The 52546-nt window shown below is 63.4% G+C and carries 66 protein-coding genes, 1 tRNA gene and 1 pseudogene (1 of these 68 cut by a window edge); 52 read left to right on the top strand and 16 right to left on the bottom strand.

Annotation, left to right across the window (positions count from 1 at the left end; translation table 11 throughout):
• The 3 genes from LW136_RS20880 to LW136_RS20890 all read left to right on the top strand — a co-directional run.
• Positions 1-3344: the 3' portion of a PAS domain S-box protein gene (locus LW136_RS20880; protein WP_234173996.1), read on the top strand. It extends 1366 nt beyond the left edge of the window; only the last 3344 of its 4710 coding nucleotides appear in the window; the start codon falls outside the window, past its left edge; its stop codon occupies positions 3342-3344.
• Between the two features lie 66 nt (positions 3345-3410).
• Complete coding sequence (locus LW136_RS20885) at positions 3411-3719, top strand: DUF2388 domain-containing protein (RefSeq protein WP_014821988.1); 309 nt, start codon at positions 3411-3413, stop codon at positions 3717-3719.
• 42 nt (positions 3720-3761) lie between these two features.
• Complete coding sequence (locus LW136_RS20890) at positions 3762-4187, top strand: OsmC family protein (RefSeq protein ID WP_014821989.1); 426 nt, start codon at positions 3762-3764, stop codon at positions 4185-4187.
• A gap of 83 nt (positions 4188-4270) precedes the next feature.
• Here the strand turns inward: LW136_RS20890 and LW136_RS20895 are convergent, their stop codons facing one another.
• Complete coding sequence (locus LW136_RS20895) at positions 4271-5377, bottom strand: TRAP transporter substrate-binding protein (protein ID WP_014821990.1); 1107 nt, start codon at positions 5375-5377, stop codon at positions 4271-4273.
• 294 nt (positions 5378-5671) lie between these two features.
• On the opposite strand from LW136_RS20895, the gene LW136_RS20900 reads away from it, so the two are divergent.
• The 4 genes from LW136_RS20900 to LW136_RS20915 all read left to right on the top strand — a co-directional run bounded on the left by LW136_RS20900 (position 5672) and on the right by LW136_RS20915 (position 9063).
• On the top strand, positions 5672-6223 hold the full coding sequence (locus LW136_RS20900) for a TRAP transporter small permease subunit (protein WP_234173997.1): 552 nt from the start codon (positions 5672-5674) through the stop codon (positions 6221-6223).
• Positions 6216-7592, top strand: coding sequence for a TRAP transporter large permease (locus LW136_RS20905; RefSeq protein ID WP_041015330.1), 1377 nt, complete (start codon positions 6216-6218; stop codon positions 7590-7592). The genes LW136_RS20900 and LW136_RS20905 overlap by 8 nt, the downstream gene beginning before the upstream one ends.
• A 92-nt stretch (positions 7593-7684) precedes the next feature.
• Positions 7685-8917 carry a methyltransferase gene (locus LW136_RS20910; RefSeq protein WP_234173999.1) on the top strand — a complete coding sequence of 411 codons (1233 nt, stop codon included), beginning with the start codon at positions 7685-7687 and terminating at the stop codon, positions 8915-8917.
• A 70-nt stretch (positions 8918-8987) separates the two neighbouring features.
• Positions 8988-9063 (top strand) — tRNA-Thr (locus LW136_RS20915).
• A gap of 95 nt (positions 9064-9158) precedes the next feature.
• On the opposite strand, the gene LW136_RS20920 is transcribed toward LW136_RS20915, so the two are convergent.
• From LW136_RS20920 to LW136_RS20930, 3 genes are read right to left on the bottom strand one after another with little or no spacing between them, the layout of a single operon-like run.
• Positions 9159-9359 carry a hypothetical protein gene (locus LW136_RS20920; protein WP_234174001.1) on the bottom strand — a complete coding sequence of 67 codons (201 nt, stop codon included), beginning with the start codon at positions 9357-9359 and terminating at the stop codon, positions 9159-9161.
• A complete protein-coding gene (locus LW136_RS20925; RefSeq protein WP_234174004.1) occupies positions 9356-10405 on the bottom strand; it encodes a phage integrase in 1050 nt (349 codons plus the stop codon). Before LW136_RS20925 ends, LW136_RS20920 begins: the two co-directional genes overlap by 4 nt.
• Before the next feature lie 4 nt (positions 10406-10409).
• Entirely contained in the window at positions 10410-10649 is a 240-nt protein-coding gene (locus LW136_RS20930; RefSeq protein WP_186415967.1) for a helix-turn-helix domain-containing protein, read from the bottom strand.
• A gap of 87 nt (positions 10650-10736) precedes the next feature.
• Here LW136_RS20930 and LW136_RS20935 point away from each other — a divergent pair, with 87 nt between their 5' ends.
• The 12 genes from LW136_RS20935 to LW136_RS20990 all read left to right on the top strand — a co-directional run bounded on the left by LW136_RS20935 (position 10737) and on the right by LW136_RS20990 (position 17324).
• On the top strand, positions 10737-10970 hold the full coding sequence (locus LW136_RS20935) for a hypothetical protein (protein WP_186415968.1): 234 nt from the start codon (positions 10737-10739) through the stop codon (positions 10968-10970).
• A gap of 10 nt (positions 10971-10980) precedes the next feature.
• Positions 10981-13638, top strand: a complete 2658-nt coding sequence (locus LW136_RS20940; RefSeq protein WP_234174005.1) for a toprim domain-containing protein — start codon at positions 10981-10983, stop codon at positions 13636-13638.
• A gap of 436 nt (positions 13639-14074) precedes the next feature.
• Positions 14075-14263: a hypothetical protein gene (locus LW136_RS20945; protein WP_234174006.1), complete on the top strand. Its 189-nt coding sequence runs from the start codon at positions 14075-14077 to the stop codon at positions 14261-14263.
• Positions 14256-14654: a hypothetical protein gene (locus tag LW136_RS20950; protein WP_234174008.1), complete on the top strand. Its 399-nt coding sequence runs from the start codon at positions 14256-14258 to the stop codon at positions 14652-14654. The genes LW136_RS20945 and LW136_RS20950 overlap by 8 nt, the downstream gene beginning before the upstream one ends.
• Positions 14655-14667: 13 nt before the next feature.
• Positions 14668-15021 carry a hypothetical protein gene (locus LW136_RS20955; RefSeq protein ID WP_234174017.1) on the top strand — a complete coding sequence of 118 codons (354 nt, stop codon included), beginning with the start codon at positions 14668-14670 and terminating at the stop codon, positions 15019-15021.
• On the top strand, positions 15012-15269 hold the full coding sequence (locus LW136_RS20960; protein WP_234174019.1) for a hypothetical protein: 258 nt from the start codon (positions 15012-15014) through the stop codon (positions 15267-15269). Before LW136_RS20955 ends, LW136_RS20960 begins: the two co-directional genes overlap by 10 nt.
• A gap of 61 nt (positions 15270-15330) precedes the next feature.
• Complete coding sequence (locus LW136_RS20965; protein ID WP_234174020.1) at positions 15331-15594, top strand: hypothetical protein; 264 nt, start codon at positions 15331-15333, stop codon at positions 15592-15594.
• An 8-nt stretch (positions 15595-15602) separates the two neighbouring features.
• Positions 15603-15944: a hypothetical protein gene (locus LW136_RS20970; RefSeq protein WP_234174027.1), complete on the top strand. Its 342-nt coding sequence runs from the start codon at positions 15603-15605 to the stop codon at positions 15942-15944.
• Positions 15937-16167, top strand: a complete 231-nt coding sequence (locus LW136_RS20975; protein WP_181119293.1) for a hypothetical protein — start codon at positions 15937-15939, stop codon at positions 16165-16167. The genes LW136_RS20970 and LW136_RS20975 overlap by 8 nt, the downstream gene beginning before the upstream one ends.
• Positions 16160-16420, top strand: a complete 261-nt coding sequence (locus LW136_RS20980) for a hypothetical protein (RefSeq protein WP_234174028.1) — start codon at positions 16160-16162, stop codon at positions 16418-16420. Before LW136_RS20975 ends, LW136_RS20980 begins: the two co-directional genes overlap by 8 nt.
• A gap of 10 nt (positions 16421-16430) precedes the next feature.
• On the top strand, positions 16431-16667 hold the full coding sequence (locus LW136_RS20985) for a hypothetical protein (protein WP_234174030.1): 237 nt from the start codon (positions 16431-16433) through the stop codon (positions 16665-16667).
• A 423-nt stretch (positions 16668-17090) separates the two neighbouring features.
• Entirely contained in the window at positions 17091-17324 is a 234-nt protein-coding gene (locus LW136_RS20990; protein ID WP_234174032.1) for a hypothetical protein, read from the top strand.
• Here the strand turns inward: LW136_RS20990 and LW136_RS20995 are convergent.
• The 3 genes from LW136_RS20995 to LW136_RS21005 all read right to left on the bottom strand — a co-directional run bounded on the left by LW136_RS20995 (position 17288) and on the right by LW136_RS21005 (position 20770).
• The gene (locus LW136_RS20995) at positions 17288-17545 is read right to left on the bottom strand and encodes an Ogr/Delta-like zinc finger protein (RefSeq protein WP_234175293.1); all 258 of its coding nucleotides are present in this window, start codon (positions 17543-17545) and stop codon (positions 17288-17290) included. The genes LW136_RS20990 and LW136_RS20995 overlap by 37 nt on opposite strands.
• Before the next feature lie 407 nt (positions 17546-17952).
• Positions 17953-18804 (bottom strand): phage portal protein, encoded by an 852-nt coding sequence (locus tag LW136_RS21000; protein WP_234175294.1) that lies wholly within the window; start codon positions 18802-18804, stop codon positions 17953-17955.
• Entirely contained in the window at positions 18716-20770 is a 2055-nt protein-coding gene (locus LW136_RS21005) for a terminase large subunit domain-containing protein (protein WP_234174033.1), read from the bottom strand. The genes LW136_RS21000 and LW136_RS21005 overlap by 89 nt, the downstream gene beginning before the upstream one ends.
• Before the next feature lie 161 nt (positions 20771-20931).
• Between LW136_RS21005 and LW136_RS21010 the strand changes: the two genes are divergently transcribed.
• From LW136_RS21010 to LW136_RS21080, 15 genes are all read left to right on the top strand, one after another.
• Positions 20932-21810 (top strand): GPO family capsid scaffolding protein, encoded by an 879-nt coding sequence (locus LW136_RS21010; protein ID WP_234174034.1) that lies wholly within the window; start codon positions 20932-20934, stop codon positions 21808-21810.
• Between the two features lies 1 nt (position 21811).
• Positions 21812-22831 carry a phage major capsid protein, P2 family gene (locus tag LW136_RS21015; protein WP_234174035.1) on the top strand — a complete coding sequence of 340 codons (1020 nt, stop codon included), beginning with the start codon at positions 21812-21814 and terminating at the stop codon, positions 22829-22831.
• 1 nt (position 22832) lies between these two features.
• Complete coding sequence (gpM, locus tag LW136_RS21020; protein ID WP_234174036.1) at positions 22833-23585, top strand: phage terminase small subunit; 753 nt, start codon at positions 22833-22835, stop codon at positions 23583-23585.
• Between the two features lie 95 nt (positions 23586-23680).
• Positions 23681-24142 carry a head completion/stabilization protein gene (locus LW136_RS21025; RefSeq protein WP_234174037.1) on the top strand — a complete coding sequence of 154 codons (462 nt, stop codon included), beginning with the start codon at positions 23681-23683 and terminating at the stop codon, positions 24140-24142.
• Positions 24139-24585 (top strand): phage tail protein, encoded by a 447-nt coding sequence (locus LW136_RS21030; protein WP_234174038.1) that lies wholly within the window; start codon positions 24139-24141, stop codon positions 24583-24585. Before LW136_RS21025 ends, LW136_RS21030 begins: the two co-directional genes overlap by 4 nt.
• Positions 24572-25261 carry a phage virion morphogenesis family protein gene (locus LW136_RS21035; protein WP_234174039.1) on the top strand — a complete coding sequence of 230 codons (690 nt, stop codon included), beginning with the start codon at positions 24572-24574 and terminating at the stop codon, positions 25259-25261. Before LW136_RS21030 ends, LW136_RS21035 begins: the two co-directional genes overlap by 14 nt.
• An 11-nt stretch (positions 25262-25272) precedes the next feature.
• A complete protein-coding gene (locus tag LW136_RS21040; RefSeq protein ID WP_234174040.1) occupies positions 25273-26394 on the top strand; it encodes a DUF2586 domain-containing protein in 1122 nt (373 codons plus the stop codon).
• A gap of 6 nt (positions 26395-26400) precedes the next feature.
• Positions 26401-26850, top strand: coding sequence for a DUF2597 family protein (locus tag LW136_RS21045; RefSeq protein ID WP_200596454.1), 450 nt, complete (start codon positions 26401-26403; stop codon positions 26848-26850).
• Complete coding sequence (locus LW136_RS21050; RefSeq protein WP_181119320.1) at positions 26850-27059, top strand: TraR/DksA family transcriptional regulator; 210 nt, start codon at positions 26850-26852, stop codon at positions 27057-27059. Before LW136_RS21045 ends, LW136_RS21050 begins: the two co-directional genes overlap by 1 nt.
• A complete protein-coding gene (locus LW136_RS21055) occupies positions 27056-27445 on the top strand; it encodes a D-Ala-D-Ala carboxypeptidase family metallohydrolase (protein ID WP_234174041.1) in 390 nt (129 codons plus the stop codon). Before LW136_RS21050 ends, LW136_RS21055 begins: the two co-directional genes overlap by 4 nt.
• Positions 27446-27447: 2 nt before the next feature.
• A complete protein-coding gene (locus LW136_RS21060; RefSeq protein WP_181119324.1) occupies positions 27448-27675 on the top strand; it encodes a hypothetical protein in 228 nt (75 codons plus the stop codon).
• Positions 27665-28027: a DUF1353 domain-containing protein gene (locus LW136_RS21065; RefSeq protein ID WP_234174043.1), complete on the top strand. Its 363-nt coding sequence runs from the start codon at positions 27665-27667 to the stop codon at positions 28025-28027. The genes LW136_RS21060 and LW136_RS21065 overlap by 11 nt, the downstream gene beginning before the upstream one ends.
• Before the next feature lies 1 nt (position 28028).
• Positions 28029-28262, top strand: a complete 234-nt coding sequence (locus tag LW136_RS21070) for a hypothetical protein (RefSeq protein WP_181119328.1) — start codon at positions 28029-28031, stop codon at positions 28260-28262.
• The gene (locus LW136_RS21075) at positions 28259-28546 is read left to right on the top strand and encodes a putative phage tail assembly chaperone (RefSeq protein ID WP_234174045.1); all 288 of its coding nucleotides are present in this window, start codon (positions 28259-28261) and stop codon (positions 28544-28546) included. The genes LW136_RS21070 and LW136_RS21075 overlap by 4 nt, the downstream gene beginning before the upstream one ends.
• Positions 28547-28569: 23 nt before the next feature.
• Positions 28570-28710: a DUF6890 family protein gene (locus tag LW136_RS21080; protein WP_200596464.1), complete on the top strand. Its 141-nt coding sequence runs from the start codon at positions 28570-28572 to the stop codon at positions 28708-28710.
• Between the two features lie 56 nt (positions 28711-28766).
• Here the strand turns inward: LW136_RS21080 and LW136_RS21085 are convergent, their stop codons facing one another.
• Positions 28767-29228: a helix-turn-helix domain-containing protein gene (locus LW136_RS21085; protein WP_234174046.1), complete on the bottom strand. Its 462-nt coding sequence runs from the start codon at positions 29226-29228 to the stop codon at positions 28767-28769.
• Positions 29216-29446, bottom strand: a complete 231-nt coding sequence (locus tag LW136_RS21090) for a DUF4160 domain-containing protein (protein WP_234174049.1) — start codon at positions 29444-29446, stop codon at positions 29216-29218. Before LW136_RS21090 ends, LW136_RS21085 begins: the two co-directional genes overlap by 13 nt.
• A 47-nt stretch (positions 29447-29493) precedes the next feature.
• On the opposite strand from LW136_RS21090, the gene LW136_RS21095 reads away from it, so the two are divergent.
• The 11 genes from LW136_RS21095 (at position 29494) to LW136_RS21145 (ending at position 39657) form a co-directional block, all read left to right on the top strand.
• Complete coding sequence (locus tag LW136_RS21095) at positions 29494-31353, top strand: phage tail tape measure protein (protein WP_234174050.1); 1860 nt, start codon at positions 29494-29496, stop codon at positions 31351-31353.
• Positions 31350-31667 (top strand): DUF2590 family protein, encoded by a 318-nt coding sequence (locus LW136_RS21100; protein WP_181119341.1) that lies wholly within the window; start codon positions 31350-31352, stop codon positions 31665-31667. Before LW136_RS21095 ends, LW136_RS21100 begins: the two co-directional genes overlap by 4 nt.
• A 26-nt stretch (positions 31668-31693) precedes the next feature.
• On the top strand, positions 31694-32836 hold the full coding sequence (locus LW136_RS21105) for a baseplate J/gp47 family protein (RefSeq protein WP_234175295.1): 1143 nt from the start codon (positions 31694-31696) through the stop codon (positions 32834-32836).
• 111 nt (positions 32837-32947) lie between these two features.
• Positions 32948-33472, top strand: coding sequence for a phage tail protein (locus LW136_RS21110; protein ID WP_234174051.1), 525 nt, complete (start codon positions 32948-32950; stop codon positions 33470-33472).
• 9 nt (positions 33473-33481) lie between these two features.
• Positions 33482-35407: a phage tail-collar fiber domain-containing protein gene (locus tag LW136_RS21115; protein ID WP_234174052.1), complete on the top strand. Its 1926-nt coding sequence runs from the start codon at positions 33482-33484 to the stop codon at positions 35405-35407.
• Positions 35401-35940, top strand: coding sequence for a DUF4376 domain-containing protein (locus tag LW136_RS21120; RefSeq protein WP_234174053.1), 540 nt, complete (start codon positions 35401-35403; stop codon positions 35938-35940). Before LW136_RS21115 ends, LW136_RS21120 begins: the two co-directional genes overlap by 7 nt.
• Positions 35937-36860 carry a hypothetical protein gene (locus LW136_RS21125; protein WP_234174055.1) on the top strand — a complete coding sequence of 308 codons (924 nt, stop codon included), beginning with the start codon at positions 35937-35939 and terminating at the stop codon, positions 36858-36860. The genes LW136_RS21120 and LW136_RS21125 overlap by 4 nt, the downstream gene beginning before the upstream one ends.
• Positions 36857-37408, top strand: coding sequence for a baseplate complex protein (locus tag LW136_RS21130; RefSeq protein WP_234174057.1), 552 nt, complete (start codon positions 36857-36859; stop codon positions 37406-37408). The genes LW136_RS21125 and LW136_RS21130 overlap by 4 nt, the downstream gene beginning before the upstream one ends.
• On the top strand, positions 37405-38115 hold the full coding sequence (locus LW136_RS21135) for a hypothetical protein (RefSeq protein WP_234174058.1): 711 nt from the start codon (positions 37405-37407) through the stop codon (positions 38113-38115). The genes LW136_RS21130 and LW136_RS21135 overlap by 4 nt, the downstream gene beginning before the upstream one ends.
• Complete coding sequence (locus LW136_RS21140; RefSeq protein ID WP_234174059.1) at positions 38088-39047, top strand: hypothetical protein; 960 nt, start codon at positions 38088-38090, stop codon at positions 39045-39047. The genes LW136_RS21135 and LW136_RS21140 overlap by 28 nt, the downstream gene beginning before the upstream one ends.
• 115 nt (positions 39048-39162) lie before the next feature.
• The gene (locus LW136_RS21145; protein ID WP_234174060.1) at positions 39163-39657 is read left to right on the top strand and encodes a Panacea domain-containing protein; all 495 of its coding nucleotides are present in this window, start codon (positions 39163-39165) and stop codon (positions 39655-39657) included.
• Positions 39658-40031: 374 nt separating this feature from the next.
• Here LW136_RS21145 and LW136_RS21150 read toward each other — a convergent pair whose 3' ends face one another.
• A complete protein-coding gene (locus tag LW136_RS21150; RefSeq protein WP_234174061.1) occupies positions 40032-40253 on the bottom strand; it encodes a hypothetical protein in 222 nt (73 codons plus the stop codon).
• 881 nt (positions 40254-41134) lie between these two features.
• Positions 41135-41896: pseudogene (locus LW136_RS21155) on the bottom strand (MFS transporter); the annotation flags it as partial.
• A gap of 32 nt (positions 41897-41928) precedes the next feature.
• On the opposite strand from LW136_RS21155, the gene LW136_RS21160 reads away from it, so the two are divergent.
• Together LW136_RS21160 and LW136_RS21165 are read left to right on the top strand one after the other, a co-directional pair.
• Positions 41929-42546 (top strand): substrate binding domain-containing protein, encoded by a 618-nt coding sequence (locus LW136_RS21160; RefSeq protein ID WP_234175296.1) that lies wholly within the window; start codon positions 41929-41931, stop codon positions 42544-42546.
• Positions 42547-42620: 74 nt separating this feature from the next.
• Positions 42621-43049, top strand: coding sequence for a hypothetical protein (locus LW136_RS21165; protein WP_125898552.1), 429 nt, complete (start codon positions 42621-42623; stop codon positions 43047-43049).
• Positions 43050-43070: 21 nt separating this feature from the next.
• Here LW136_RS21165 and LW136_RS21170 read toward each other — a convergent pair whose 3' ends face one another.
• Positions 43071-43628: a nucleotidyltransferase family protein gene (locus LW136_RS21170; RefSeq protein ID WP_102833431.1), complete on the bottom strand. Its 558-nt coding sequence runs from the start codon at positions 43626-43628 to the stop codon at positions 43071-43073.
• Positions 43629-43747: 119 nt separating this feature from the next.
• Here LW136_RS21170 and LW136_RS21175 point away from each other — a divergent pair, with 119 nt between their 5' ends.
• Positions 43748-43972 (top strand): DUF2188 domain-containing protein, encoded by a 225-nt coding sequence (locus tag LW136_RS21175; protein WP_042923741.1) that lies wholly within the window; start codon positions 43748-43750, stop codon positions 43970-43972.
• A 260-nt stretch (positions 43973-44232) separates the two neighbouring features.
• Here LW136_RS21175 and LW136_RS21180 read toward each other — a convergent pair whose 3' ends face one another.
• The 3 genes from LW136_RS21180 to pdxK are packed head-to-tail and all read right to left on the bottom strand — an operon-like array spanning position 44233 to position 46597.
• Positions 44233-45450 carry an aspartate aminotransferase family protein gene (locus LW136_RS21180; protein WP_234174064.1) on the bottom strand — a complete coding sequence of 406 codons (1218 nt, stop codon included), beginning with the start codon at positions 45448-45450 and terminating at the stop codon, positions 44233-44235.
• A 6-nt stretch (positions 45451-45456) separates the two neighbouring features.
• A complete protein-coding gene (locus tag LW136_RS21185) occupies positions 45457-45717 on the bottom strand; it encodes a hypothetical protein (RefSeq protein WP_042923736.1) in 261 nt (86 codons plus the stop codon).
• Between the two features lie 4 nt (positions 45718-45721).
• On the bottom strand, positions 45722-46597 hold the full coding sequence (pdxK, locus tag LW136_RS21190; protein ID WP_234174066.1) for a pyridoxine/pyridoxal/pyridoxamine kinase: 876 nt from the start codon (positions 46595-46597) through the stop codon (positions 45722-45724).
• 151 nt (positions 46598-46748) lie between these two features.
• On the opposite strand from pdxK, the gene ptsJ reads away from it, so the two are divergent.
• Positions 46749-48044, top strand: coding sequence for a MocR-like B6 salvage transcription factor PtsJ (ptsJ, locus tag LW136_RS21195; protein ID WP_234174067.1), 1296 nt, complete (start codon positions 46749-46751; stop codon positions 48042-48044).
• A gap of 31 nt (positions 48045-48075) precedes the next feature.
• Here the strand turns inward: ptsJ and LW136_RS21200 are convergent, their stop codons facing one another.
• A complete protein-coding gene (locus tag LW136_RS21200; RefSeq protein ID WP_234174075.1) occupies positions 48076-49374 on the bottom strand; it encodes an aminotransferase class I/II-fold pyridoxal phosphate-dependent enzyme in 1299 nt (432 codons plus the stop codon).
• 28 nt (positions 49375-49402) lie between these two features.
• On the opposite strand from LW136_RS21200, the gene LW136_RS21205 reads away from it, so the two are divergent.
• Genes LW136_RS21205 through alaC form a run of 3 tightly spaced genes read left to right on the top strand, consistent with a single transcriptional unit; the run spans position 49403 to position 52087 of the window.
• The gene (locus LW136_RS21205) at positions 49403-50098 is read left to right on the top strand and encodes a glutamine amidotransferase (RefSeq protein ID WP_234174077.1); all 696 of its coding nucleotides are present in this window, start codon (positions 49403-49405) and stop codon (positions 50096-50098) included.
• A 13-nt stretch (positions 50099-50111) separates the two neighbouring features.
• Complete coding sequence (locus LW136_RS21210) at positions 50112-50807, top strand: MOSC domain-containing protein (protein ID WP_234174078.1); 696 nt, start codon at positions 50112-50114, stop codon at positions 50805-50807.
• Positions 50808-50866: 59 nt separating this feature from the next.
• Complete coding sequence (gene alaC / locus LW136_RS21215) at positions 50867-52087, top strand: alanine transaminase (RefSeq protein ID WP_234174080.1); 1221 nt, start codon at positions 50867-50869, stop codon at positions 52085-52087.
• Positions 52088-52546: the final 459 nt, after the last annotated feature.

Raw genomic sequence — 52546 nt, forward strand, 5'->3', positions numbered from 1 at the left:
ACCTGCTGGGCTTCGCCAGCCGCGAGGAAGTGCTAGGCCGCCAGCTGCACCATGTGATCCATCACAGCCATCCGGACGGCAGCCCGTACCCGGTGCAGGACTGCCCGATCCAGCACACCGCCACGACCGGCGAACCACGCCACGTCGAGCACGAACTGTTCTTCCGCGTCGACGGCAGCAGCCTGCCGGTGGAATACCGGGTCGCGCCGATCTACCGCGACGGCGAGCTGCAGGGCGCCATCTGCACCTTCAGCGACATCAGTGAGCGCACCCAGCACCAGGCATTGCAGGCTTTTCTTCTCGAACTGAGCGATTGTCTGCAGGCTTGCAGCGAGCGGGTCGATGTCTGCTGCGTACTCGACGAGCGCCTGGCCCGGCTGACGCACTGTGACTGCATCGCCTGGGGGACCGTGAAGGACGGCACGCTGGCCGTGAAACAGGAATGGCTGGCTGCGGATGCTCCGAGCCGGATAGGGCGTCATAGCCTGGAAGCGGACGCCGCCGGTTTCATCGACCGCCTGCCAGACGAAAACCTGGTCGTGCTCGAGGAAGACACGTCAGGCAGTGACTCGCTGCTGCAACATCTGGCCGCCCGCTCGGTCCTGTTCACCGAGCTGCCAGGTGTCGAGTCCGGCACCCAGCCCGCGCTGCTCATGTTCATCCGCAGCCAGCCGCTGCCGTGGAGCCCGGATGACATAGGCCTGGCGCGCGAGGTGCTGGAGCGCATCCGTGCCGCGGCCGAGCGCATGCGGGCCAGCAAGGCCCTGCGCGAAGCCGAGCAGCGCATCAGCCTCGCCAACGAGATCGCCTCGATCGGCGTCTGGGAATACCGCGACAGCCATCATTCGCTGCACTGGGACGCACAACTCAAGGCCATGGCCGGGCTGGCGCCGGATGAGCCGGGGCTGGGTGTGCACGAGATTCTTGCGCGGATCCATCCGGACGACCGCAGCGTGCTGCTCAAGGCGCTGGGCGAGACCCTGGCGGGACGTGGCGACGGCGAGTTCCAGCTCGACTACCGCATCTTCGATACCCGCATCGGCGAGTTCGTCTGGCTCGCCAATCGTGGCCGCCGGCTCGTCGATTCCAGCGGCAAGGTGCGCATCCTCGGTACCGCGCGCAACATCACCGCCGAACGCAACGCTGCCGAACGCATGCTGCGCATGAACGAGATGCTCGAAGAGCAGATCAAGGATCGCCAGCAGGCCGAACAGCGTCAGACCGCGCTGATCGAACTGGGCGACCTGCTGCGCGAGCAGCACGACAGCCAGACCATTGCGCATGCCGCGGTGAGCGTGATCGGCCGCACCATCGGTGTTTCCCGCGTGCTGTTCGCCAGTGTCGATGCACCGAGCCAGAGCGCCACCATCGAGCGCTACTGGAGCGACGGCAGTTCGGACAGCAGCAGCGAAGTGGTGCATTTCGCCGATTACGGGGACTTCTTCTACGATCTGCAGGAGAACGAACTGGTCGTGATCGAAGACGTGCTGCACGATGCCCGCACTGCCAGCCATGCGGAGAACTTCGCCGAAAGCCAGATCCGCAGCATCGTCTGCGTCCCGCTGTTCGAGCAGGGCCGCATTTCCGCCGTGATGATGCTGCTCGAAGAACAGCCGCGCGGCTGGCTCGACGACGACATCTCGTTCATCCGCGAAGTCGCCGACCGCGCCTGGACCGCCGATGAGCGCATGCGCGCCGAACGCGCATTGCGGGAGAGCGAAGAGCAGTTCCGCACCCTCGCCGACAACATGAGCCAGTTCGCCTGGATGGCCGACCCCAGCGGCCACATCTACTGGTACAACAAGCGCTGGTACGACTACACCGGCACCACCGACGAAGCCATGCGCGCCCTTGGCTGGCGCACGGTGAACCACCCGGACCATCATGAGCGGGTCAGCGCCTCGATGAAGCGCGCCTTTGCCATCGGCTCGATCTGGGAAGAAACCTTTCCGTTGCGCGGCAAGGACGGCAAGTACCGCTGGTTCCTCTCCCGCGCGCTGCCGATTCGCGACGACTTCGGCCAGGTTACCCACTGGTTCGGCACCAATACTGATGTCACTGCCCAGGTTGCCGCCGAAGAGGCGCTGCGTGAACTCAACGACAGCCTTGAGCGCCGGGTTGCCGAACGTACCCGCGAGCTGGCGGCGATCAACAGCCGGCTGCACATCGAGATGGCCGAGCGCGAGCGCGCCGAAGAAGCGCTGCGCCACGCGCAGAAGATGGAAGCCATCGGGCAACTCACTGGCGGCCTGGCGCACGACTTCAACAACATGCTGACCGGCGTGCTCGGCGCGCTCGACCTGATCCAGCGGCGTGTCGCCGGCGGCAATACCGGCGATCTCGACCGCTACATCGACGCCGCGACCACCTCGGCCAACCGTGCCGCGGCGCTGACCCATCGCCTGCTGGCCTTTGCCCGTCGCCAGTCGCTGGACCCCAAACCGGTCGACGTGAACCTGCTGGTGGTGTCGATGGAGGACATGCTGCGTCGCACCATGGGCGAGCACATCCGTCTGGAAGTCGAGCTGCAGGCAGATGCCTGGCTCGCTTACACCGACGGCCACCAACTGGAAAACGCCCTGCTCAACCTGGTGATCAATGCCCGGGATGCCATGCCCGATGGCGGACGCCTCGGGGTGAACACGCGCAATGTACGGATCCAACAGCGCCAGCCGGACGCCCCCGAACCGGGCGACTACGTGGTGCTGAGCGTCACCGACAACGGCTCCGGCATGTCGGCTCAGACCATCGCCAAGGCATTCGATCCATTCTTCACCACCAAACCGATCGGCCAGGGCACCGGCCTAGGCCTGTCGATGGTCTACGGCTTCGCCAAGCAGACCGGTGGTCACGTGCGCATCGACAGCACGCTGGGCGAAGGCACGCAGGTCATCCTCTACCTGCCGCGCAACGAGGCCCAGGACGAGCTACCGCCTGCAGCGTCGCAATCGACGGAGGTGCCGAGCGCGACGAACGGGGAGATCGTGCTGGTGGTGGAGGACGAGGCCGCCGTGCGCATGCTCGTCGTGGAGGTGCTGCAGGAGCTGGGCTACCAGGTGCTGGAAGCGGTCGATGCGAATGGCGCGCTGCCCTACCTGCACAGCGATCAGCGCCTCGATCTGCTGGTCACCGATTTCGGCCTGCCCGGCCTGAACGGACGGCAGCTGGTGGAAAGCGCGCGACAGCACCGCCCCGAACTGAAGGTGCTCTTCATCACCGGCTATGTACCGGACGACGAGATGCGTAACGACTTCCTCGCACCCGGCATGGATATCCTCGCCAAACCGTTCAGCATCGACATCCTCGCTGCCCGCATCCGGCGCCTGATCGACGGGCGCGACTAGCGGCAACCGGAACTCTCCTTCGCCCATCGCACTCTCAGAAGAACGATAGCAAGGAGGTTTCCGCTCATGCGCAAGACACTTTTCGCAGCGTTCACCCTGGCGTTGGTGCCGGTTGGCAGCGCCGTGGCCGATGGCCTGGTCCGCGACATTCTCTCCTCGGGTGCGACCACAGCATCCACCTACATGACCTTCAAGGACGACAAGCTGGTGATACCTGCGCGCGAGGATGCAGGCAGCTTCGTGGCCAGCAACGGCGAGATCCGCGGCCCGTATCTGGAAGCCATGCTGCAGCAACTGCGCAGCGAGCAGCCGCAGCTGGAAGCCACCGACATGGAGCTGGCCAGCGCGATCCTCGCGGCCGAACAGCTTCAATAGCGGCACGCTGAACCCATTCACGCATTCATTCGAGGTCAGTTCATGAAGAAGAGCGCTTCCGCCGTCTGGCAAGGCGGCCTGAAAGACGGCAAGGGCACCATCAGCACTCAGAGCGGTGCACTGAAGGACAACCCCTACGGCTTCAACACTCGCTTCGAAGACACGCCGGGGACCAATCCGGAAGAGCTGATCGGCGCGGCCCATGCCGGCTGCTTCTCGATGGCCCTGTCGATGATGCTGGGCCAGGCCGGGCTGACCGCCGAACGCATCGACACCCGTGCCGAGGTCACACTCGACAAGGATGGTGAAGGCTTCAGCATCACGGCGATCGATCTCACCCTCAAGGCGCGGATTCCGGGTGCGGATGACGCGCAGTTCCAGCAGATCGCCAATCAGGCGAAGGAAGGCTGCCCGGTATCCAAGGTACTCAACGCTCGCATCAGCCTGAACGCGACGCTGGAAGGCTGACCGCGCCTCCATCGCGCGAAGCTCGGGCGCAAAAAAAACGCCACACCGTTGCCGGTGTGGCGTTTTCGCATCCGGGGTAGTTATCAGCCGCGGATGTTGTAGATGTCCTTCTCGTTCAGCTCGGCGTATTCATACAACCGCTTGAGATAGGCACTCTGCTGCTCCCACACCTTGGCCGCCACCGGATCGGCGTTGGCGGAGGCGTCGACCACTTCAGCCGCCACTTCCTTCAGGCGGGACAGCACTTCGTCCGGCAGGCGGCGTACTTCGACGCCCTGCTCGCGCAGTTGCTCCAGCGCTTCCATGTTCTTGGCGTTGTAGTCATCGAGCATGTCGCCGTTGACGTCACGCGCCGCGGCACGAACGATGGCCTTCAGATCATCCGGCAGGGTTTCCCAGGCCTTGAGATTGACGTCCAGCTCGAAGGTGACGTTCGGCTCCTGCCAGCCCGGGGTGTAGTAGTACTTGGAAGCCTTGTGCAGACCCAGGGCCAGATCGTTGTACGGGCCGATCCACTCGGTGGCGTCGATCGCGCCGGTCTGCAGGGCGGTGAAGATCTCGCCAGCCGGCATGTTCACCACGGTACCGCCCATCTTGGTCAGCACTTCGCCGCCCAGGCCCGGGGTACGCATCTTCAGACCCTTGAAGTCGTCGACCGAATTGATTTCCTTGTTGAACCAGCCGGCGGTCTGCACGCCGGTGGCACCACAGGCCATCGGCAGTACGCCGTAGGGCTTGTAGACCTCTTCCCACAGCTGCATGCCGCCGCCACGATGCAGCCAGGCATTCATTTCCTGCGCGTTCGGGCCGAACGGCAGGGCGCAGAAGAACTGCGCGGCCGGGACCTTGCCTTTCCAGTAGTAAGGTGCGCCATGACCCATTTCGGCGGTGCCGCGCGATACCGCGTCGAACACTTCCAGCGCCGGGACCAGCTCGCCGGCGGCATAGACCTTGACCTTCAGCCGGCCACCGCTCATTTCGTTGACCAGATTGGCGAAGCGCTCGGCACCGACGCCTACGCCAGGGAAGTTCTTCGGCCAGGAGGTGACCATCTTCCAGTTGAATGTCTGCTGTTCGCTGGCCTGCTTGCTTTCGCCCGCTGCCGGCTTCTCGCTCTTGTCATTGCAGCCAGCCAGAGCGGTTGCCGCCAGGCCTACGCCAGCGGCGGTGAGAATGTCACGACGTTTCATGAGGTTACTCCTTGTTATTTGTTCTTATTGCGCAACGGCAAGGCTACGCTTTTTGCCGGACCGCCTTGCGCCTTTCGTTCCGTTTCGAGTCCCTGAGTCAGGCTGACCGCTGACTCGTACGGCGAAACCTGCGCCGGAAATGCATCCGCCACTCCGGGCTCGACTAACATTAGAGCCTCCGGCGCCTCAAGCCTAGCGCATAAGCTAAAAGTCGTAGGCCGATTGCTGCAAGACGCCAGTACTGCAAGAATCGCCCTCTCCCGCCAACCTTGCGTCTCCTAAGAAGGACTACAAATGTCCCAGAGCCCCCCGCCCCTGCTGCGCGTGGCTGGTCTCATCGATGCGTTCAACATGCGCCTCGGCCAGCTCTGTGCCTGGATCACCCTGTTTCTTGTCATCGGTACCGCCGTCGTGGTGGTCCTGCGCTACGGTTTCGGCATCGGCGCCATCGCCCTGCAGGAAGCGGTAATGTACGGCCATGCGCTGGTGTTCATGGGCGCCGCCGCCTGGACCCTGCAGCGCAACGGCCACGTTCGCGTCGACATCTTCTATCAGAAGTTCAGCAGTCGCAGGCAGACCGTCGTCGACGGTCTTGGCCACCTGCTCTTTCTGCTGCCGGTCTGCCTGTTCCTCGGCTGGAACAGCTGGGATTACGTCACCAGTTCCTGGGCGACTCACGAAGGTTCCAACGAGTCGGGCGGGCTGAAGTTCGTCTACCTGCAGAAGAGCATCATCCTGCTGCTGGTCGGCAGCCTCGCCATGCAGGGCCTTTCCGACCTGATCAAGGCCGGCTACCGCCTGGCCGGTCGTTTGCCTGAAGCAGAGCAGGAGGTGGAGCATGGGTGAGATCATGGCCATCCTGCTGTTCATCAGCATCTGCTTCGCCCTGATGTCCGGGTACCCGGTCGCCTTTACCCTTGGCGGCATGGCGCTCCTGTTCGCCGGCATCGGCGTGGTCACCGGCTCGTTCGACGTGGGTTATCTGCACGCGTTGCCGAACCGCATCTTCGGCATCATGAACAACCAGACGATGCTGGCGGTACCGCTGTTCGTTTTCATGGGCGTGATGCTGGAGAAATCGCGCGTCGCCGAAGACCTGCTGGAATCGATGTCGCGGCTGTTCGGCACCATGCGTGGCGGCCTGGCGATTTCGGTCTGCGTGGTCGGCGCGCTGCTTGCGGCCAGCACCGGTATCGTCGGCGCCACCGTGGTCACCATGGGCCTGCTGGCACTGCCGACGATGCTGCGTCGCGGCTACGACCCGGCGATCGCTACCGGCACCCTCGCCGCCACCGGCACCCTCGGTCAGATCATTCCACCCTCGATCATCCTGGTCCTGCTCGGCGATGTGATGTCCAGCGCCTTCCAGCAGGCACAGCTGAAGATGGGCATCTTCTCGCCGAAGACCGTGTCGGTCGGCGACCTGTTCGTCGGCGCGCTGATTCCGGGCCTCGTGCTGGTTGGCATGTACATCCTCTACCTCATCGCGGTAGCGATCTTCCAGCCGAAGAAGCTGCCCGCCTTGCCGCAGGAAGAACTGGGGCCGATCGAATGGGGCAAGCTGATCGGTGCGCTGCTGCCACCGCTGGCGCTGATCACCGCAGTGCTCGGCTCGATTCTCGCCGGTTACGCCACACCGACCGAGGCTGCTGCGATCGGTGCCCTGGGCGCGACCTTGCTGTCGATCGCCAAGGGCCAGCTGAATTTCGCCCAGCTCAAGCAGGTAGCCTTCGGCACCACCGAAATCACCTCCATGGTGTTCCTCATCCTCATCGGTGCGTCGCTGTTCTCCCTGGTGTTCCGCGGCTTTGGCGGTGAAGCGCTGATCGAAGATGCCCTGCATTCGCTGCCTGGCGGTGTGCTCGGCGCGTTCCTGGTGGTGATGCTGGTCATCTTCCTGCTGGGCTTCATTCTCGATTTCATCGAGATCATCTTCGTGGTGGTGCCCATCGTCGGCCCGATCCTGCTGGCCATGGGCCTGGACCCGGTCTGGCTCGGCGTGATGTTCGCCATCAACCTGCAGACCTCGTTCCTCACCCCTCCCTTCGGCTTCTCGCTGTTCTACCTGCGCGGCGTCACACCCCGCAGCGTACCGACCAGTGTGATGTACAAGGGCGTGCTGCCGTTCATCCTGATCCAGATCGGCATGCTGGTGGTGGCCTACATGTGGCCCGGGCTCGTTACCTGGCTACCGGAACAGGTCTACGGCCAGTAACTGCAGCTGCAACGCCCGTCCCTCGACGGGCGTTGTGCTTCCTACCGCAGCATCCCGCTACAATCGGCTCCCGCCCGAACGCCTGCCCGCCGATGACAGCCTCCCCTTCTCTGCTCGAACGCTTCCAGGCACTCGACCGTTTCCTGAGCGAGCACCAGGCTCTCTGGCGCCCACGCCCATTCGTTTGCCGAAGCCTGCCGTGGGAAAAGGACTACCCGGAACTAGCCGCCTGGCTGCGAGCACGCTCACTGGCCGACGCCGAAGCCGCGCACAACCAGCCAGGCGAACTCGCCGCACCGGCACCTTTCCCGCAGCTGGCTGCGATCGCCTGCGAGCTGAGCCAGATCGACGAACTGCCCGCAAGCGAGCCGCCGGCTGTGGCTCATCGCCAGAACCTCGACATACCGGGACGCAAATCGCTGCAGATCCAGGCGTTCGGCGCGCGCCTGCACTTTCGCGAAAGGCCGCGGCACTGGCTCGACTGGTGCTCCGGCAAAGGTCATCTCGGCCGGCATCTGGCCAGAAACGGCGCCGCACTGACCTGCCTTGAGTGGGACGAAGCGCTGGTCAACGCCGGCGACAAGCTGAGCGAACGACTCGGCGTCGACGCGACGCACCGCTGCCAGGATGTGCTGGCTTCCGATGCTGGGGACCAGCTGCACGCCACGCATACGCCAGTCGCCCTGCATGCCTGCGGCGACCTCCATGTTCGCCTGCTGCAACTGGCCGTCGCCAAACAATGCCGCCAGCTTGCGGTGGCACCCTGCTGCTACAACCGCATCACCGATGAGCACTACATCCCACTGTCACAGACAGCCGGCGCTTCGTCCTTGCAGCTCACGCGCGATGACCTCGGTTTGCCCTTGAGCGAAACCGTCACCGCGGGCGCACGCGAACGGCGCAACCGCGACCAGTCCATGGCCTGGCGCCTGGGCTTCGACATCCTGCAGCGCCACCTGCGCCAGCAGGACGAATACCTGCCGACCCCGTCGCTGCCCGGCGCCTGGCTGAAGAAAGACTTCGCCGACTACTGCCGCGACCTCGCCACGCTCAAGCAACTACCCGCGCCCGGTGACGAGGACTGGCCGGCACTGGAGCGCACAGGCTGGCAGCGCCTAGCCGAAGTTCGCAACCTGGAACTGGTGCGCGGCCTGTTCCGCCGCCCGCTCGAACTCTGGCTGTTGCTCGACCGAGCATTACTGCTGGAAGAACAGGGCTACCGCGTTCGCCTGGGCACCTTCTGCCCCAGCCAACTGACGCCGCGCAACCTGCTCTTGCTCGCCGAACTCGACGCGCCCGCGCAGAATGTGAAGCGGCCTGAATAAGCCACTGCAAGTCACCGTAACCAAACGGTTTACTCGCCGCGCGCAATGGATATAATGGCGACCCTCAAATGCCGGTATAGCTCAGCTGGTAGAGCAACTGACTTGTAATCAGTAGGTCCCGGGTTCGACTCCTGGTGCCGGCACCATATTGAAAGCCCCGCAATGCGGGGCTTTCGCGTTTCCTGCGGGACGAAAACGAGTTTTCATCTCGCGAGCACGTCCACATATCGTCCACAGACGATCAGGCAGAGAGCAATTGGTTCTTGAGCTTGACGGTTTCCGTAAGGCCTACGCTCAGCGATGTGTATTGAGTGGCGCCCTTCCGGAAAAGGATCGTGCAGCCCGAATCCCAATCGTTGCCGTCCGGAATCACCAAGGATATGTCGTGCAGGTTGATTAGGTACTTATCGCCGGAGGAGTCTGTTACTTCGATAAATTTCATGCTTCGTCCTTCTTGATTTCCGCCGTTGCCAGCGGGTTGAGTGTGACCACCTCAGCCAGGTGCCCCGGGCTGAAGTGGGCGTACTTCATCGTCATCGCAAGCGAGGCGTGGCCGAGTACTCGTTGCAGGGTGAGGATATCGCCGCCGTTCATCATGTAATGGCTGGCAAAGGTGTGTCGCAGCACGTGGGTCAGCTGGCCGGCCGGCAGGTCGAGACCTACCGCGTCGACCGCCTCGCCGAAGCGCTTGTAGCAATCGCCGAACGGCAGAGCGGCCTTGATCTTCTTCTGCAGATCCTCGGTGATCGGCACCGCCCGGTTCTTCGAGGACTTCGTCCTGGTGTAGTGGATCCGGCAGTCGCGCACCTGGCGAGCCGTCAACCCTTCCGCCTCTGACCACCTAGCGCCGGTGGCCAGGCAGTTCCGCGCCACCAGCCCGGCTTTCGGCGAGATCTCGTCCAGGGCAGCGAGCAACGGCTGGATCTGATCGCGTTCCAGGTAGGCCATCTCCGTTTCGTCGAACTTCAGCGCCCGCACCTTCGCCAGCGGGTTATCGCCCACCCACTCCCCAAGTCGCTCGAGTTCGTTGAACACAGCGCGCAGGTAGGCCAGCTCGTGGTTCAAGGTATTGGCGCTGACGGGCTTGGCTTTCTCACCCTTCTTCCGCCCGCTGCCGGCTGTTTCTCGGCCGTACTTGCCGGCCAGGCGATCGGCCCGGTACTGCGTGAAGTGGCTGGTGGTGAAGTCCGACGCCCGCGGGTTGCCCATGCGAGTGGCCATCGCCTGCAGCGCGCGCTCCCGTTCCTCGCCGCGTTTGAGAGTGCGCCCGTGATTGTTGAACCAGAGCGTGACCAGGTCGGACAGCAGTCGCTCGTCCCGCTTGGGCTTCTTCTCGAACGAACCCCGCGCACCGTCGCCCATGATCCGGTTCTGGTAAACCAGCGCTTCGTTCTTCGTCCGGAATTTCTTGCGAATGCGAGGGCCGTTGCGGCCTTCCGGTCGGCAATCGACTTCGTAGCGCCCGTCCTCGAGCTTCTTGATTGACACTGGATCAGACGGGGCTGACTTGCCCGCACTCCGGCGCAATCTCGTCGCACATCAGCCAGAGCGTGTACTTCTTGAACCGCGGGTGGGTGGTGATCTTCAGCAGCGCGAGGGCGCTAACTTCCTTGCGCAAACCCAGCTCGTAGTTCTTCAGGCTGCTCAGGCTGATTTCCACCTCTGCAGCCATTTCCCCCTGCGTCATCCGTTCCCGGGTGCGCATCAATTTCAGCTTCTCACCGAGCTCCATTCTGTCACCCCTTGACATATCCATTTGAATCTCTAAAGTACTCATATGTGTATATATGCAGCACATATGACTAGGAGAGCTTACCAAATGAATATCGTGATCGACACGCCATACACCACAGTTACGGAGCTTGCCCGGCGTACCGGGCAGTCCGAGAGCACGATCCGAAAGGAGATCAAGAACGGTCGCCTCCTCATCCGTGAAAAGACCGAAGGCTCGAAGGAAGCCGTCCTGGTCAACATGATCCACATCGCCATGGAAGCGGCGGAACAGGCCGAGCGAGTCAGAACGGACAACTCCAAATCCAGCTCCCAGCGCTGAGGGGCTAGATATGAAGTTCGAGGAGATCTACCACCGGGATGTGGTCCACGCCCTGGAGAACGACCGGGAGCTGGACTTCCAGGCCATCAGCGACACCTACCTGCAGAAGGGCCTGTGCCCGAGCTGCGGCAAACGCAGGCTTTTCATCAGTCGGAAGAAGCCGTTCCAGCTCAAGTGCAACCGCGACAACGAATGCCAGTTTGAGCAGAAGACCCGCGAACGCTACGCCCACTTGTTCGAGAACCTGAGCGAGCGCTTCCCGAAGACAGAGGCCAACCCCAACGCCACCGCCGATGCCTACCTGCAGCGCAATCGGGGCTTCGACACCAGCAAGTTGCAGGGCTGGTACAGCCAAGCGCGCCGAAAGATGGCTGATGGCAGCTGGGCGGACACCGTGCGTTTTCCGCTCTGCGACGGCTACTGGGAACGGATCATCGATGCCTCCGCCGTAGCGCGGAATGACGGCGACAAGGCCGGCATCAAGGGAAAGATGAGCTACACGAGCCAGGGCTGGGTGCCGCCGGGCCAGGTCATCAACAAGGGCGACCGCGTCTACATCGTCGAGGGCATCTTCCACGCCATCGCGCTGCACCTGGCCGGCTACAAGGTCATCGCCTCGATCAGCTGCGTGAACTTCCCCTGGGACATTGTCGAGGAGAACCGCGGCAAGCTGATCACCTGGTGCATTGGCCTGGACGACGATCCAGCCGGCCGCAAGTACATTCCCAAGTACCTCAAGCAGCTGAAAGAGCTGAACGAGATCGGCTGGGTTGCACTCGCCGGCGAGCGCGACTGGGACGATGTCTACCGCGACGGCGAGCTGAACGATGCCTTCCTTGAGGAGGCCTGCTACCGCGGCCGGCTGTTCACTGCCAGGTCGCCGATGAAGGTCGCCTACCTGCTTTACATGAAAGGCAAGCGCAGCTTCTTCCTGCTCGATTACGAGAACCGCCTGTACTCGGCGCGCATCAACGTGGCCGAGCTGCAGAAAGACTTGGACGGCGACGAGGTGGACGGGCATTACACCGATTTCGCCAAACACTGCACCGTCGCCCAGGTGGCCAACTGCGTGCCTGAGTTTGAGTACATCCAGCGCGACGCCATCACCGGCGATCAGCAGTACTTCTTCCAGTTTCGGTTCCCCAATGCCCAGCAGGACTGCAAGGTGCCGCTGGCCCCGAGCGCAGTGGGCGAGCCCCGCAGCTTCGCCAAGGCCATGCTCGAGCGCACACCGGGCGGTGACTTCCAGGGCGGCGAGCGCGTGCTGGCCATGCTGCGCGGCCGCTGGCTGGAAAACGCCATGACGGTGCGCACCCTCCCCTTCGTAGGCTACGACGAGGAAACCGGCACCTACGTGTTCCAGCAGTTCGGCTATCGGAAGGGGCGCGAGTACCAGGCCAACAGGCATGGCTTCCTGGACGTTGGCCGCAGCGGGCTGAAAACCTCTCTGAACAGCTTCCGCGTAGTGCACGGGCAGGACTTCAAGCCGGACTGGTTCGCCGACTTCCTTGCGGTCAACCACCTCAACGGCGTAGGCGCACTCAGCTGGTGGACCGGTTGCCTGTTCGTCCAGCAGATCCGACAGCGTCAGGGCAGCTGGCCCTTCTTCGAGTTCACCGGCGAAGCCGGGGCGGGCAAGTCCTTCCTGCTGCGTTTTCTCTGGTGCCTGGTGGGCCGGCCCAACCAGGAAGGCGTGAAGCCCAACAGCGAGGGCTCAACCAGCGTCGGTCTGATCCGAGCCTTCTCTCAGGTGAGCAACCTGCCGGTAGTGCTGATCGAGTCTGACACCCAAACCATCGACGCCCAGGGCCGCGTGGTGGTCAACCAGTACAACTGGGAAAAGGTGAAACCGCTGTACGACCACAACGCCACGCTGCGCACGGTCGGCGTGAAGTCCTCGAGCAACGACACCGACAGCCTGATCTTCCGTGGCGCCCTCTGCATGTCGCAGAACGCCAGCGTCGAAGGGCACGAAGCGATCATGACTCGCATCGTCCACATGCACGCCACCAAGGAGCACCACACCCCCCAACTAAAAGCGGTTTCCATCCGGCTGAAAGATCGACCTGTTGAGGAGTTGGCTGGCTACTTGCGCCACTGCCTGGAGAACGAAGCGGCCTGGCTGCAGCGCTACTTCGAAGCCTTTCCCGTCTACGAGAAGCGCCTGCAGGAGAACAGCGCCATCCGCCACCAGCGCATCGTGCACTGCCATGCGCAGATGATGGCCGCAGCACATGCCACCCAGGCGTTCTTTCCCGACTGGAGCGATCGCACCCTGGATCAGCTGCTCAAGCACATCGAGGGCAGGGCCGTGGACCGCCAACAGCGTGTCAGTAAAGAGGACACCATCGCCTCGCGCTTCTGGCAGATCTTCCACTACCTGAACGAGCGCGTGGTGACGGTGCACGAGTCAGGCGAAGCCCCCAAGGAGATCACCCAGGAGACGCTGAACCACAGCGGCGACAAAGGCCTGATCGCCATCAACATCGAGCATTTCCACAACGCCTGCCGGCTCGCAGGGCAGGAGGTGATCCCCGCTGTACAGCTGATGCGCGCCCTCCCACTCAGCACCACCTACCGCTTCCTGGAGAACCGCAAGGTGCGCTCGGTGATCGAGAAGCGCTCCCTCAACTGCTGGGTGTTTGCTCGGGGGAACTGGTCATGCTGAGTCGTATGCGTCAGGCGGGCGTGTGTGTGCGTATAGGCGGATATGACTCCCGGCGTGTATTGCCCCGTCTGGTCCGGAACATCCGGAACATTGAAATTATTGAAAAAGAAACTCTTATAGAACAAGGAGTTACCAATAGAAAACCGTTCCGCCAGCACCGGAACACGGTGGAACGCGCCGGAACAACCTGTTCCGCCATGTTCCGCAATTGTTCCGCCAAGCCCTTTTCACCGGAACGCCCTGTAGACCTTGCTGCGCGCGCCCTCCAGCGATTCGCCCGAAAAACCTGTTCCGGCATGTTCCGGCAGCGGGGGAACACCGCAAACCAGGCTGCAGCCCACGTGCTGCCTGGGCTGCAGCCACATCTGTCTGATGCCTGTTCCGGATGTTCCGGGGGTGTCGCCCCCATGACGCGTGCAGGTGAGGCAAACGCGCCATGACCACCACCGCCCTTTCGCCTGACGAAGCCCTGCTACGGGACTGCCTGGCGCTCGACATGCTGAGCCGCAGGACGCCAAGGCAAATCCGCGAATGGCTCGCTGACCCGACTTTCCCCGACGAGTACCGCGAAGACATGCGCCGCCGCTTGAACCAACTGAGAGAGGAGTACCGCAACCATGAATAGCCAACCACTGATTCCGTTGATCACCGGCGAGCAGCTCGCCACAGCAGCAAAGGCCCTGGGCCCGCTGCTGCCGACCGGCACCGACCCCTTCTTTTCTGCCTGGAAGAAGGGCGCCGAGCTGATCGGCGGCGAAGCGTTCCCATTTGCCCAGGGCGGCATTAATACCTGGGCTGACGCCCAGCTGGGCGCCCTGCCCGCGCTCCTGAAAACCCTGAACAGCCTCGACCTGCCGCGCCGCGCCCTACTGCTGACGATGATCAGCCTGGACCGCCCCGAGCAAGCCCACTGGATCACCCGCGAACTCGGCTTGCACTACGGCCACCTGACCGCCCGCCAGCTGGGCGACGAAGTGTTTGCCGCCACCTTCGATCTACTCCGCACCCACCACTGAAAGGAGCAACACCATGACCAAGCAAACTCAAACCCCCACCGCTAGGCCGATGAACAAGCTGCTGGACGCCATGCACCTCCTTGAGCGCTCCCAAGAAGATCTCATCGACGCTGAGCAAGGGCTGGCCGAGGCCAAACGGTCCTTCGACGAACAGGTAGCCCATCTCAATACCGCCTACACCGCTGCTTGCAACCGCGCCATCGAACTGGGTGAAAAGGCTTTTCCAGAGCAATTCGCGTTGCGCGGCATGGTGCTCACCTTTGACGACGAGGGCGGCTGTTCCGTCGAGCGTCGCGAGTTTGCCGAGCCATATCAGCTGCTGAACTGGGCCAAGAAAGCGGGCGAGGAATCAACCCCATGCGACTGACCTACTGCGCCAACGGCGTCTCCGGCCATATCGATCTGCCGATCGCCTGCGTCGAGGTGATGACCGCCGAATCACTGGCCGAGCTGGCCGCGAGCTGCCACTGGCGCGACCACCACCCGACCGCGCTGCCAGGCGAGCTGACGCGGGTTCACCTGCAGGACCTGGACGGCAAGGAATTGGGAATGTTCGAAGTGCGGCGCGACATGCGCCCGATATTCACGGCCAGCGCCCTACCCGGGCGGGGCTGAAAAGAAGGGTGTCGAGGAGGTGCAACTCCCCGACACCTACCACCAGCAAAGGAGCAACACCATGCAAGCACAACACCCAAGCGGCAGCGGAGCAAAGGCTACCACAGCACCCCGTCACCTATTGGTAACGGCCACGTCCATCGTCGGGGAAGCGCTCGTCAGCTACCAGGTGCATAAAACCGCCGAAGCACGCATCCGCTTGGAAAGCGTGGCCGACATGGCCCACCGGCTCGGCGAACTCACCCCGGCCGACGCCGCGGTGATCACCAAGCTGCTCGCCCGACCCTGCGCCGCGCCCCGTGCCGCTGCGCCTACTTTGAACTGAGGTGCCCCATGCAGAACACTAAACCGCTGGACGACCTGGAGCTGTTCGAGCTGATCGTTGCGGCCTACCCCGAGAAATTCGCCGCCCGTGAAAAGGCTGGCGATGACATCTGGGACGAAGTGATGGAGTTCATCGAATGCGAGCTGTGCGGCGACCAGCTCGAGGACTGGCAAGGGCTTGCACGTTTCCTGGGTCGTATCGTCATGCTCACCATGCCGATGGCGAGTGCGATCACCGGAGAAGCACGGCACTGCCTTGGCCCCATTGAAACCAACAACGGCCAGCACTTCATGATGGCTGCGGTCGTCCGTGACGTTGCGAGCTCGGCCGGCGAGGTGGCCCATGGTTGAAATCCGCACCCGCTTCACCGGCATGACCTACATGGCCACCGTGCGCGGTGAGAAACAGACGGCGAGCTGCACCATCGATGCCCGCCACGCTGCCGAAGCACTGGCCAGGAAGCTGGGCTTGGCGCCGGGCCTGCTCCAGGAACAACCCGACCTGCTCAACCCGCGTGAGCGCACCACGTTCACCCACCCGGGCGACCTGCTCGAGGAGGTGGCCAATGGCTGACGCCGCCGTCCAGGTGCTCGAGGAGCCGCCCGAAAAGCTCTGCAAGAAGTGCGACGAGCACTGGCCGGCCGATAGCGAGTTCTTCTACCGCCAGGCAGCCAAGCCGGACGGGCTGAGCGATATCTGCAAGGCCTGTTACGCCGAGCTGCCCAGCGTGCAGAAGCGCAACCGCGACAAGCACGGCCGGCTGCTCTCGGTATGGGAACAACTGGACCTGGAGCGCACCGGCAGCAACGCGCCGATGTGCATGTGAGGAGAACGCCATGCTGATCGATGGACAACTGATCGCAGTACCCGAGGCGCAGCAGCGACAGGCGCGTGAGCAGCTGGATCTGCCATCCGGCTTTGCGCTGGTGGAGGCGACCCAGCTGCTGCAACACGAAACCGGCAACGGCGTGGTGCAGATCCCGCTGCCCGCCGGCCTATTCGTGGCGGCATTCGAGGACCTGAACGGCCAGCGCCGCTATGGTGTGGTCACGCTGGAGGTCCGCCTAACCTGAAAACGAGGCGACACGCAGCAACAGAAAGAGCGCTCCGGCGCTCTTTTTTGTGCCCGAAGAAACAAAGTAAGAAAGTAAGTAAATAAGTAACTATGTAAATACTTAAATACGGATCAAGGCAGCTCGGGAGCAAAAGGGCTTTTGTGCTTTTGCTCCTTCGCCCTTTTAACGAAATGACGCAATGACGAAGCCGTCAATTAACGCAATAACAAATTCGCCGACATTGACCAACCAGAATCAGGAAAGACGAATTCTAGCCACCAATCCTTACAGAGCCCGTCGCGCGGGCCTCCTAGCACGGTTTCGGCTGTGTCATCAGCACCTGCGAGATTATTTTTATCGGTTCTAAAAAGTGCTTGACGCTGCAAAAAATCGATACCTAAACTTCAAGCCCTGATATGTACCACCAAGGGAACGGTAGTAATGGAACACGAACTTCATTCTGCAATTAACACGATGATCGATGAAATGGAGGACGTAGCAAACGTAGTTGCTTACATGGGAACTGCCGCTGCGGCAGGAAGCGGGGACGCGGCCGTGAACGAGGGGCAGCGGTTGATTCTGCAGATGGTGGAAGTTCGTATCAGGAACAACGTAAAGGCGCTGGCCAGCGCGCTGCGTCAGCCAGTCGCGGCGCCGAGCTGTTCGAACAGCTGACGCTGTTGCGCTCGAGGCAGCTGGCGGAGACGGTCGAACAGCAATTGGTCAACCGCCCCAGCTGCAGGGCGCAGCGCGTGCGAGTAGGTGAGGTTCATCACGAAGGTATGACCGCACAGGGGGTCCAGGCACTGGCAGTAGAGCCTGGCGAAGTTTTCCGAAAGCTCGTCGCGGGATCCGATCCGGGCTTTTCCCCGGCAAGCGTTGCAGTAGATTCGCACCCGTAGCCCCTCCCCCGAGGTATCCATACGGGTACTATTCTGCCACAACATGTAGTGGCTATATCGAATCACGTCACTTATGACGCTCAGCGGTGCCTTCGGAAGCAGAGCGTCAAGTTAGAGCCGGAGAAAAGTGGCTCCGCCAGGGCCACGAAAGAATCCGGCACTTGGAACCCTACGCTGGCGATTCGATAAAAATCCCATCCTTCGACAGCGTGATCGTCCACCTGGGCTTTGAGGTATATCGCCGCTTCCTGCCCGTTTTGCGTGGTGCCCTTAAGATCAATGCTTGGCGGTACCGCCACTATTTTGTACTCGTACATCATCGCCCCGAACGTCATGGCCAATTGCCACAACACAATTGTAAGCTGTCCGTATATGCCAGCAAATATGCACATATGTCGCATTCAGCGCGCCGCCGGCTCGTTCCAGGCCACCCGCCGATCGGCGCGCAGCGTGGCGTTGATCTGCAGGAACAGCATGGCGATGGGCCGGATCTCGTTGTTGGTGAACACGCGGTCGATCTTCTCGATGTCGCCGAAGCCGCTGGAGTTCTCCGGCATGATGCCGGCCAGCGCGGGGTTCATGCGGTGCGCGGCGATCACGTCCGCCCGGGTGATGTTCTTGATGCGCTCGAACTCGTCCTTGGTGGCGACGTCCCCGACCGGAATGATCTGAATCGCCTTTTCGGTACCGCCCGGGATGTTCACGAACATCGAGCGGAAGTTGCCCACCCCTTTGCTGCCCGAGATCTGCTCCTGGAGCTTCTTCTCGTCCTCCTCGGTGAGGTCCGGATCGTTGGTGTAGAAGATGAAGCCCGCGTGGGCGCCGTTGTTGTAGTAGCGGCGGAACAGCGTGGCGCTCTCGTTGAGCAACAGCGAGTGCATGCCGCCCAGGTAGTCCGGCACGCCGTAAACGTTCTGCTCCACGTCGTAGTCCATCACGTGCTCCACCTCGTCTTCCTCGAAGTGCAGTTCCTGCCCCTTGGGCAGCAGCATCACAAAGCCGCCGCCGACCTTGCGCCGCATGTTGATCGCCGGCAGGTGCTGCAGCTCGAGCACCTGGCCGATGATGTTGCGCATGCGCTGGAAGTAGGCCTCGCCGAAGACGATGAAATCGAGCGCCGCGCGCCCCATGGTCTGCGCGCTGCAACCGGCCGAGGGGCGGAAGTCACGCAACAGCAGGTTGCGCTTGAACTTCGGAATGGCGCCGTGGTGAGCGTTGGCGCGCAGCAGCTTGGCCAGCCCGGTGCGCGACACCGGCGGCGTGTACAGGCGCCCGTCGTCGCTGGCGAACACGCCCAGGTACTGCCCCATGTTTTCGGCCAGCACCGATTCGGGCGCGCCGAACGAGAACGCCTTGGGCGCCCGATTGGTTGCTTGTTGCTGCTGCGGTTTGCGCTTTGCCATGGCTGACCTGTTCGAGTGATGACCAGCGGCTGCGCCGCCGTTTGTTGGTGTTGAGGGGTTCATGGGCCAGCGCGTGCATGATCGCCCAGGCGATATCGGCATGGCCGGTGGCGTCGGTGCGCGAGGCGCTGTAGGTGATCTGGCCGCTGGCAGTGGCGCCACGCTTGATCGTCAGGAAGGCCGCGGCGATGTCGTTCCAGCCGGCGTCCCACTCGATGCGGCTGCCCTGGACGGTGTCCTGAGCCTTGAGCACCAGGGCATTCTTCGTCTCCAGGCTGTAGTGGATCGGCGTGGCCCGCGGGAAGAAGTCGCGCACCAGGTCGAATACGCCGTAGCCCACCCCGGTGATGTCGATGCCGATGTGCACGACGTTGAAGCGCTCGGTGAGCTTCTTGACCTGGCCGGCCTGGTAGGTGAACGAGTGTCCTCGCCAGCTGTGCTTCTCCAGGATGCGAAACTTGCCGCCGGCTTCCAGCGGTGGCGCGACCACCACGCAGGTGGCGTCGTCGCGTGTGCGGCTGGGGTCATAACCGAGCCAGACCGGGCTGTTGCCGAATGGGCGCGGGGCGTTCGGGTCGGGGTCGTAGTCGGCCCACAGGCTCTGGTCGGAGTAGCAGCGCTCGAGGTCGGCCAGGCTGAAAACGCTCTGCGTGCTGTCGATGAATTTGCACATGTAGAGCTGATCGAAGCGGTCTTCGTCGTTCTCCAGGCGCAGGCGATCGATATCGAAGAGATCGCAGCCGCCGGCCACGGCGTCCTCGATGGTGATGATCTTGCGCCACTGGCCGTCCGGACAGAGCGCGCCCTGGTGGATGGCCGCTTCGCTGGGCCACTCCTGCCCGAGCTTTTTGCCGCGCTTGCTGTTGCGGAACTCCTCGCCAGTCCAGAACGGGTAGGCCTGATGGGTGACGGCGCTGGGCGTGGAAAAGTAGGTTTTTCGCCACTTTTTGTGGGTGGCCATTGCCCCGGCGAGGCTGTTCAGCTTCTCGAAGTCACGGATCCAGAAGTACTCGTCGATGTAGACGTGCCCGTGGTGACCCTGGGCGGTGCTGCTGTTGGTGCTGAGAAAGCGCAGCTCGGCCCAGGGCTTGCCGTCGCGGCTGAGCACGATGGGGTTGCCGGTGAGCTGGATGCCGAACCACTCGGCAGCGAAAGCGATGATGTAGCTGCGGAAGATCTCGGACTGCGCCCGGCTGGCCGAGAGGAACATCTGGTTGTCGCCGGTCAGCACCGCATCCATGAAGGCTTCGGCGGCGAAGTAGTAGGTCAGGCCCACCTGCCGGCTTTTCAGCACATTGCGGATGCGGCAGGTCAGCGGGTTCTGCTTGGCGGCGAACAGCTCCTGCTGGTAGCCGAACATGTTGGCCGTGAACTTCTCCAGGAAGTCGACTTCGGAGAGGCCGGTGACGTCGTTCTTCGGCTTCTTCTCCCGCCGTTCACCTTTGCCGCCCCGCCGCTGTTGCCGTTCGCCCTGTTGCTCTCTGTCCTCGCTCCGCTCTCGCGGCGCGTCGTGGGCCGACTGCTGCGGCTTGGCGCATTGCTTCAGCAGGCGCTCGCGCACGGTGGTGAGGCGGTCCAGCTCGTCCAGTTCGCCCTTGGCCAGCGTGCCGGGTTTCTCCAGCAGCAGGGTGATGCGCCGGCTGACGGCGGTCAGCGGCTCCTCGTCCGTCAGCATCTCGTCCCAGCCGCCCTTGGCGATCCAGTAGTAGACGATCCGGACGTTGGGCAAGCCGAGTTCGGCCTGTATTTCGCGCGGCTTGGCGCGGCGCAGGTACAGGCGCTTGGCGGTTTCTTTGATCTCGATGGAGTAAGGCATGCGCCGCAGTCTATGCGGCGAAAAAGAGGCAAACGCGCAGATAAATTGCGGGCAATTCCTAGATTTCGCAGCTAGGAACGGGGCGAAAGCAAAGCGTTTGAGGGGTACCTGGGCGGTGCCTATGGTGGCGGCATCTGAACCCCGACAGAGCCGAAAAGTTCATGCCCCGCTCCCTTGTTACCGACTGGAAACGCGTCGCCACCAGCGGCAAAACCGCCGACGGCCGCACGATCGAGGCGCAGGACCTGCGCGACATGGCCGAGGCCTACAACCCCGCGCTGTACACCGCGACGATCTGGTACGAGCACATCCGGTATGTCGGCAGCTTCGGCACCGTCACCGAGCTGAAGGCCGAAGACCTGGAAGACGGCAAGGTCGCCCTGTTCGCCAAGCTGCAGCCCAACGACCGGCTGCTTGCGCTGAACAAGGAAGCTCAGAAGCTGTTCACCAGCATCGAGATCCAGCCCGAGTTCGCCGACACCGGCAAAGCCTATCTTGCCGGCCTGGCCGTGACCGACGAGCCCGCCAGCCTGGGCACCGAGCCCCTGCACTTCTCCCGCCGCGCGGATAAGGGCAACTACTTCGCCAACCTCGAGCCGCTGGGCGAGCTGATCGCCGCGCCCGACACGGACGAAGCCGCCGCCCTTTCCTTCTTCACCCGTCTGTTCAGCGCCCTCGGCAAGGGCGGTCCCGAATCCCCCGCAACCCCCAAAGACGAGAGCACCCCAATGGATCCGAAAACCGTGCAGGCCTTCGCCGCAGCGGTGGACAAGCTCGGCACCGTGGCCACCAGCCTGGAAACGAGCGCTGCCACCTTTGCCGCCAAGCCCACCGAGCCCGAGAAGCCCGCCGTCACCGAGCCGGAAGCCGGCAAAGACGGCGACAAGGCCACCGGTATCACCGCCGAGCAGTTCAACAGCCTGAAAACCTCGCTGGATGACCTGACCGAGAAATTCAACACCGCGCTGAACCAGGGCAAGGGCAAAGACGTGCCCAACACCACTGGCGCGGCCGACGACAAACAAGAGGCCGTGTACTGATATGAGCCTGAGCCAAGCAGCCCGTCTGAAATTCAGCGCCCTCGCCGTTGCGATCGCCACCACCTATGGCGTGGAAACGGTGCGCGAGGAATTCAACGTCACGCCGACCCACGCGCAGACGCTGAACGACAAGATCACCCACAGCTCGACCTTCCTATCCCGGATCAACGTGATCCCGGTCAGCGAGATCAAGGGCGAAAAGGTGATGCTGGGTACCAGCGGCACGGTGACCGGCCGTACCGACACCAGCAACGCCGACCGCGTCGCTCGCAACGTGCTGGGCCTGGACGGCAAGGGCTACGAGCTGTTCGAAACCCACAGCGACGTGGCGCTGAAGTACGCCAGCATCGACGCCTGGGCCAAGTTCCCGAACTTCCCGCAGCGCTATTCCGCCGCGGTGCAAAAGCAGATCGCGCTCGACCGCATCATGATCGGCTGGAACGGGACCAGCGCCGCCGCCACCACTGACCGCGTAGCCAACCCGCTGCTCCAGGACGTGAACAAGGGCTGGCTGCAGATCGCCCGCGAGCAGGCGCCGGAGCAGGTGCTGGCCCAAGGCGCCAAGGTGGCCGGCAAGATCCAGATCGGCGCGACCGGCGACTACGCCAACCTCGACGCCCTGGTGCACGACGTGTCCCTGATGATCGACGAGGAGTTCCGCGACGGCGGCGACCTGATCGCCATAGTCGGCCGCGAGCTGCTGGCCCACGACAAGGCCAAGCTGTACGCCGCCCAGGGCGACACCCCGACCGAGAAAGAACGCATCGAGATGGCCCAGGTGATCGCCACCTACGGCGGTCTGCCGACTTTCACCTGCCCGCACTTCCCAAGCCGCGGCGTGGTGGTCACCAGCTGGGACAACCTGTCCATCTACTTCCAGGACACCAGCTGGCGTCGACACATCCAAGAGAACCCCAAGCGCTCCCAGGTTGAGGATTACAACAGCCGCAACGAGGGCTACGTGATCGAGCAGCTGGGCAAGTTCGCGGCCATAGAGTCAGCCAACGTGGAGTTCGTCTGACATGAGCCTGGCCCTAGCCCATAAGCGCCGCGTGCGCGAACAGGGAGCGGCAGCAGCGGCCACCGGTGCGCGGGCTTACACGCCCGCCACCGCCCTGGTCGGCCCTGCCAACGCCCAGAAGCACCTGGCCCTGATGACCACCGCGTTGGATGCGGACCTGGAGCGCATCAGTGCCATCAACAGCCGCGAGGCACGCCAGGCACTCAAGCGCGACGAGCTGCTGCCCAAGTACCTGGACTACGTGCAGCGCTACCGCGAGTCGGGCCTGAACCACCCGAACCCGGTGCTGATGCAGGTGCTGGTCTGGCTGTTCGACACGGCGCAGTTCGAAGCCGGCATCGAGCTTGCCGATTTCGCGATTGGGCAGGGCCAGCAGCTGCCGGAACGCTTCAAGCGTGACGTGCAGACCTTCGTCGCCGACGAGCTGATCGACTGGGCCGAGGCCGAGCACAAGGCCGGCCGCAGCCCGGAACCCTACGTGTCGCAGCTGCTGCCGCGTGTGGATGGCAACTGGGACGGCTTCAAGCAAGGCGGCGAATCCGAGCGCCCCGCCCCCTGGCAGCTGTTCGAGCGCATCCCAGCCCGATACCACAAGTTGCTCGGCGTGCTGGCCATGGACCGTAAGGACTGGGGCGCGGCTGTTGAGCACCTGAATCGTGCCACCGAGCTGTACCCGGAAATCGGCGTGAAAACGCGCCTTGAAGGTGCCGAGAAGGCGCTGCGCAAGCAGCAGGCCGAAGCCGGTACCGCGTAACCAGCTACCCCCCCCCAGCGGGGCCTGCCCAGGTGTTCCGGCTTTGAGCCCGTACCACCCGACGCAGCCACCCCGCCCTATTCGAGCGGCCAGCGATGAGCTTTTCAGGTAAACCGACCACCCTGGTGGACCAAGCGATAGAGAACGACGGCTTCTGGCCGGACCTCTCCGTCGCCGAGTTCCAGAAGGGCTACCGCCTGCCGGCGGAATACCTGAGCGAGCTGCTGGCCGAGGGCATCGCCTTTGCCATGGGCGAAGTGAACGTCGACCTGGCCAAGCGCAAGGCGGATTGGCAGGTGGCGGGCGTCACCAGCGTGGAAAGTGCGGACCCCATGGTCCTGCCGGAGCGCACATTTCACGTAGCGACGTACAAGCGCGCCGTGTACTGCCGCGCCAAAGCGTACCTGCTGCAGCAGTTCGCAACGGTGAACCGCCGCGAGTCGGCCGAGAACATCGCCAAGGAATCACCCGCCACCGAAGACCAGTTCCTCGCCTTCAGCCAACAGGCCGTGCGCCTGCTGCAAGGCCGTGGCCGGATTACGGCGGTGCTGCTGTGAACAAGCTCCGCGCCCTGACCACCTTTCTGCTCGAGCGCCGTTTGGTCGCTCCGGAACAGCTCGATAGCTGGGCCGAGCAGGTCACGCTCAACCTCACCTGGAAGCCCGACCTGGACGGCCTGCACCTGGGCGACATGCGCTACCGCGCGGTGATCGTGATGGAACGCTTCGCCGACCACCCGGGCCGGCTGATGGCCCTGCTCGGCAGCTGGCTGGAGAACCACGACCCCGACCGGGACGACGATCTGCCGGCGCCGACCTTCGACATCGAGCAGCTGGACAACGACCTGGCCGACGTTGAGCTGACCCTGGAATTCGTCGAACCGCAGTACCTGGCCGAAGCCGATGACGGCGAGATCGAGGCCTTCGGCAAGCGCTGGGCCTTCGTCCCGTTCGACCTGTGGATTGCCGAGCACGGGGAGGTGGCCAGTGGCAGCCAGTAACCCGTTCAACCTGGACGTGCGCGGCCAGCTCGACGTGGCCGCCCAGCTCGCTCTGCTGGACCTGCCGCCCAAGCTGCGCCGCCGGCTGATGAACCGCACCGCCCTGCGCATTCGTACCGGGTGGCGTAAGCGCGTCCGTGAACAGGCCGACCTGCACGGCAGCGCCTTTGCTCCCCGCGCTCGCAAACGCAAGAAAGGCCAGAAGCCAAAGATGCTGACCGGCCTGGCCACCGGACTATCCGTGGTGCGCCTGACAGAGGACGCCGCCGAGCTGGGCTGGGGCAAGCGCAAGACCGCGATGATCGCCGGTATCCACAACGCTGGGATGGTGCAGCGCCGCACCGCCGGCCAGATGCGCGCCTTCAGCCGGGTCACCCCGCTGATGGCGACCGCCGAGCAGGCCAAGCGCCTGCGCCGGCTCGGTTTCAAGATCCGCGCCGGCAAGACCAAGCGCGGCGGCCAGCGCTGGCTACGGCCGTCCTCGGACTGGATCGTCCAGAACATCAAGTACAGCCAGGCGGGCCTGCTGATTCGCCTGCTCAAGCAAGAGAAACCCGGCCCCACCAGTTGGGAGATCGAGCTGCCCAAGCGCGAGTTCTTCGGCGTGGCCAACCAGCAGGAAGTCAACGAGCTGATCGCCTACCTGCTCCCGCAAATCCTTAACTCACCCCGCTAGCGAGGCACTGCATGGCACTCGGCAAAGTCAGCGTCAACAATCTCAACCTCGGCCAGGGTGCCGTGACCGAGATCGAGCGCTATTTCCTTTTCATCGGCCCGGCCGCGGCGAACGTCGGCGAGCTGATCCCCCTGAACACCCAGAGCGATCTAGACGCGGCGCTGGGCGTTGCCGACAGCGACCTGAAACGCCAGGTGACCGCGGCGCGCCTGAACGGCGGCGACCGCTGGGCCTGCCTGGCTGCGCCGATCGACGCGGTAGCCGGCAGCTGGCAGGACGCCCTGGAGTACTCCCAGCAGCAGGGTTTCTCGGTCGAGGCGGTGGTGATCACCTCGCCGGTGACCAGCGGCGCCGAGCTGAGTGCGATGCACGACGCCGCGGTGATGCTGAACAGCACCTACGGCCGCCGCGTGTTCGTGATGGCGGCAAGCGCCGGTTGCGATCCGGACCTGCAGACCTGGAGCCAGTACCTGATCGAGCAGCGCGCCATTGTCCAGGACCTGGCCGCGCCGCGCGTGCTGGTGGTACCGCAGCTGCACGGCAACGACCTGGGCGTGCTGGCCGGGCGCCTGGCCAACGCCGCAGTGAGCATCGCCGACAGCCCCATGCGCGTGGCCACAGGCGCTGTGCTGGGCCTGGGCGAAACGCCGGTGGACGTCGACGGCATCCCGCTGCCTTCGGCCATCCGCGCCGAGCTGGACAGCGCCCGTTTCAGCGTGTCGCAGACCTACCCCGACTACCCGGGCGTGTTCTGGGGCGACGGCAACATGCTCGACGCGCCGGGCAGCGACTTCCAGGTGGTGGAGTACCTACGCCTGGCGGACAAGGCCGCGCGCCGGGTGCGCATCCTGCTGATCCAGCGGGTCGCCGACCGCCGCCTGAACAGCACCCCCAATTCCATGGCCGCGGCCACCAGCGCGCTGATGGCGCCCCTGCGCGCCATGTCGCGTTCGGTGCAGTTCGCCGGCCAGGTGTTCCCGGGCGAGATCGAGCCGCCGAAAGACGGCGACATCGTGCTGGTGTGGCAGAGCAAAACGAAGGTCGAGGCCTACCTGAAGCTCAAGCCCTACAACTGCCCGAAAGACCTCACGGCGAACATCGCCCTCGACCTTTCCAACGACGATTCGGAGTAAGCCCGCATGGCACGTATCGGTGGCAAAAACTTCGACGTGAACCTGGGCGATCTGCTGGTTCACGTCGAGAGCTGCACCCTGGACATCACCGACAACACGGCGGTGGCGCAGGACAAGGGCGTGCCGAATGGGCACGTGGACGGCGACGTTTCCGCCGGCGGCGAGATGGAATTCGACACCGCCAACTTCAACCTGCTGATCGAGGCCGCCAAGCGCGCCGGCAGCTTCCGCCAGCTCGATCCGTTCGACTCGGTGTTCTTCGCCAAGGCCGGCGAGGAGGAGCTGCGCGTGGAGGCCTTCGGCTGCAAGTTGAAGGTATCCAGCCTGCTCAACATCGACCCCAAGGGCGGCGAGAAGAGCAAGCACAAGGTGCCCTTCGACGTCACCAGCCCGGACTTCATCCGCATCAACGGCGTGCCGTACCTCGCCGCTGAAGAGATCGAGGGCCTGCGCTGATGGCGGACTGGGTCGATCGCGCGGTTGACCGCGAAGAACGGGAGCTGGAGCGCGCCCTGGCCGCCCAGCTGGCCCGCTCACCGAACGGCCCGAGCCTGCACCACTGCCAGGACTGCGACGAGGAGATCCCCGCCAAGCGCCGCGCGTTGGGTGGGGTGACCCGTTGCACCCCGTGCCAAACCCTTTTCGAGAAGCGAGCCACCCGATGAGCAAGAGCCCCTGGCCGAACTTCAGCTACGCCGAGCTGCGCTGCAAATGCGGCCGCTGCGGCAGCGACGGCACCGAGATGGACCCAGCCTTCATGGAGGCGGTGCAGCAGCTGCGCGAGCTGTACGGCCAACCGCTGGTGGTGAGCAGCGCCTACCGCTGCCACCAGCACCCGGTGGAGGCGCGCAAGACCAAGCCCGGCGCGCACAGCACCGGCGCGGCGCTGGACATCGCCTGCAGCGGTGCGGCGGCGGTTTCCATCCTGCGCCTGGCCATGACGCTGCCCTTCACCGGCATCGGCATTCAGCAGAAAGGCAGCGGGCGGTTCATTCATCTGGACATGGCGCCGGCCGAGCAGCTGCCCCGCCCGATGATCTGGAGCTACTGACCATGAAGTACTCGTTCAAGACCCAGCTGTTGGCCTGCGCGCTTGCCCTGGTCACCACCCTCGGCATTGCCGCTTGTACCGGTAGCAACCCGGTGGCCACCGCCGCCGGCACGCTGGTGAGCCGCTACTGCGCGGCGCCGGAGATCGGCCGCAGCGTGCTGCGTGAGGCGATCGCCACCAGCACAGCGCCGAACCGGATCCGCGTGGAGTGCGCCGCCGATGCCTTTTGAAAGCGACCTGGAGCTGCGCCATGTGCCCGGCGACGCGCTGTGGAAGGTGGTCAAGCCGCTGCAGTACCGCACCGCCGACGGGCGCCGCGTGATCGTGCCGGTGGGCTACCGCACGGACCTGGCCAGCGTGCCCCGCCTGGCCTGGCGCATCGTGCCGCGCGACCACGTGCAGGCCCGCCGGCCGGCCGTGGTGCACGACTTCATCTACACGAACCTGACCCACCGCTTCACCAAGCGCGAGGCGGACAGGATCTTCCACGCCGCCCTCCTCGAGGAAGGCATGAACAAGGCCCTGGCCTGGCTGATGCACACCGCGGTGCGCATTGGCGGGCGTGGCAACTGGAGCGCCTGACATGGGCCTGCTGGAGAACCTGATGAACCTGCTGCCGGAGCTGCTGCTGACCGCCGTGATCGGCTTCCAGGCACATCTGTTCCGGCAGGTGAGCGAGGCGCGACGCGAGCACCTGGAGCTGCGCGTGGAGATTGCCCAGAACTACCCGAAAACCACCGATTTCGAGCGTGCCATGGACAAGCTGGAAAGCAACCTGCGCGCCCACATCGAAGCCCTTATGAGGAACAGAGCATGACCGCACAACGCCAGATCGTGATCACCATCGGCGCCGCCGACTTCACGTTCAACCTGTCCGCCCAGGACGTGACGAAGTACTTCAACGCGCTGACCCCAAGCAACAAGGTCGCCCCGGGCCACAACCTGCTGACCACCACCGTGCAGGCCGACCAGAAGGAGGCCCTGCGCCCGCTGCTGGGCAACCCGGTGCTGACCATGCAGGTGGCCGGCGCGCTGCTCGAGGAGTACAGCCCGGACGTTGAGGTGGCGGTAAAAAAGCCCTCCACCGAGCTGAACGACTGACCGAAGACGGCCTGGGCCAGCTGATGGCCCTGGCTGAACGCTGGCTACCTGGCGCGGCGCCCACCCCCGAGAACATGGGCACCGCCAAGTGGCTGGAGGACGAGTACTGGAGACGCATGGAGATCGCCGTGGCGAACGGCATTGCCCACGCGTTGAATGGATAGCAAAAGCCCGGCACTTGGCCGGGCCCTGGTGGACGTCAATGAGTTCTGCGGCCTGCTTAAGCGCGCTTCTTCCGCTCAGTCTGCATGGCCTCCCAGCCTTTGCAGGCGAGGGCCAGCGTGCGCGGTACGGGCTCGCGCCCGTTGCTGTAGCGGCTGATGGTGCGCTTTGCCACGCCGAGCGCTACCGCGGCTTGCTCCAGACTGAGGCCGCTGCGGCCACGCCAGCCGATGAAGGTGCGGGTGTTCTCGTCCGGCGCAGCCTGGGCCAGGGCGTCGAGGTACAGCGTGTCGGCGCCGATCTGGATATCCAGCGCGGGCCACTCAACCGTCCAGCCATCATCACCCAGCGCAGCGCAGGCGAACGCCTTGCGGTCTCGCAGGGGCTTGAGACCAGGATAGGTGGCCAAGTCCTGGCTCATATCCAGCAGCAAGCTGCGCCCGTCGACGAAAGTCAGGGCCAGCTTGTTGCCGGGGCGGGCCTGCACAGCCCGCAGGCGGGGGCGCTTCATGGATGCCATAGGTTCCACTCCTTCAGCAGAGCAATTCGGTTCTCTCGCACCCACGCCAACGCTTCTTCAAGCACGACCTTGGGCGCTTTACCGACCATAACTTCGCCTGTTTCCAGGCTGATCTGTACGTCCACCCCGGCGCCGGTCAAGTGCACATGCGGCGGTAGGTGGTCCTTCTCCCGCAGCTCGATGCGGTACTTATCGCGGAATCGGTGTTTGGTAGACATGGCCGGACTATATCGCCAATTTGGCGATACCTCAAGCGAGGTGCCCCATGGCAACTAACAGCGCCGCGCTCAATTTCATCCTGAAGCTGACCGACCAAGTCAGCGCCCCGCTGGGCAAGGTGAAGATGGGCTTCAACGAGCTGGCCGAGAAAGGTCAGGACAACATCCGGCAGATGGGCTTCGGCCTGGCCGGCATGGTGGGCGCTGGGCTGGCCATCAACGAATCGCTGCAGCCGGCGCTGGAGATGAACCGTGCCCTGGGCGAGGTGAAGTCCCTCGGCGTGGCCGAGGACGCGCTGCAGCGGCTGAACGACAAGGCGCTGGAGTTCTCCGTGGCCTACGGCGCGAACGCCCGTGACTTCGTGGCCTCGGCCTATGACATCCAGTCGGCGATCGCCGGGCTCACCGGCGAGCAGCTGTCCTCTTTCACCAACGCGAGCAACCTGCTGGCCAAGGCCACCAAGGCCGACGCCGGCACGATCACCAGCTACGTCGGCACCATGTACGGCATCTTCAAGAACCAGGCCGACGCCATGGGCAAGGCCGAGTGGGTGGAGAACCTGACCGGCCAGACGGCGCTGGCTGTGCAGATGTTCAAGACCACCGGCAAGGACATGAGCGACGCGTTCACGTCGATCGGCGCCAGTGCGACGTCCGCCGGCATCGGCCTGTCCGAGCAGGTGGCCATCCTCGGCACGCTGCAGGCGACCATGGGTGGCGCCGAAGCCGGCACCAAGTACAAGGCCTTCCTGTCTGGCGTTGGCGGAGCCCAGGAAAAGCTGGGCCTGTCGTTCACCGACAGCCAGGGCCGGATGCTGCCGATGCTGCAGATCCTGGAGAAGCTCAAGGGCAAGTTCGGCGACACGCTGGACGTGGCCGAATCCGACGCGCTGAAAAAGGCGTTCGGCTCCGATGAGGCCGTGGGGCTGATCAAGCTGCTGATGACCGACACCACGGGGCTGGCCAACAGCATGGAGCAGCTTGGCAACGTGCACGGCCTCGAGCAGGCCGAGAAGATGGCCAAGGCCATGGTCGACCCCTGGCAGCAGTTCGGCGCCGCAGTGCAGGCGCTGCGCATTGCCTTCGGCCAGGCGCTGATTCCTATCCTGACCCCGCTGATGGAGCGGCTGACCGGCATTGCCGGGACCATGACGCGCTGGGCCGGGCTGTTCCCGAACATCACCCGCCTGATCGGCATCGCCACGCTGGTGGTGTTCGGCCTGGCTGCCGGTATCGGCGCGATCACCTTCGTGGTGGCCCTGGCGAAGACCGCCTGGCTTGGCCTGTCTGCGGTGTGGACCATCGCCACCGCCGCCGCCTGGCTGTTCAACGCAGCGCTATGGGCCAACCCGATGACCTGGGTGGTGGTGGGGCTGATCGCCCTGGGCGTGGCGATCGGCGCCGCGATCATCTACTGGGACGAGATCACCGCGGCGATCATGAACACCGCCGCCTTCCAATGGGTATCGGCCCAGCTGACCGCCCTTTCCGATTGGTTCGCCTCGATGGGTGGCTGGAGTGGCATGGCCAAGGCCGCGTGGGACGGCATCCTGGCGATCTTCTACGGGGCCATCAACGGCCTGATCGCCATGCTGAACAAGATCCCGGGCGTCGAGATCGATGCCCAGTTCAGCGCCATGCCGGAACTGCCTGGCGCGAACGCGGTGATGACCGCGACGGAGCAAGCCGAACGGGCGCAGAAAGCCCATGCCACGATCAACAACGCCATCCCGAGCCTTTCCCCACAGCGCGCCACTGCGGTGCCGCCGGGCGGCCTGCTGACCAGCATCCAGAACACCAGCAACCAGGACAAGGGCACCCGGGTTGAGAAAGTCGAGATCCACACTGGCAAGGCAATGAGCCCGCTCGAGCTGGAAAACATGCTGGGTATGGCGGTGGGCGGATGAGCGACTACATCGACCTGCTGATCGCCGACAACGACCTGGTGCTGGACCTGTCCCGCCAGCCGCTGCTGGTGGACGACCGAGCCAGCATCGCCCAGGACATCGCCCACATGATCCGCGACAGCGGCCTGCTGGTGACGCTGGTGGCCGAGCGCGACCGGCTGCGCCAACGCGACTGCATCCAGCAGATGGAGCTGCTGGTGGAGGCCGACGAGCGCTTGGTACCCGGCACCGCACTGATCACCCAGGTGGAGCCAGGCCAGTACCTGGTCACCGCCAAGACCTTGAAATTCGGCAGCATCGAGGTGGCCCTGTGAGCGACGTGGACTTCAAACAAGCGCTGATGGATGCGGGCATCCCCACCACCGAGGCGGGCCTGCGCCAAGCCTGGGAAAGTGAGGTGACCGCCCAGGGCAGCAAGCTGAGCAACACCAGCGCGTACTCACCGTTCTGGCGTGTCGTCACCGCCCTGGTGACCAAGCCCGTGTTGTGGTTGCTGGAGTTCGTCAGCGGCACGGTGCTGCCGAACTTCTTCGTGAAGACCGCCACCGGCGCCTGGCTGGACATGCTGGCCTGGGCGGTGAACGTGGAGCGCAAGGGCGCGACCAAGGCGCGCGGCGTGCTGCTGTTCACCCGCCTGGAAGCCGGCGGAGCGCTGGAGATACCGGCCGGCACGGTGGTGCAGTCCGCCTCGATCAACGGCCACGTCTACCAGTTGGTCACCACCACCGCCGGCACCTTTACCGACGGGCTGATGCAGTTGGAAGTCCCGGTGGAGGCGGTGGACGTCGGCAGCGGCTACAACCTCGCGCCGGGCTATTACGCCATCCTGCCGCAGCCGGTACCGGGCATCGCCGCGGTGGTGAACAACGAAGGATGGCTGGCTTCTCCGGGCGCCGATCCGGAGCCGGACAGCGAGCTACGCCTGCGCGTGCGCAACCAGTTCTCGGCGGTGAACCAGTGGCACACCGACGCGGTGTACCGCGCCATGATCGCGGCCTTCCCGGGCGTGCGGCCCGATGGTGTGTACTTCGAACATGGCGCGCCACGCGGCCCGGGCAGCGCCAATGCCTTTGTGTTGTTCGAGGCGGACGTGCCGGGCGAAACATACCTGGAACAGATCAACGCGCACATCCGCGACGGCGGCAACCATGGCCATGGCGACGACCTGCAGGTGATGGTGATGCCGGAAACCCTGCACGACATCAGCCTGACGATCTGGCCGCGCTCAACCTTGACCGCGACGCAACGCGAGACGCTGCGCGAGGAGGTGGCGCTGTTCGTGCGATCGGCGTTCCGCGAGAGCACGCCACGTGATTTCCAGCCGACTTTGACGTACCCGCAGTCGCGCTTTTCATTCAGCCGGCTAGGCGAGGAGCTGCATCAGCAATTCCCGGGCATCGAGTCGTTGGATTTTACGAATGCGGACATCGTGTCCGAGCTGAGCATCCCGCGCATCCAGAGCCTGGAGGTGGTGAATGCGTAAGGGAGGAAAGACGGCGACCGGCGAAAACCAATGGGGAGGGGCGTCCGACCGGCCGGCCGTCACACGCACTGACCGGTGCACGGTAGCGAAGTTCCCGGAGGAGGTGCGCCGATGATCAAGCTCGAGCTGCCCTTCTGGCTCGCCGGTACCGAGCTGAACAAGCTCAAGGCCGCGGCCTCGTCCTGGTGGGCAAAGGTCGAGGGCTGGATGCGCTGGCCCCTGCTGCAGATGGATGCGGATACCTGTCACCTGACCATCCTGGATCTGCTGGCCTGGCAGCGTGACATCACCCGATTCAAGGGCGAACCCGAGGCGCTGTACCGCCTGCGCGTGAAGTTCGCCTTCATCAACGCAGTGGACGCCGGCAGCGTCGCCGGCATGAAGCGGATCCTGCAGCGCCTGGGCGTCGGCTACGTCGAGATCGAGGAGCGCCAACCCGACCGCGACTGGGACGTGGTGCTTCTGCAGCTCACCGACGGCCAGCTGGCACAGAACCCAGAGCTGCTGCGCGTGCTGATCCAGCAGTACGGCCGCACCTGCCGCCGCTACGACTTTTCCACCATCACACCGGTGCCGCTTTCCGTGGCACTGGTCGATTTCAACGACGACCAGCAGACGCTGGTTGCCAAGCTGTAGGAGAGCCACATGGGTGCCGCCATTACCCTCGCCGGTGCAGACCTGATCGCGCAGAAACAAGTCGCCAAGGAAGGTCTGGACGTGGTGCGCTTCATCTTTGCCAACGTGCCAGGCCTGAATCACTCCGCTGCGGTGGACCGCGCCGCAGGGTTGCCGCCGGCAGAGCAGATCGTCCACACGGCTGTCATTCCTGCTGAGAACAAGGGGTACGTAAACCCCAACCAGGTGGTGTACAGCGTTCAGGTCGGTTCCGACGTAGGCGACTGGGACTTCAACTGGATTGGTCTGGAGACCGCGGAAGGCGTGCTTTTTGCCGTCTCTTACACGCCGCTGCAGCAGAAGCGCCGCAACATCCCGCCGCTACAGCTGGGCAACAACCTAACCCGCAACTTTCTGGTCGTGTTCGACGGCGCCCAGGCGCTGACTGGCATCACCATCGACGCCAGCACCTGGCAGCATGACTTCACCGTGCGCCTGGCCGGCATCGATGAGCGCGAACGCCAGAGCAACCGCGACATCTTCGGCCGAGCGTGCTTCTTCGGCAGCGCACTGCAGCTAGAGAAAGTGGGCTCGGTGTACCAGCTCAAGCCGGGCACCGCCTACGTGGAAGGGGTGCGGGTGCAGCGTTCTACCGTGCTCCCGGTTGTTCCGCCAGGCTTCCCTACCACCGCTTGGCTCGACGTTGCCCTGCAGCGAGAGCTGAATGACGTGGTGGCCACCTGGAGCGTGGTTTGGGGCGTCGGAAAGGTCGATTACGTAGACACGGCCGGCGTGCAGCACTACTGCGTCGCCATCGCGGATCTGCCGAACAGCAACACCGTTGCCGATAGCCGCCCGGTGGAGAACATCGCGGGGCCGCTGGTGGCGCACTTCGCAGCTCGCGTCGGCGACTACGCCGGCCTGCGCGCCAGAGCGACCACAAAGGGCGACGTGGGTCTGGGCAACCTGCCGAACGCCAAGAGCGACGACGAGAACACCAATGACAGCGAGATTCTGGCGACCACGAAAGCAGTGAAGCGGGTGCTCGACAGGGTGACGGGGCTTCAGTTGCTCGATGCAACAACTGACCCTGTCACCGTCACCTTACCGGCTGCAACCGCCGAGCTGGGTATTGTCGAGTTAACGGTACGGCGAGTCGACGCGACTACGAACGCAGCGGTAATTGCGGCCAGTGGTGTAGACAAACTGATGTTAGATACGACGTCGAACGCCGCGGGGCAAGCATCCACAGAACTGCTATTTGCGGGCGATTGGATGCGCTTACGCAGCGACGGTGCCGGTCGATGGTGGTGCGTAGGTCAGGCACAGTTACCAAGCAATGTTGCTACAGGCCAGACCATATTCAGCACACCTGGTGTGCACTCATTTGCGGTACCGCCAGTGCTGCGCGGCGGTCGGCGAACACCCAGGGTCACTGTCATCGGGGGCGGTGGCGGCGGCGGTGGCGCAAGTTCAAGCCAAAACTACAACGCAGCGGCGGGAGGAGGCGGCGCGGGAGGGAGCGCAAGAAAACTCGTTCCCCTCGCCGGTATTACATCAGTAACGGTATCGGTTGGCGATGGTGGGGGCGGTGGCACCAGCGGACTCAACACCGGTACGGGTGGCGAAACCTCAAGCTTCGGCGCTTATTGCAGCGCAACGGGTGGTACCGCAGGTAATTCGGTTGCTGGTGGCGTTGCTGTGGCAGGAACCGCCGCTGGTGGTGGAGGTGGCAGTGGTACGGGTGGCGCTATCAATACATCCGGTGGAGGCGGTCAGCCGGGCGTTTGTCAGTATCCAACTGTTGCTGGCAGCACAGTCGGAGGGGGACACGGTGGCGTTTCGTCTCTCTCAGGCGGCAATGGCTTCGGCAGCGGCGGGAAAGGCGCTGCATCTTCGGCGAATACTGTAGCAGGCCAGAAAGGGGCACCTGGCGCAGTAATTATTGAGTGGTGATTACGATGTGGGCACGTGTTGAAAACGACACCGTAGCGGAACTTACAACCACAGATCCGGACGGGCGATTCCACCCGTCACTTTGTTGGGTACCCTGCAGCGATAATGTCGAACTGGGCTGGCTTTACAGTGAAAAAACCTTCTTCCCGCTCCGTCGTTCGATCGCCCTTGACCATGCGTTTAGAACGTCCAGTATCAACCGCGCCTGCGAAGCTTCCATTACCGCAGGCTTCACGTCGGACGCCCTAGGCGCTCCGTACTTCTACACCAGCCAACTGGACGATCAGCTGAACCTGACCGGGGCCATCCTGCGCGGCCTAGACATGCCCTACGCCTGCCGCGACGTCCAGGGCGCGAAGGAATTCCGCCTGCACACGGCTGAGCAACTACGCCAGGTCGGCGACGACTTCACCCTGTACAAGCTGCAGCTGCTGCAGCACGCCAACACGCTGAAACAGCAGCTGGACGCCGCGCTCGATGCTGGCGACCTCGCCGCGCTCGAGGCGATCAGCTGGGAGGCGCCGCAGCCGTGACCTGGGCCCCGGTGACCATGCGCTGGCCCGAGCAGGCCACGCAGTGGATGGCAGCGCTCGACGACGCCAAGACGCTCGCCGGTGGCGAGCTGGCCAGCACGGCGCAGCGCCTCGCCGGGCTCGATGGGCTGGCAACGACCAACCCGGGACCGGTCGGCGGTGCCGCCGTCGGTGCGATCGCCACCGGGCGCGCGGCGCTGGGCAGCCAGCTGGGCGAGGCGCCTGCGTGCCTGGCGGTGACGCCGTTCCAGAGCGGCATCGGCCAGGGGCGCGGCAACCAGCGCTTCCTGTCGGCGCCGAACCTGCTGCAGCAGCTCGCCGGCAAGCTGGCGGACCCATCCGACCAGGGCAAGCCCAGCGGGCCGCAGTACGCCCTTTCCTTGCTGTTCCTTTCCACCCGGTTCGACCAGCTGGCCGACACCCTGGCGCGCTTCAATGCCCTCCTGCCTGTACCGGACCTGGTGCGCACCGAGCGCCGCGCCCGACACCTGTCGCGCCTCGAGGCCGAAAAGTGGGAAATGCCCAGCGCCGACCCGCTGCCCCGCTGGGGCGCGCTGCCGCTGGAGCGCTGCACGGTGACCAAGGCGGCCAAGCAGTCGATCGGCGGCCAGCTGGCGATGCTGGAGAGTTACGCCGCCGACAGTTCGCCGATGGCGGACCTCGCCGCGCTGGCCGGCCGCAAGGCCAGCCAACAGCAGGGCCGCGACCAGCAGCTAGCGGACCTGAAGGCACTGCTGGCGAACGGCAGCGCCGACACCAGCATGCGCGCCCGGCTGATCGGCCCTGGTGATGCCAGCGAGCTGCGCCGGCAGCTGCTCGAGGGCGATGCGCCCGGGCATGAATGGGTATTGAGCGCGGGCCTGCTGCTGGTGGGCTCGCTGGACGGGCTGAGCTTTGTGCGGGAGCTGGTGGGCCTATGACGCTACTGCTCGACGGTGAAAAGGTGCAGGGCAAAGGCCTGAAGATCACGGCCAACCTGTGCATCGAAAGCGACGACATGTCCGGGCAGACGAGCAACAGCGCGTCGGCGCACAAGGGCTTCAAGCCGAAGACGCTCACCGTCTCGCTGCTGATCCGCTTCGCCGATCGGGAGCAGCTGCGCGACCTGATGCGCCTGGCAGAGGCCACCGAGGGTGGCGGCCAGCTGAAGACGTACCGCATCGTCAACGACACCGCCACGGCCTTCGGCGTGCGCCAGGTGCAGTTCTCCGATGGAGTGAGCGCGCGTGAGGACGACACGCTGGCGGCGTGGCGCGTGCAGTTCACCCTGGCAGAAAAGCTCTCCAACCCCGAGCGGGTAGAGAAGCGCCGCCAGCCCAGCACCGTCACCAGCCAGTCCGCGCCCGGGCAGGCGGTCAGCTCGACCGCCACCGCCGCCGGCGATGGAGCAGCTGCACCAGGACAGGAACTCACCGGCTTCGAAGCGACGCTGAAGAAGCTGGACAACTACCTGGGCGGTTCCTCATGAGCATGAAACTGCACAAGGTGCTGACCATCGGCGGCACCGCTTTCCCGCTGGTCAAGGACGAGGTGCGACTGGAGCTGAAAAGCCCTGGCCGCGCCTCGTTCACCATTCAGGCCGATGCCCCGGTGAAGGGGCTGGTGACGCTGGACATCGGTTACAACGAGGCAACGCTGCAGCGCCACTTCATCGGCTACGTGGAGCGCTGCACCGCGGCCAACAGTGTTCAGCAGGTGCTGATGTGTCGAGAGCTGGCGGCGATCCTGGCGAACCCCATGCCGATGAACCTTCGCCATGTCGACATGACGATGGTGCTTGCTGCCATCAGCGAGAAAACGGGGCTGCGCTTCCGCGTGCCCGAGCGGCCCTATGCAAAGGTGAAGGCGCCCTTCTTCTACAGCCTGGCCGCCGGGTACCAGGCGATGGACAGTCTGGCACGCGTGTTCAACATCCCCGACTTCATCTGGCAGCAGCAGGGCGACGGCGAGCTGTTCGCCGGCAGCTGGGCGGATAGCTTCTTCGGTGCTCGAGCACCGCTGCAATTGCCGGTCGAGCTGTTCGACGGATACCAGGGCAACCAGAGCGCCATGATCGCGGCCCTGCCCGGCCTGCGGCCTGGTGCATCGATCAACCAGGGCGAGCGCATCACCAGCGTGACGCTCGCCGACAGCAAGATGGCCATCCGATGGACGACGCAATCCGCCGCAGCGTAGAGCGGCAATTCCCCGAGCTGACCGGCGGCTACCACCTGCCCCGCTTCGGCCGCGTGGTGGCGGTACCGGATGCGCCGGCGGCGCCCGGCCTGTGCGACGACTTCCGACCGCGCTTCGCCGTGGACGTGGAGGTGCTGCTGCCGGACGGCGAGCCCGATCCGGATCTGCCGATTCTTTCCAGCGTGCCGCTGCCGGCGCCGAATGGCGGGCAGGAGGCGGGCTTCTTCGGCTTCGCAGAGGAAGGCACGGTGGTGGTGGTGTGCTTCGCCTATGGCCTGCCCCACAAGCCATTCATTCAGACCGTGCTGCCGCACGGGCTGAGCCTGCCGCGCGTGCCGAAAGGCGACCAGGTGTGGCAGCACAGCGAGGCCTGCCAGCAGCGCGTGGACGCCGACGGCAACTGGCTGCGCCAGACGGACGGGAAGATCGAGGACAAGGCGGTGGAGCGCCAGGTGGAAGCCCTGGACAACACCGAGCGCTACCAGAACCACACGGTGGGGGTGGACGACCATTCCACCGAATCGGTGGGCGGCATCAAGAAAGTCGAGGCGCTGGGCGCGCTCAAGCTGCTATCCGGCGGCTCCGCCAGCCTCGCCGCGGTGGACGACCTGCACCAGGCCACCGGCCGCGACCTCAACCTGGTGGTGGGCCAGAAGCACAACGCCACGATCGGCGGCGATATGCAGGAGCGCATCCAGGGCATCCGCCGCAGCATCGCGCCGAAGACGTGGCTGGGCTCTGCCAACGTGAACCTGCTCCAGGTGGTGTGCGATCTGCTCGATCTGGTGGAAGCGATGAACACGCAGCTGGCTGGGCACACTCACCAGCCGGGGCCGACGCCGAGCCCGGGTGATGCGAGTGGGTTTACGGCGAAGGCACAACAAGCCGCTCATCTGTCCGGGGCGTTGAAAACGGTGACGGCTGCCCCATAAATGCCATATATACTGTATATATTCCCATGAGCAGATGAAATGAGTATCATCGCGCGCCCCAAAATGGGATATCGTCTCGATACGATCATGGCAACTGGGGAAGGAGGTTAGGCACATGGCTTCGTCCGAAGCTGTAGCAAACTACTTTATTCAGAAGTCCTTCAACGAAGGGGTTTCTCTGACCCCTATGAAGCTGATCAAGCTCGTTTACATCGCGCACGGCTGGCATCGGGGCTATTTCCACAAGAACCTCATCGATGACGGCGTACAAGCGTGGCGATATGGGCCAGTGATCCCGGAGCTGTATCGAAACATCCGACGCTACGGCCGAAACAACGTGACAGGTTTTATCGATGGCTATGGGATTATCGGTGACCAGGCCAACCCTGCGCCTGACGAGAACTCTTTGGCGTTGCTCGAGCACGTTTGGAAAACCTATTCTCGTTACGACGGCCTTCAGCTCTCCGCGATGACCCACCAGCGCAACACGCCATGGGACATTACCTGGAGAGATTGCGACGGGAATAGCTATGCACAGCCGATTATTTCCAACGAACTGATCGAGCGGCACTACCGCGAAAAAATTCAGGCCTCCAAGCAGAATGCCTGAAGACTTTTCCGCCATCGGGGCAAACCCGCCACCAGTGGTTCCTGACAGTCAGGCTACGAAAGAGCAGGAAATGCTCGAGGGCGCTACCCCTAAGCATGTGCGGCGGGAAGTTCATCGCATCGTTATCTACGCGTTGCGTGTCGGAGCGGTGCTCTTGGGTATTCTGCTAACGATTCGCTTCTGGCATCTAGCTGGACCGAGTATGTGCCGATGGTTGTCTGATACAGATATCCAGTCGATTGACAAAATGCTGTTCAGCAGCGCGTTCGGTGGGGCTGTGATTAGCTATATCCAGAGCATCCTAGCTGGACCGAAAGAAGAGCCACGAAACTGATGGAATGAGGGCGCCGAAAGGCGCCCTTTGTCTTTCTGGCCTAGACGACTTCCCACGTTACGTCTGTCACCCCTACTGCAGCGATCTGCTTTCGTAGCGTTGCCAGATCGGCTGTCCAGTCAGCGTTCACCGCATCTCCCCTGCTCTCCATGCTCTGCAGTATCCACAGCAACGCAACCGCCTCTGATACCACTGGCGGCGCCTCCACTAGGATCTGCTGCTGCAGCTCCTGCTCAGGCTCCCGATAGCTCACCTTCAGCATCGCTCTCTCCCCCTCCGTCTATGCGCATTATTGGCACCCGGCAAATTACAGGCCGCGAACGCCATCTAGCCCTGCGGATCATCGTGTTGCGGTATTCGGAAACCCCGAAGAAATCCCGCCCATCCGCCCCGGTAGCATCGCCTCTGAATCATCCCAGCGCTATCGGAGGTAGCCATGACTCAGCAGAACGAGACGAAACACAAACCCGCCGAGGTTGAATATGAACTGGTCGTCCAGCCAATCTGCGTGCCCTTGCCGGGTGGCGGGAGCTACTGGCAGCGACGTGAGTACTGGGTTCAACGAAGGCGATAACCGAAGGCGCACCCGGGCGGGAGCGGAACCGCAACCGCCTGGTATCACCGCGTCCGAAAAATCCCCCCGCCCCGAAAACCCAGCGCCAAAACGCACTTATCCCCCTCCCGCCGACGGGCTTTGCGTGTGTTTTTTATGCAACCGGAGTGAGTGGTGAAAGGACAGGCTCAGCCCAGCAGGTGCGCGGGGTTCAGCGGGTGAGAGGCAATTGCACGTTGTGAAAGGTTTTGTTGTGGCGTGAAATGAGGCGGCATGTCGAGCGTCCACATAACGTCCACACCCGATAGCAAAATGGCCAACGCATATTGTCATATATATCTGAAAACAAAGGGATCAGCGCCTTTTCCGCGTCGCACCTGGAGCGCAGCGCGGACTTGTAATCAGTAGGTCCCGGGTTCGACTCCTGGTGCCGGCACCACGATTGAAGGCTCGCAGAAATGCGGGCCTTTTTCGTTTTAGGCTGAGCTCGCAATACTCCGGCGACCAATTCAGCCGAGCAGCTTGTGAGGAGATGCCGCAGATGCACGTAGCGGCGCGCATCTCGTGGCATCGGCCGAGCTCGGTGGCGGTCAAGGTGCAACCCGTCGTACAAGACGCGCCGCCAGTGCGCCTATGGATGCCAGGGTCGCCAGCACGACCACGCCATTCCAGCCCCATTGTCCAAGCGCCAGGCTGCCCAGCCCCGCGCCGGTCGCCATCCCTAGGAAAACACCGGTGAACAGCACAGCATTCAAGCGACTGCGCGCCGGCGGGTCGATGCCGTAGACGATGGTCTGATGAGCGACCAAGGTCGCCTGGATGCCGAAATCGAAGCCAATGGCGGCCACCACAATCACGCCCAACTGGATCTCCGGCGGCACCACTCCGACCAAGCCGAGGACAGCGAAGGATGCGGCAGTCAGGGCCGCGCCCAGGCGTGTCACGCCCTCCGGTCCGCGGCGATCGGCCAGGCGACCGGCCAAGGGTGCGGCGAGTGCGCCAGCGGCACCTGCAAGGCCAAACGCGCCGGCCGCGGCGCTACCGAGTCCGAAATCCGCATGCAGCATAACGGCGAGCGTCGACCAGAATGCACTGAAGGCAACGGACAACAGGCCCTGGGAAACGGCCGCGCGGCGCAGGGACGGATGTAGCGACCAGAGTTTGAGCATGGAGCCGAGCAAGGCGCCGTAGCCCAGCGACGTAGTCGGGGAGAACCGTGGCAACCCGCGCCAGGCGGCGAGCCAGATCAAGCCAATCGAGCCAGCCGCGAGCGCATAAACGGCACGCCAGCCGAATTGCTCGGCGATCAGGCCGCTCATGACCCGCGAGAGCAGAATGCCCAGCAGCAGGCCAGGACCAGCTGATCGCTCCGCTCGGCAAGTACCTGTCGCGCTACCCGAACGTCAGCGTCGAATGGGTATTGCATGATCGCTCGCCCAACTTCACGGCCGAGGGAATCGATTGCGCCATCCAGGTGGGCGTCATCGAGGACCCGTCCGTCGTTGCCATCCGCCTCGGCGAAGTCCCGCGCATTGTGGTGACCCATCCGTCGCTGGCTGGCGACGGCCCTCTGCCGAGTACCACCGAGCAACTCCAGCGTCTGCCCTGGTTGGCCCTGCGGACCTACTACACCGACGAGGTCGTACTGACCTGCCAGGCGGACGGGCGCTCGCATCGCTTCGCGATCCAGCCACGCATGAGCACGGACAGCCTCTACGCCCTGCGCAGTGCGGCGCTGGCAGGGCTTGGCGCGTGCGTCAGCTCCGCCTGGGTGGTAGCGCAGGACATCGAAGAAGGCCGGCTGATCCAGCTCGTGCCGCAGTGGCGAGCCGCTCCCCTGCCCGTCTACCTCATCTACCCGCACGCGCGCAGCTATCCCGCCAAGCTGCGCCTGTTCGCCGAAATCATCCGTACGGACATGCCCAACCTCGTCGGCATGACCTCACCGGGCATCGACGCGCTGCAACCGGCTGGCGTCGGCGCACGGACGGCTGCCCCCTGAGTTTCTGCCACCGGCATTGCCTGGTTGGACCGAGCGTGTAGAATCCCGCGCCCCGAAATTCAGGAGACAGTACGGTGGTGATTCACTATTCCGCGCCCAATGGGAATGTCGCATGCGGGCGCACCGGCTCAAGCCTCAACAGTTCCGGCGATGCCGCTCAGGTTTCCTGCAAGCTGTGCCTGCGCAGCGTGGAAAAGGCTGTGAGCGAGCCTGTACGCAAGACACCGAGCCTCGCCGAACTGAGGGCTGCCGCGAAGGCGGCGAAGATCACGGCGGGTGCACCCGCAGCCGTGGCGAAGACGGCAACGACGGCCCCCGCAGCGGCAGCGAAAACTGCAGCGAGTGCGCCCGCAGCGCCGGTAAAGGCCGTCCCGGCTGCGCCCGCAACGACAGCGAAGCCGGCTTCCGTCCTGTCCGCACGCGCCGAATGGCAGAAGCGCCTGGAGCAACTGCCGGGGCGCAATCGCCTGCCTCGTGGCGTAGCGCGGCAGGCGTTTATCTAGCCCGCAGAACGGCGCTGCCGGTCAGTCCTGCCGAATCCGCAGGCCTGGCCAGGTTTCAGACCAGCCCTTCGCGGCCAGGCGCTCCAGATAGACCTGTCGCTTGCCGGCACGAAAGGCCGCCGTGGGTCGGACGATCAGATCGAACAGATCGTCCAGCCCCAGCGGGGCCGCCACCTCGATCTCTTCCAGCGCTCCCAGCCTCACCCCGACTGCAGTGGCCGTTTCGGGCCAGTGGGTCATCGCGTCCACTGCCGACCGGTAGGGCTGATCCGCGTTGTGCAGGTGCATGCGGGCCTGGTTCTTCACCGACCAGTTGAGCGAGCCGTCCGAGCGCCGCAGTGCCGCCTCGAGCCCGGTATCCAGCGCCTTGTCGGGCCGGTCGGGGTCGAACCAGATAACATCGATATCCGCAGGCAGCGGGCTGCTGTCACGCCCATGCAGGTGATCCCACACCGCACTGCGCACGAAACCTGCAGCCACCCAGCAATCCGGCAGGGCGAGCGCCTTCACAAGATCGAGCACCCGCATGCGCAGCGGGTCAGCCGTGATGATGGCGCGCAATCGGGCGTGCGTGTGCATGAGATGCTCCGCGAGGGCTGGCCGCACAGGCTATCAGCCTGCACGCCGCCAGTGCGCGACTCGGCGAACCGCCCCGGCCGACGCCCCTCTAAACCTGCATCACGTCAGAGGAGGCACGCATGGACAACTACCACATCAACGCCACCGATAACGGCTGGGAACTGCGCAAGCAGGGGGCGACCCGCGCCTCGAAGACCGCTGCGACCAAGGACGAGATGCTGCAGGTGACCGCAACCTTCCTCGAAGGCAAAACGGCCTCGGTGAAGATTCACAAGCAGGACGGCACCATCCAGGAGGAGCGTACCTACCCGCGCAGCGCCGATCCGCATCAGACGAGGGGCTGAGGGGTGTAGCGGAGACAGATACGCGGCATTTGTCCGCCGGAAAACGCTGTTGGCCAACGGTAAGCAGGCTCAGCCAGCCGACCGCACTCATCGGCAGCTCGGCCGGGGACCCCGGACCGGCGACATCTAACATGCGCTTTCAGCGCCGTAGGCAAGCGCAGCTCCTTGTATCGAGCTTCGGCGGCGGGCCAGGCTGCGTTGCCTCATAGCGCCCTGGCACAGGACGCCGGCGAGGATCCGGCGATGCGGAGCAAGCTTGCTCACACCGCATCCCTTACGCACTGGCTGACGCAGCGCCGCGACCACTGCCAAACCAGGCGAGACAGGCGGGCGGCTATTTCATCGATCTCCGCTTCGGAGCAGATCAACGGCGGCAGCAGGCGGATCGTCCGCTCCCGCGAGACACTGATCAGCAGGGCTTCATCTTTCAATGCGCAGGTCAGAAGCTCGGTGCATGGGCGATCCAGTTCGATGCCTACCATTAGGCCGAGTGCGCGAATCGCTACAACGCCTTCGCACCCCGCGAGCCCTTGCCGAAGAGCGCCTTCCAGGCGCTGCCCCATGACCCTCGCATGTTGCGGTACACCATCTCGCTCCATCACATCGACCACGGTGCAGCCGATTCGACAAGCCATTGGGTTTCCGCCAAAGGTCGAACCGTGGTGACCAGGCGAAAAGAGATCCGCCGCGACGCCTCTGGCTAAACACGCACCGATTGGATAGCCGTTGCCAAGGCCCTTGGCCAAGGTGATCACGTCCGGCAGCACTCCCGCATGCTGGTAGCCAAACCATGCCCCCGTCCGCCCGAACCCCGTCTGCACCTCATCGACCATAAACAGCCAATCGTTCGTCGTGCAAAGGTCTCGCAGAGCCCGCATATAGTGCGTTGGCGCGATGCGTACGCCACTCTCGCCTTGAACGGCCTCAACCAGGACAGCGACGATATTGGGCAACTGCGATGCGAATGCCCGGACAGCGTCGATGTCTGCGTAGGGCACCCGCATGAACCCTGGCATAAGTGGCTCGAAGCCCCGATGTACGCTTGGGTTACCGGTTGCAGCCAACGTTGCAAGTGTACGACCGTGAAAACTGTTCTCCATGACCAACACGACCGGCTGGGCTTCGCCTCGGCGGGTTGCGTGCAAGCGAGCCAGCTTCAATGCGGTCTCGTTTGCTTCCGCGCCTGAATTGCAAAAAAAAGCCCGACGCATTCCAGAGATCGCACAAAGCCTCGAACCGAGCGAGTCCTGCCACTCGATGCCGAACAGATTCGAGGTATGCATCAAACGACCCGCCTGATCGGCAATGGCGGCGGTTATCTCAGGGTGAGAGTGACCGAGATTGGTTACGGCAACTCCCGCGATGGCATCGAGGTATTCGCGCCCGTATGTGTCCCAGAGGCGGGCGCCCTTCCCGTGAGTGAAGTAAACCGGCTGCCTGGCATAAGCATTCATCAGATGAGAGCTTTGATCGTCCATGCCCCGTCACTCCACTGGCGAGAGAAGCGCTGAACGCTGCGTTACGGGCCGGAAGCTGCGCTCCGTACCCAGTACTCGGATTCCGCTGGGCCCGACCTCCAGGTAGCGGCGTTCGCCATCGGATACCTGCATCTCGATGCAATAGCCCTCGGCCGCAGGCAGACGTTGAGCGATGTCTTGTACGGCCTCCAAGGCCCATGGCGCATCGGACTCAAAATGACCTAGATGCTTTTGATCACGGCGAATGTTCAGACGATAGACGGGCATGGAGTCATTCCTTGGCGAAGAGAGAGGTGCCAAATGCTGGCAAGCGCAGCTCAGCCGAATTGCTTTGGCGTGTAAGAGCAAGGGAGTCAATGACTTGGCGGCTGGCAAACTTGACGGCGTGGGTAAGCTCCAACCCCCGCAGCAATGCGGCGGCCAGAGCTGCACTGAAGAAATCGCCGGTGCCCTTGGGCGATACGCTGACTCGCTCGTGCTCGATCACCTCTGCAGACTCGTTCGTCACCACCACCACGTACATACGTTCGCTTGGCCACTCATGTTGAGCGGCACTGGTGACGACGACCCACTGGGTACGCCCGATCAGCAGGCTGCGTGCGGCATCGATAACCTGTTCAACGGTCTCGACACGGCGGCCGGATAGCCGAGCCAGCTCGAATGCATTGGGTGTCAGGCCATGGGCGAACCGAAGCAAATGAGTCTGAAAGGCACTGACCATGGCCGGCTCTACATACATGCCGCAGTCATCATCACCAAGAACGGGGTCCAACTGAACCCGTATGTCGGGGTACCTCTCCAGTACCGTGCCCAGCCAACGCGCAAGCACCGCCGCCTGTGTTGTGCTGCCCAGATAGCCCACCAGCACGGTTCTTACCGAGCGCAGCGCGTCCCGGGCTTCCAGATCTTTGAGGTAGCCAGCGAACCAGCTAGTCGGAAGCGCACCGCCATGGCAGGTGGAGTAGTGAGGGGTATTGCTGAGCAAGACGGTGGGTATGGCCCCCACGGAGAGACCGCCGGCATTCAGTACGGGCACGGCGATGCTGTTGCCAACCCATCCGTAGACAACCTGCGATTGGATCGAAATCACGTCCAGTGGAAGCGGCTCTGGACCCGACACGCCGGCGAAATCGATGCTGACAGCCATCAAACACATACTCCATTGCAGCCTGCTGGTGATCCACGGCTGAAGCGGTTCGCAGTTCTAGCTGCGTGGATCGATTGCTACCTGAGGTAGCAACCGCTTTGGCAAAGTGTAAGATTGTCCTGTGCCCAAGTAAACATTGTCATAGGACAATATGAAAATTATAAGCAAGACCGCAAACGACATCTTTGAAACGATACGAAGCCAGGTGCAGGCGCAACAGCTGAGTCCCGGCCAGACATTGCCGCCCGTTCGCCAACTGGCATCGGAGCTTGGGGTCAATCGCAATACCGTCGCCGCTGCATATAAGCGCCTGGTCGCGGCAGGCGTTGCCGAGACCCGAGGTCGCCTGGGCACGGTTATTTGCGAAACAGTCGGGCCCGGTGAGCAGGAAGGCGGTATCGGTCATTCTCGACTGACCGACTTGTCGAGCGGTAACCCGAATCCGATGTGGCTACCCGACCCGGCGCTCGCACTGGCACAGCGGCAACCGCGCCTGCGACTCTATGGCGACGCACCGGTTGATCCGGGCTTTCAGGACGTGGCCTATCGATGGTTGGCCGACGATTGCCCCTCGCCTCCAGAGATCGACCTGGCCCACGGAGCTGTGGACGCTGTCGAGCGCCTGCTGGCCGCCTATCTTGTATCCGGCGACAAGGTTGCGGTCGAGAGCCCTTGTTTCATCAGCAGTATCAACACGCTGCGCATTGCTGGCCTGCAAGCGGTCGGCGTGCCTGTCGACGAGCAAGGGATGCAAGCCGACGGGCTTGATGCTGCCTTGGCGAAGGGCGTGCAGGCGGTGCTGATCACCCCCCGCGCTCACAACCCTACCGGCTCGAGTTTGAGCGCTGAGCGGGCTGCACAAATACGCGCCGTGCTTGAACGACACCCTCAGGTTTTAGTGCTCGTGGACGATCACTTCGCACTGTTATCCGAAGCGAAATACCAGCAGGTCATCCCCGCATCCAGCCGACGCTGGGCGCTGATCAGGTCCGTATCCAAAGCGCTTGGCCCGGATCTGCGACTCGCTGCTATCGGCAGCGATCGGGAAACATCACAGCGGCTTCGATTGCGGCTGGCTTCAGGCACAACCTGGGTGAGTCACCTTCTGCAAGATATCGCTCATACCTGCCTGACCTCGCCACTGGTCGGAGCGCAAATCGAACGCGCTCGAGCGGACTACAAGCATCGCCGCGATCTTCTGATCGCCGCACTGAGTACCCATGGTGTACGGGCCGGACATCCGTGTGATGGGCTCAACGTCTGGGTGCCGCTTGATGAAGATGTCGAGCCGATCATTCTCCATCTGGCCCAGCGAGGCTGGGTCGTGCGCAGCGGCACGGGCTTCACCGTGCAAGAGCAGGTGCGCGGCATCCGTATCACTACCTCGACGATGGACGCGAACCAGGCGGCCCGTTTCGCCGAAGACTTGAGCCTCTGCATGCAATGACCCAGCGCCCCAGGTGATTTGCTGCACTCGTTCAGTTAACCGTTCGGCGACGCTGCTTCAATGCATGAGCAACATCGCGCGCCAAAGCCGGCACGCTGATAGGGTTCAGGTTGCCGATACTGATCCGTACAGCCGCCGGGCTTTCCAGCCTGAACGGCGATCCCGCCTGGATGGCCCAGCCCAGCGATGCCAGCGTCTGGACCACAGAGGTCTCGTCCGAGACAGGCAACCACACATGCAAGCCCTCCCCCTGAGTGGGCACGGCTACGCCTAAGTCGTTCAGCCCCCGGACCAGAGCCGAACGCCGTTGCAAATACTCAGCCCCCACTGCCGATAGGCGACTGCTATCGAGCATCTTTTGCCAGAGGCGTCCTGCAAGCCTTTGTAGCAACAGGCTGACCCACCGGGGGCCGAGGGTCTGCTGGTGGTGCATGCTCTTGAGCACGCTGGGCGTGCCTGTGACCACCGAAACGCGCAGGTCAGGCCCCAGGAATTTGCTGACCGATACAACGTAGACCCAACTAAGAGGCTCACGACTGAAGTTCAAGGGTTCGGCAGCGCTGAGCGGCCCCCAATGATCGTCAAGAATGAGCAGCGTATCGGGCGCATCTGCAAGGTTGTCGAGCCACTCTTCCCATCGACGCTCGCTTATGCAAAACCCGGTGGGGTTATGCGCACGCGGCGTCAAGATGACCGCCGCCGCCGAGCGAAGGATTTCAGTAGAGGGGACCATCGCGCCCTCTTCGTCTACGGGGACGGGAACCGCCTTGAGCCGCAGGCTCGCCAGTAATGCCAGCGCTGGCGGCCAGCAAGGATCTTCCACGATTACCTTGTTTCCTGGCCGGCAACGCAGGCGAAGCGCCCGCTCTACGGCATCGAGCGCTCCCGAGTAAATGCCCAGCTGCTGACACGGAACCCCCTGCTCAGCCAACCACTGGCCTGCAACATCAAGCAGCTGTGGATCATTGCTTTGCACGTCATAGCCGGACTGGCTCTCGGTGAGCCAGCCCGCCTCAATGGCGGGCAGCGTAGCCCCATCGATATTTCCCGAGGCCATGTCTCGCAAACCCTCAGGAATGGTGGTTTGCGTTTCGGCCGTGGGCATCTCGCCTGCCACACGCGTTCCGCGCCGTCCGTCGGTAACTATCAGGGCGGCATCACGCAGCAGCTTGTAGGCCGCCGCCACAGTGTTTGGGCTGACTTGAAGCTGCTGTGCGAGAGCTCTGACGGCAGGCAGCAGGGCGCCATCCCGGTAAAAACCCGCACGAATTTGCTGTTCGATCGACTCAGCGATCTCGACAGCGGTCGATCCGCTAGCTATTGTATTCATACATTCATTGTATTGTATTGGTACATAAATGCAAACCGCCCTTGTCATTCGCTTTCTTGCTTTCGAAGATCTCGGCTCGCTGCAGCAGATTCTTGATGGACGCCGATACCAGATCGAAACACTAGACGCGAACCTCGACTCGTTTGCCGGCCTCGATCCGTCAGCCCACGATCTGGTCATCGTTCTCGGCGGCCCAATCGGGGCTTTCGACGAAGCGAAGTACCCATTCCTGAAGCCCGTCCTCTCATTCGTCGAACAACGCCTCCAGTGCGGCAAGAAAATACTGGGAGTTTGCCTTGGCGCTCAGCTGATAGCACGGGCACTGGGCAGCAACGTCGGCCCCATGGGGAGAAAAGAGATCGGCTTTGCGCCGATATCGCTCACGGACGAAGGTCTGCAGTCCTGCCTTGAGCCCTTGAGTAGCGGCGTGCCGGTACTGCACTGGCATGGCGATCAGTTCGAAATCCCAGAGGGAGCGACGCGCCTGGCAGCAACCGACACCTGCCCGAACCAGGCGTTTTCCGTAGGCAACTCGGTTCTCGCCCTGCAATTCCACCTTGAGGCCAATCCGCAGCGTATTGAGCATTGGCTGGTCGGCCACGCAGGTGAGCTCGACAGCATCAAGCTCGACCCACGAGTGCTCAGAGAGCAGGCGCAGGCATGCGCCGACGAACTGCTCGCGGCCGCGCAGACGGTGTTCGCGTCCTGGCTGGATAGGAACTGACGGAGCCGCATAGATGCTACTCGGGAAGATTCAAACCATCATGACCGGAACAGCTGTGCCATTCACGCGGCCCGAGACCTTCAGTGGAATCGATAAAAGACCGCGCACAGGGTCGGTCAGGGTCGGGTTTGAGGGGCTCGAAGGTGACGAGCAAGGTGATAGGCGTGTGCATGGCGGGCCGGACAAGGCCGTCCACCACTACCCGTACGAGCATTATCACCACTGGAGGCAAACGTTCGGTGATCGGCCGCTACTAAGCGCTCCCGGCGCCTTTGGCGAAAACCTATCGACCATAGGGCTAACCGAAGAAAACATCTGCATGGGCGACATCCTCTCGTGCGGAACCACAGTGCTGGAGGTTTCGCAGACTCGCCAGCCCTGCTGGAAGCTCGATGATCGGCTTGGCACCAAGGGCGCAGCACTCGAAATGCAGCGTAGCGGCAAAGTTGGCTGGTACTACCGAGTGCTTGATCCGGGCGTCATCGAAGCCGGCGCGACGCTGAACCTACTCGATCGCCCACACCCCGAGTGGCCACTGCGCAGCGTGCTGCAACTCCTCTACATCAACACGATGGACCTGGACGCACTAGTGCGTTTGCAGTCGCTTCGATTGCCGCCCTCCTGGCAGAAGATTGTGGCAAATCGCATCAGGACCAGCACCGTTGAGTCCTGGGCCAAGCGTCTGGGTGGGCCGGAATCCAGCCGCTAGCAAAACAACTGGCCACACGCGTTCCCGCTCGGATATCCGCCTTCATTCTCGAGATCCAAATGTCCAATAACAACCAGTCCGCCACCCCGCCATCCAAAATGGCGTTCAGCCGAATTGACCGTCTACCTGCATATGTTTTCAACGTAACCGCAGAGCTGAAGCTCGAAGCGAGACGCAGAGGGGAGGACATCGTCGATCTCGCTATGGGCAACCCAGACGGCGCGACGCCGCCACATATCGTGGCAAAGCTCTGTGAGGTCGCTCAGCGGGACGACACGCACGGGTATTCGAGTTCAAAAGGCATTCCCCGGCTGCGCCGCACGATCACCCAGTGGTACCAGAGCAGATACAACGTGGAGATTGATCCGGAAACCGAGGCAATCGTGACGATCGGCTCCAAGGAAGGGCTGGCGCACTTGATGCTCGCGACGCTGGACGCCGGAGACACGGTGCTAGTGCCCAATCCAAGCTATCCGATCCATATCTACGGTGCGGTGATCGCCGGCGCTCAAGTTCGCTCCGTTCCACTTGTGTCAGGCGTGGACTTTTTCATCGAGCTGGAGCGGGCCATTCGTGAGTCCATTCCGACACCGAAGATGATGATCTTTGGCTTTCCGTCGAACCCGACGGCGCAATGCGTCGAACTCGATTTCTTCGAGCGGGTGATCGCGCTCGCCAAGCAATACGGCATCTTGGTCGTGCATGACCTCGCCTACGCGGACATCGTGTTCGATGGCTGGCAAGCCCCCTCGATCATGCAGGTACCTGGAGCCAAGGATGTAGCAGTCGAGTTCTTCACGCTGTCGAAAAGCTACAACATGGCCGGATGGCGCGTTGGTTTCATGGTGGGCAATGCCGAACTCGTCAACGCGCTTGCGCGAATCAAGAGCTACCACGACTACGGCATGTTCACCCCGCTTCAGGTTGCCGCAATAGCCGCACTGGAGGGTGACCAGGGCTGCGTGAAAGAGATCGCTGAAACCTACCAAGTCCGCCGAGATGTACTGGTTTCAGGATTGCGAGCCATCGGCTGGATGGTCGAGCAACCCAAGGCAACCATGTACGTCTGGGCAAAAATCCCCGAGCAATACCAGCATCTGGGCTCGCTGGAGTTCGCCAAGAAATTGATGACAGAAGCCAAAGTCGCGGTTTCTCCCGGGATCGGTTTTGGCGAGTATGGCGATGATCACGTCCGCTTCGCGCTGATCGAAAACCAGAGCCGCATACGCCAGGCACTGCGCGGGATTCGCTCGATACTGAGGGCCGATGGCGTTGTGTAATTGGGTCTTCGCATATGGTTAGCCGTGTAACGTGGTGCAGTCGCGTACGGATCAAGGCGCAGGGTGCCGGCAAATGTTTGGACAGCACCCGGAGACCAGCACGCCTTGCCGAGCTGCCCGGAGCGAGACCAGCACGGCCCAGATTGCCAAGCTTTGCTCAATTGAATTGAACGTCGTGGTTTGCTCCGTACTTTCAAGATGTCGCTCATCGCGTTCTGTACTTCAGCCGCTTTCAAGAACGGGGAGCGATTGTTTTGCCGGGGCGCTGAGCAGGCAGAGCCCTCACTGCGTAGATCGAGCTTCAGCCCACCCATTGTCTGTTGCCACGAAGGTGGGCTAAAGCCCCACCCAACAGCTGTGTTCCCGAAGCCTCGAAATGGGCAGGCCCCTCATTCGTAGGGCGGCCTTTAGCCCACCCAGCCGATTGGCTACCGCGAAGCAGGATTAAAGACGTTCCTG

The sequence above is a fragment of the Stutzerimonas kunmingensis genome (assembly GCF_021432085.1).
In the GTDB taxonomy this organism is placed as follows: Bacteria; Pseudomonadota; Gammaproteobacteria; order Pseudomonadales; family Pseudomonadaceae; genus Stutzerimonas.

Excerpts from the sequence above, each read along its gene's own strand:
- LW136_RS21010 (WP_234174034.1), top strand. The coding sequence starts at position 20,932 with ATGCCCCGCTCCCTTGTTACCGACTGGAAACGCGTCGCCACCAGCGGC.
- LW136_RS20940 (WP_234174005.1), top strand. The coding sequence starts at position 10,981 with ATGAAGTTCGAGGAGATCTACCACCGGGATGTGGTCCACGCCCTGGAG.
- LW136_RS21145 (WP_234174060.1), top strand. The coding sequence starts at position 39,163 with ATGGCTTCGTCCGAAGCTGTAGCAAACTACTTTATTCAGAAGTCCTTC.
- LW136_RS21115 (WP_234174052.1), top strand. The coding sequence starts at position 33,482 with ATGGGTGCCGCCATTACCCTCGCCGGTGCAGACCTGATCGCGCAGAAA.
- LW136_RS21055 (WP_234174041.1), top strand. The coding sequence starts at position 27,056 with ATGAGCAAGAGCCCCTGGCCGAACTTCAGCTACGCCGAGCTGCGCTGC.
- LW136_RS20985 (WP_234174030.1), top strand. The coding sequence starts at position 16,431 with ATGCTGATCGATGGACAACTGATCGCAGTACCCGAGGCGCAGCAGCGA.
- LW136_RS21150 (WP_234174061.1), bottom strand. The coding sequence starts at position 40,253 with ATGCTGAAGGTGAGCTATCGGGAGCCTGAGCAGGAGCTGCAGCAGCAG.
- LW136_RS20935 (WP_186415968.1), top strand. The coding sequence starts at position 10,737 with ATGAATATCGTGATCGACACGCCATACACCACAGTTACGGAGCTTGCC.
- LW136_RS21105 (WP_234175295.1), top strand. The coding sequence starts at position 31,694 with ATGGATGCGGGCATCCCCACCACCGAGGCGGGCCTGCGCCAAGCCTGG.
- LW136_RS20920 (WP_234174001.1), bottom strand. The coding sequence starts at position 9,359 with ATGAAATTTATCGAAGTAACAGACTCCTCCGGCGATAAGTACCTAATC.
- LW136_RS21050 (WP_181119320.1), top strand. The coding sequence starts at position 26,850 with ATGGCGGACTGGGTCGATCGCGCGGTTGACCGCGAAGAACGGGAGCTG.
- LW136_RS21140 (WP_234174059.1), top strand. The coding sequence starts at position 38,088 with ATGGACGACGCAATCCGCCGCAGCGTAGAGCGGCAATTCCCCGAGCTG.
- LW136_RS21185 (WP_042923736.1), bottom strand. The coding sequence starts at position 45,717 with ATGCCCGTCTATCGTCTGAACATTCGCCGTGATCAAAAGCATCTAGGT.
- LW136_RS21025 (WP_234174037.1), top strand. The coding sequence starts at position 23,681 with ATGAGCTTTTCAGGTAAACCGACCACCCTGGTGGACCAAGCGATAGAG.
- LW136_RS21075 (WP_234174045.1), top strand. The coding sequence starts at position 28,259 with ATGACCGCACAACGCCAGATCGTGATCACCATCGGCGCCGCCGACTTC.
- LW136_RS20890 (WP_014821989.1), top strand. The coding sequence starts at position 3,762 with ATGAAGAAGAGCGCTTCCGCCGTCTGGCAAGGCGGCCTGAAAGACGGC.
- LW136_RS20975 (WP_181119293.1), top strand. The coding sequence starts at position 15,937 with ATGGTTGAAATCCGCACCCGCTTCACCGGCATGACCTACATGGCCACC.
- LW136_RS21060 (WP_181119324.1), top strand. The coding sequence starts at position 27,448 with ATGAAGTACTCGTTCAAGACCCAGCTGTTGGCCTGCGCGCTTGCCCTG.
- LW136_RS21070 (WP_181119328.1), top strand. The coding sequence starts at position 28,029 with ATGGGCCTGCTGGAGAACCTGATGAACCTGCTGCCGGAGCTGCTGCTG.
- LW136_RS21005 (WP_234174033.1), bottom strand. The coding sequence starts at position 20,770 with ATGCCTTACTCCATCGAGATCAAAGAAACCGCCAAGCGCCTGTACCTG.
- ptsJ (WP_234174067.1), top strand. The coding sequence starts at position 46,749 with ATGAAAATTATAAGCAAGACCGCAAACGACATCTTTGAAACGATACGA.
- LW136_RS20970 (WP_234174027.1), top strand. The coding sequence starts at position 15,603 with ATGCAGAACACTAAACCGCTGGACGACCTGGAGCTGTTCGAGCTGATC.
- LW136_RS21090 (WP_234174049.1), bottom strand. The coding sequence starts at position 29,446 with ATGTCTACCAAACACCGATTCCGCGATAAGTACCGCATCGAGCTGCGG.
- LW136_RS21210 (WP_234174078.1), top strand. The coding sequence starts at position 50,112 with ATGCTACTCGGGAAGATTCAAACCATCATGACCGGAACAGCTGTGCCA.
- LW136_RS21135 (WP_234174058.1), top strand. The coding sequence starts at position 37,405 with ATGAGCATGAAACTGCACAAGGTGCTGACCATCGGCGGCACCGCTTTC.
- LW136_RS20960 (WP_234174019.1), top strand. The coding sequence starts at position 15,012 with ATGCGACTGACCTACTGCGCCAACGGCGTCTCCGGCCATATCGATCTG.
- LW136_RS20965 (WP_234174020.1), top strand. The coding sequence starts at position 15,331 with ATGCAAGCACAACACCCAAGCGGCAGCGGAGCAAAGGCTACCACAGCA.
- LW136_RS21200 (WP_234174075.1), bottom strand. The coding sequence starts at position 49,374 with ATGAATACAATAGCTAGCGGATCGACCGCTGTCGAGATCGCTGAGTCG.
- LW136_RS20895 (WP_014821990.1), bottom strand. The coding sequence starts at position 5,377 with ATGAAACGTCGTGACATTCTCACCGCCGCTGGCGTAGGCCTGGCGGCA.
- gpM (WP_234174036.1), top strand. The coding sequence starts at position 22,833 with ATGAGCCTGGCCCTAGCCCATAAGCGCCGCGTGCGCGAACAGGGAGCG.
- pdxK (WP_234174066.1), bottom strand. The coding sequence starts at position 46,597 with ATGGCTGTCAGCATCGATTTCGCCGGCGTGTCGGGTCCAGAGCCGCTT.
- LW136_RS20905 (WP_041015330.1), top strand. The coding sequence starts at position 6,216 with ATGGGTGAGATCATGGCCATCCTGCTGTTCATCAGCATCTGCTTCGCC.
- LW136_RS20955 (WP_234174017.1), top strand. The coding sequence starts at position 14,668 with ATGACCAAGCAAACTCAAACCCCCACCGCTAGGCCGATGAACAAGCTG.
- LW136_RS21130 (WP_234174057.1), top strand. The coding sequence starts at position 36,857 with ATGACGCTACTGCTCGACGGTGAAAAGGTGCAGGGCAAAGGCCTGAAG.
- LW136_RS20930 (WP_186415967.1), bottom strand. The coding sequence starts at position 10,649 with ATGGAGCTCGGTGAGAAGCTGAAATTGATGCGCACCCGGGAACGGATG.
- LW136_RS21175 (WP_042923741.1), top strand. The coding sequence starts at position 43,748 with ATGGACAACTACCACATCAACGCCACCGATAACGGCTGGGAACTGCGC.
- LW136_RS21045 (WP_200596454.1), top strand. The coding sequence starts at position 26,401 with ATGGCACGTATCGGTGGCAAAAACTTCGACGTGAACCTGGGCGATCTG.
- LW136_RS20910 (WP_234173999.1), top strand. The coding sequence starts at position 7,685 with ATGACAGCCTCCCCTTCTCTGCTCGAACGCTTCCAGGCACTCGACCGT.
- LW136_RS21170 (WP_102833431.1), bottom strand. The coding sequence starts at position 43,628 with ATGCACACGCACGCCCGATTGCGCGCCATCATCACGGCTGACCCGCTG.
- LW136_RS20950 (WP_234174008.1), top strand. The coding sequence starts at position 14,256 with ATGAATAGCCAACCACTGATTCCGTTGATCACCGGCGAGCAGCTCGCC.
- LW136_RS20980 (WP_234174028.1), top strand. The coding sequence starts at position 16,160 with ATGGCTGACGCCGCCGTCCAGGTGCTCGAGGAGCCGCCCGAAAAGCTC.
- LW136_RS21205 (WP_234174077.1), top strand. The coding sequence starts at position 49,403 with ATGCAAACCGCCCTTGTCATTCGCTTTCTTGCTTTCGAAGATCTCGGC.
- LW136_RS21065 (WP_234174043.1), top strand. The coding sequence starts at position 27,665 with ATGCCTTTTGAAAGCGACCTGGAGCTGCGCCATGTGCCCGGCGACGCG.
- alaC (WP_234174080.1), top strand. The coding sequence starts at position 50,867 with ATGTCCAATAACAACCAGTCCGCCACCCCGCCATCCAAAATGGCGTTC.
- LW136_RS21180 (WP_234174064.1), bottom strand. The coding sequence starts at position 45,450 with ATGGACGATCAAAGCTCTCATCTGATGAATGCTTATGCCAGGCAGCCG.
- LW136_RS20885 (WP_014821988.1), top strand. The coding sequence starts at position 3,411 with ATGCGCAAGACACTTTTCGCAGCGTTCACCCTGGCGTTGGTGCCGGTT.
- LW136_RS21040 (WP_234174040.1), top strand. The coding sequence starts at position 25,273 with ATGGCACTCGGCAAAGTCAGCGTCAACAATCTCAACCTCGGCCAGGGT.
- LW136_RS20945 (WP_234174006.1), top strand. The coding sequence starts at position 14,075 with ATGACCACCACCGCCCTTTCGCCTGACGAAGCCCTGCTACGGGACTGC.
- LW136_RS21015 (WP_234174035.1), top strand. The coding sequence starts at position 21,812 with ATGAGCCTGAGCCAAGCAGCCCGTCTGAAATTCAGCGCCCTCGCCGTT.
- LW136_RS21085 (WP_234174046.1), bottom strand. The coding sequence starts at position 29,228 with ATGGCATCCATGAAGCGCCCCCGCCTGCGGGCTGTGCAGGCCCGCCCC.
- LW136_RS21080 (WP_200596464.1), top strand. The coding sequence starts at position 28,570 with ATGGCCCTGGCTGAACGCTGGCTACCTGGCGCGGCGCCCACCCCCGAG.
- LW136_RS21110 (WP_234174051.1), top strand. The coding sequence starts at position 32,948 with ATGATCAAGCTCGAGCTGCCCTTCTGGCTCGCCGGTACCGAGCTGAAC.
- LW136_RS20900 (WP_234173997.1), top strand. The coding sequence starts at position 5,672 with ATGTCCCAGAGCCCCCCGCCCCTGCTGCGCGTGGCTGGTCTCATCGAT.
- LW136_RS21095 (WP_234174050.1), top strand. The coding sequence starts at position 29,494 with ATGGCAACTAACAGCGCCGCGCTCAATTTCATCCTGAAGCTGACCGAC.
- LW136_RS20990 (WP_234174032.1), top strand. The coding sequence starts at position 17,091 with ATGGAACACGAACTTCATTCTGCAATTAACACGATGATCGATGAAATG.
- LW136_RS21100 (WP_181119341.1), top strand. The coding sequence starts at position 31,350 with ATGAGCGACTACATCGACCTGCTGATCGCCGACAACGACCTGGTGCTG.